At 41.9% G+C, this 57,671-nt stretch carries 36 protein-coding genes, 1 pseudogene and 2 riboswitches (2 of these 39 cut by a window edge); of the genes and pseudogenes, 19 read left to right on the top strand and 18 right to left on the bottom strand.

What is annotated here, in order from left to right; genetic code table 11:
* The 9 genes and pseudogenes from nrdA to BMW53_RS21220 form a co-directional block, all read right to left on the bottom strand.
* A protein-coding gene (nrdA, locus tag BMW53_RS03180; RefSeq protein WP_038557230.1) for a class 1a ribonucleoside-diphosphate reductase subunit alpha crosses the window boundary here: on the bottom strand, positions 1–1,539 show its 5' portion. 810 nt of this gene lie to the left of the window's left edge; only the first 1,539 of its 2,349 coding nucleotides appear in the window; its start codon is at positions 1,537–1,539; the stop codon falls past the left edge of the window.
* A 94-nt stretch (positions 1,540–1,633) separates the two neighbouring features.
* A riboswitch (cobalamin riboswitch) is annotated at positions 1,634–1,820 on the bottom strand.
* 18 nt (positions 1,821–1,838) lie between these two features.
* Positions 1,839–2,173: pseudogene (locus tag BMW53_RS21460) on the bottom strand (epoxyqueuosine reductase QueH).
* A gap of 52 nt (positions 2,174–2,225) precedes the next feature.
* Positions 2,226–2,795, bottom strand: a complete 570-nt coding sequence (locus BMW53_RS03165; RefSeq protein WP_038557226.1) for a PAS domain-containing protein — start codon at positions 2,793–2,795, stop codon at positions 2,226–2,228.
* 10 nt (positions 2,796–2,805) lie between these two features.
* On the bottom strand, positions 2,806–3,342 hold the full coding sequence (gene cobO / locus BMW53_RS03160) for a cob(I)yrinic acid a,c-diamide adenosyltransferase (RefSeq protein WP_038557223.1): 537 nt from the start codon (positions 3,340–3,342) through the stop codon (positions 2,806–2,808).
* On the bottom strand, positions 3,333–3,794 hold the full coding sequence (gene nrdG / locus BMW53_RS03155) for an anaerobic ribonucleoside-triphosphate reductase activating protein (protein ID WP_038557220.1): 462 nt from the start codon (positions 3,792–3,794) through the stop codon (positions 3,333–3,335). Before nrdG ends, cobO begins: the two co-directional genes overlap by 10 nt.
* Positions 3,787–5,907, bottom strand: coding sequence for an anaerobic ribonucleoside-triphosphate reductase (gene nrdD / locus BMW53_RS03150; protein WP_038557217.1), 2,121 nt, complete (start codon positions 5,905–5,907; stop codon positions 3,787–3,789). The genes nrdG and nrdD overlap by 8 nt, the downstream gene beginning before the upstream one ends.
* 163 nt (positions 5,908–6,070) lie before the next feature.
* Positions 6,071–6,273, bottom strand: a riboswitch (cobalamin riboswitch).
* A 773-nt stretch (positions 6,274–7,046) separates the two neighbouring features.
* Entirely contained in the window at positions 7,047–7,886 is an 840-nt protein-coding gene (locus BMW53_RS03145) for an alpha/beta hydrolase (protein ID WP_081804798.1), read from the bottom strand.
* A gap of 216 nt (positions 7,887–8,102) precedes the next feature.
* Complete coding sequence (locus BMW53_RS21225) at positions 8,103–8,807, bottom strand: beta-xylosidase family glycoside hydrolase (RefSeq protein ID WP_245749011.1); 705 nt, start codon at positions 8,805–8,807, stop codon at positions 8,103–8,105.
* A 69-nt stretch (positions 8,808–8,876) separates the two neighbouring features.
* Positions 8,877–9,719 carry a glycoside hydrolase family 43 protein gene (locus BMW53_RS21220; RefSeq protein WP_245749010.1) on the bottom strand — a complete coding sequence of 281 codons (843 nt, stop codon included), beginning with the start codon at positions 9,717–9,719 and terminating at the stop codon, positions 8,877–8,879.
* Positions 9,720–10,251: 532 nt separating this feature from the next.
* On the opposite strand from BMW53_RS21220, the gene BMW53_RS03135 reads away from it, so the two are divergent.
* The 5 genes from BMW53_RS03135 to BMW53_RS03115 all read left to right on the top strand — a co-directional run bounded on the left by BMW53_RS03135 (position 10,252) and on the right by BMW53_RS03115 (position 19,136).
* Positions 10,252–11,619, top strand: a complete 1,368-nt coding sequence (locus tag BMW53_RS03135) for a beta-L-arabinopyranosidase (protein ID WP_074780198.1) — start codon at positions 10,252–10,254, stop codon at positions 11,617–11,619.
* 11 nt (positions 11,620–11,630) lie between these two features.
* Positions 11,631–14,009, top strand: a complete 2,379-nt coding sequence (locus BMW53_RS03130) for a glycoside hydrolase family 127 protein (RefSeq protein WP_038557209.1) — start codon at positions 11,631–11,633, stop codon at positions 14,007–14,009.
* 27 nt (positions 14,010–14,036) lie between these two features.
* Positions 14,037–16,625: an alpha-L-arabinofuranosidase family protein gene (locus tag BMW53_RS03125; protein ID WP_038557208.1), complete on the top strand. Its 2,589-nt coding sequence runs from the start codon at positions 14,037–14,039 to the stop codon at positions 16,623–16,625.
* A 7-nt stretch (positions 16,626–16,632) separates the two neighbouring features.
* On the top strand, positions 16,633–18,594 hold the full coding sequence (locus BMW53_RS03120) for a glycoside hydrolase family 127 protein (RefSeq protein ID WP_038557206.1): 1,962 nt from the start codon (positions 16,633–16,635) through the stop codon (positions 18,592–18,594).
* Between the two features lie 131 nt (positions 18,595–18,725).
* On the top strand, positions 18,726–19,136 hold the full coding sequence (locus BMW53_RS03115) for a DoxX family protein (protein ID WP_038557204.1): 411 nt from the start codon (positions 18,726–18,728) through the stop codon (positions 19,134–19,136).
* A 176-nt stretch (positions 19,137–19,312) separates the two neighbouring features.
* Here the strand turns inward: BMW53_RS03115 and BMW53_RS03110 are convergent, their stop codons facing one another.
* Entirely contained in the window at positions 19,313–20,665 is a 1,353-nt protein-coding gene (locus BMW53_RS03110; RefSeq protein ID WP_038557202.1) for a sensor histidine kinase, read from the bottom strand.
* A complete protein-coding gene (locus BMW53_RS03105) occupies positions 20,662–22,026 on the bottom strand; it encodes a sigma-54-dependent transcriptional regulator (protein WP_038564219.1) in 1,365 nt (454 codons plus the stop codon). Before BMW53_RS03105 ends, BMW53_RS03110 begins: the two co-directional genes overlap by 4 nt.
* Before the next feature lie 290 nt (positions 22,027–22,316).
* Between BMW53_RS03105 and BMW53_RS03100 the strand changes: the two genes are divergently transcribed.
* From BMW53_RS03100 to BMW53_RS03050, 11 genes are all read left to right on the top strand, one after another.
* The gene (locus BMW53_RS03100; RefSeq protein WP_038557200.1) at positions 22,317–23,696 is read left to right on the top strand and encodes a TolC family protein; all 1,380 of its coding nucleotides are present in this window, start codon (positions 22,317–22,319) and stop codon (positions 23,694–23,696) included.
* Between the two features lie 81 nt (positions 23,697–23,777).
* Positions 23,778–25,034, top strand: coding sequence for an efflux RND transporter periplasmic adaptor subunit (locus tag BMW53_RS03095; RefSeq protein WP_245749009.1), 1,257 nt, complete (start codon positions 23,778–23,780; stop codon positions 25,032–25,034).
* A 177-nt stretch (positions 25,035–25,211) separates the two neighbouring features.
* The gene (locus BMW53_RS03090; protein WP_038557197.1) at positions 25,212–25,910 is read left to right on the top strand and encodes an ABC transporter ATP-binding protein; all 699 of its coding nucleotides are present in this window, start codon (positions 25,212–25,214) and stop codon (positions 25,908–25,910) included.
* 85 nt (positions 25,911–25,995) lie between these two features.
* A complete protein-coding gene (locus BMW53_RS03085) occupies positions 25,996–28,344 on the top strand; it encodes an ABC transporter permease (protein ID WP_081804797.1) in 2,349 nt (782 codons plus the stop codon).
* Positions 28,345–28,486: 142 nt separating this feature from the next.
* On the top strand, positions 28,487–30,865 hold the full coding sequence (locus BMW53_RS03080; RefSeq protein WP_038557192.1) for an ABC transporter permease: 2,379 nt from the start codon (positions 28,487–28,489) through the stop codon (positions 30,863–30,865).
* A 69-nt stretch (positions 30,866–30,934) separates the two neighbouring features.
* Entirely contained in the window at positions 30,935–33,310 is a 2,376-nt protein-coding gene (locus tag BMW53_RS03075; protein WP_038557190.1) for an ABC transporter permease, read from the top strand.
* 260 nt (positions 33,311–33,570) lie between these two features.
* Positions 33,571–35,904: an ABC transporter permease gene (locus tag BMW53_RS03070; protein ID WP_168136400.1), complete on the top strand. Its 2,334-nt coding sequence runs from the start codon at positions 33,571–33,573 to the stop codon at positions 35,902–35,904.
* 345 nt (positions 35,905–36,249) lie between these two features.
* The gene (locus BMW53_RS03065) at positions 36,250–38,679 is read left to right on the top strand and encodes an ABC transporter permease (RefSeq protein ID WP_081804796.1); all 2,430 of its coding nucleotides are present in this window, start codon (positions 36,250–36,252) and stop codon (positions 38,677–38,679) included.
* A gap of 110 nt (positions 38,680–38,789) precedes the next feature.
* Positions 38,790–39,251 carry an IS200/IS605 family transposase gene (gene tnpA, locus BMW53_RS03060; protein ID WP_038557183.1) on the top strand — a complete coding sequence of 154 codons (462 nt, stop codon included), beginning with the start codon at positions 38,790–38,792 and terminating at the stop codon, positions 39,249–39,251.
* Between the two features lie 99 nt (positions 39,252–39,350).
* The gene (locus BMW53_RS03055; protein ID WP_038557181.1) at positions 39,351–41,714 is read left to right on the top strand and encodes an ABC transporter permease; all 2,364 of its coding nucleotides are present in this window, start codon (positions 39,351–39,353) and stop codon (positions 41,712–41,714) included.
* Between the two features lie 292 nt (positions 41,715–42,006).
* Positions 42,007–43,008 carry a DUF4097 family beta strand repeat-containing protein gene (locus tag BMW53_RS03050; RefSeq protein WP_038557178.1) on the top strand — a complete coding sequence of 334 codons (1,002 nt, stop codon included), beginning with the start codon at positions 42,007–42,009 and terminating at the stop codon, positions 43,006–43,008.
* 2 nt (positions 43,009–43,010) lie between these two features.
* Here the strand turns inward: BMW53_RS03050 and BMW53_RS03045 are convergent, their stop codons facing one another.
* Positions 43,011–43,826 (bottom strand): SGNH/GDSL hydrolase family protein, encoded by an 816-nt coding sequence (locus BMW53_RS03045; RefSeq protein ID WP_038557175.1) that lies wholly within the window; start codon positions 43,824–43,826, stop codon positions 43,011–43,013.
* A 258-nt stretch (positions 43,827–44,084) separates the two neighbouring features.
* Between BMW53_RS03045 and BMW53_RS03040 the strand changes: the two genes are divergently transcribed.
* The 3 genes from BMW53_RS03040 (at position 44,085) to BMW53_RS03030 (ending at position 48,466) form a co-directional block, all read left to right on the top strand.
* Positions 44,085–45,122 carry a metallophosphoesterase family protein gene (locus BMW53_RS03040; RefSeq protein WP_038557173.1) on the top strand — a complete coding sequence of 346 codons (1,038 nt, stop codon included), beginning with the start codon at positions 44,085–44,087 and terminating at the stop codon, positions 45,120–45,122.
* Positions 45,123–45,268: 146 nt separating this feature from the next.
* Positions 45,269–45,937 carry an ABC transporter ATP-binding protein gene (locus BMW53_RS03035; protein ID WP_038557171.1) on the top strand — a complete coding sequence of 223 codons (669 nt, stop codon included), beginning with the start codon at positions 45,269–45,271 and terminating at the stop codon, positions 45,935–45,937.
* 120 nt (positions 45,938–46,057) lie between these two features.
* Positions 46,058–48,466, top strand: a complete 2,409-nt coding sequence (locus BMW53_RS03030) for an ABC transporter permease (protein WP_038557169.1) — start codon at positions 46,058–46,060, stop codon at positions 48,464–48,466.
* An 89-nt stretch (positions 48,467–48,555) separates the two neighbouring features.
* On the opposite strand, the gene BMW53_RS03025 is transcribed toward BMW53_RS03030, so the two are convergent.
* From BMW53_RS03025 to BMW53_RS03000, 6 genes are all read right to left on the bottom strand, one after another.
* Positions 48,556–49,716, bottom strand: coding sequence for a helix-turn-helix domain-containing protein (locus BMW53_RS03025; protein ID WP_038557167.1), 1,161 nt, complete (start codon positions 49,714–49,716; stop codon positions 48,556–48,558).
* Between the two features lie 283 nt (positions 49,717–49,999).
* Positions 50,000–50,929 (bottom strand): hydroxypyruvate isomerase family protein, encoded by a 930-nt coding sequence (locus tag BMW53_RS03020; protein WP_038557164.1) that lies wholly within the window; start codon positions 50,927–50,929, stop codon positions 50,000–50,002.
* Between the two features lie 96 nt (positions 50,930–51,025).
* Entirely contained in the window at positions 51,026–52,600 is a 1,575-nt protein-coding gene (locus BMW53_RS03015) for a sulfatase (protein WP_051568153.1), read from the bottom strand.
* A gap of 10 nt (positions 52,601–52,610) precedes the next feature.
* Entirely contained in the window at positions 52,611–54,050 is a 1,440-nt protein-coding gene (locus tag BMW53_RS03010) for an arylsulfatase (protein WP_245749008.1), read from the bottom strand.
* Between the two features lie 13 nt (positions 54,051–54,063).
* Positions 54,064–56,502 (bottom strand): beta-galactosidase GalB, encoded by a 2,439-nt coding sequence (gene galB, locus BMW53_RS03005; protein WP_038557158.1) that lies wholly within the window; start codon positions 56,500–56,502, stop codon positions 54,064–54,066.
* Between the two features lie 288 nt (positions 56,503–56,790).
* A protein-coding gene (locus BMW53_RS03000; RefSeq protein ID WP_038557156.1) for a tetratricopeptide repeat-containing sensor histidine kinase crosses the window boundary here: on the bottom strand, positions 56,791–57,671 show its final stretch. It continues 1,204 nt past the right edge of the window; 881 of the gene's 2,085 nt are visible here — the last part of the coding sequence; its start codon lies beyond the right edge, outside the window — the gene reads right to left on this strand; it ends in the stop codon at positions 56,791–56,793.

Below are 57,671 nucleotides of genomic sequence, written 5' to 3'. Positions count from 1 at the left end.
TCCAATACCTAAACTACGTCTCCTTTTTGTCGATATCTCAGCAGCTTTAACCGGGTATTCCTGGTAATCGATCAATTCATCGAGAAAGCGCACCAACAATTCGGTTAAACTATCCAGCTCGCTAACATCGTCCAGTTTCCCTAAGTTGATATTGCTTAATATGCACATGGCAATTTCGCCATCGCCTTTGTTTATGTCTTCTAAAGGAGCTGTTGGGAGTGTAATTTCCTGACACAGGTTACTCATGTAAATGTTGTCCTTAAACGAACTGTGCTTGTTTACATGGTCGGCATTCAATATATAAATTCGCCCCGTTTCGTAGCGTTCTTTAAGCAAGGCTAAATAAAATTCGCGGGCATTGATACTTTTTTTGCGAATGTTCTGGTTGTTTTCGAGCAACAGGTAAAGCTCTTCAAAACCTTCGTAATCGGAACTATAAAAAAGCTCGTACAGTTCACGGGTTTCTTCACTTGAAAAAAGGGTGATGTTCTCATTGTTTTTAACTCGTTCGCGAAACAACTTATTTAAAGCTATGGAGTAATCCATGCGGCGAACACGGTTTTCATCGTTTCCTTTGTTGTTTTTCAGCTGGATAAAAGTTTCAATTTCCCAATGGAAAAATGGCAGGGTAGAAGTAGAGCCTCCGCCGCGCACCGAGTTTTGCGTAAACCCTTTCGTTGAAGCTTCAAATATTTTCAGAAAAGGAACAAGGCCGGTATGCACTACTTCGCCATTTCGAATTTGTGCATCGATACCGCGTATTCGCCCAAAATTTAAACCAATACCGGCGCGGTGTGCGGTGTAGTAACCAACGGCTGTATTCGAATTCATGATGGATTCCAGCGAATCGCCAACATCAATTAAGCAGCAGGAACTAAACTGGCGCAAAGGAGTGCGCACTCCTGACATAATTGGAGTTGGTAAACTTATTTTGAAAGTTGATAGCGCATCATACAATTTTACAACGTACTCTTTGCGTTGCTTTTTTTCATAGTTCATAAACATGAACATGCCTATAAGCATAAATGCTTCTTGCGGGGTTTCGTATAGTTCGCCGGTAATTCTGTCTTGCAAAAGGTATTTGTCTACCATTTGGCTCATTCCGGCAAAAGAGAACTTAAAATCCCTGTCGTAGTTGATATGTTTGCTGAAGTACACTAAATCCTGCTGATTGTATTTTTCCAGCAATACTTTGTCGTAAACACCCCGGTAAATGTTATTCTTCACAAGATATTCAAACGGAATGGGATTTAACTGTTTGTAAACTTGTTTTCGCAAATCCATTAATAGCAGGCGGGCCGCCACATACTGGTAATTGGGTTGTTTTTCTGAAATCAGATCGGCGGCCGAGCGAATCATCACCTTTTGAATTTCGGCAGTTGTGATCCCTTCGTAAAACTGAAGATTGGAGTTAATTTCAATATCGGATACCGAAACATTTTCGTAACCGTTGCAAGCCCATTCAACGGCTTCGTGAATCATTGATAGGTCGATGGGGGCCTTCGAACCATCGCGTTTTACTACATTAATTTGTTCCATTAATAAAGAGTTTAAATAATTAATGGTAGCAAATAGGATAAAATTAGAGAAAAGTAATAGGTTGACTTTTCCAAGCTTTTATTCCCGAAAGCTACGAAACAATCAAAAAATGATAGGTCTTCCGACTTTCCCGATTTTCAGCGCCTTCCCAGTCGAGAGAATTGGACCAGTGGCTATGTACTGAAAACATGTATTACCTTGCGGTAATTGCGGGATTACGGCTGCGGGTACAGTTGCTGATTTACACAGCATTCCCTTGCATCATTTTCATTTCATTGTTTACAATGAACATTAGCAACTTAATACTTGTTGCAGCGAGATTTTAACACCGATGGGTTATTGGTCAGTATGACAATGGATTGGCGTGTTGATAAGAGGAGTACTGTTGAATTATTATCCAAATTTTGAACCTTTGCCGGGCCGCGCAAACTATATTTGCAGCCGCAATATTGTTGGCGGTAAAAATCGTATTCGCAGATGATTTCGATTTGCGTTGAGCCAGCCCGTTTTTGCGCCAGTTATTTGCCCAAAACGTAACACCGGGAAATAAACCGATTGCATGATTTCCGGCTTCATTAATTTGGCTAAGGTTTTTCCAGCGTGAGCTGGCCAGGGTTGTGGTATAGAACGAAATGGATGATTAGCCATAAATGAAACACGCTAAGATCTAAATTGGCATTATTTGTTTATGCAACCTCTCTTTCCAATGCTAAAAAATGTATTGAATTATTATTGCCTGTAAGCGGAAAGATTTGAATTTCGCAATTATACATTTCTCCGTTTTTTCGGTAATTAACTACCACTTCTTTGAAAGGTTTGTTTTGTTCAATTTTTTCATTTATTCTGAGTTTTACTGCTTCCGAAGTATTTTCGCCTTGCAAAAATATGGGACTCCGGTTTATGGCATATGATTTCGGATATCCCGTCATCTCTGAAAAACCATCGTTAACCCATAAAATTCTTTTGGTTTCGTTGGTTAATATTAATGCTTTGTATGGATAAGTTTTTAATACCTTTTTTAGATCTGTTTTCCAGTTAAACTTACCAGAATATTTATGAAGTGTTTTAAGTTCTGTTTCTCTTTCGGCTTCCTTTAAATTTTGTTGGTATTTGGGATAATAAAATTCCCAGCACATAAGAGGAGGCGCAAGCCTTTTTGGTGGTTTTATATCTTTTTTTACTTTTTCTAACTCAGCCTTCGAAAGACTCGACAGGTAGATATCGAGGCACATCATGTCTCCAAGGTTCTTTTTCATTTCTTAGTTGTTAAAATTCAATTCCTTTTCGAGCATTAACTCCGTTTTGGTAGTAATGTTTTATTTCCTTCATTTCGGTTACCAGGTCGGCAATATCAATAATTTCCTGCGGAGCATATCTACCGGTAATAATCAGCTCGGTATTTTCCGGTTTTTTCCTGATGGTTTCCAATAGTGATTTCACCGGAAAAAGCTCGTAATACAAAGCGATGTTGGCTTCGTCGAGAATTACCACATCGTATTGCCCCGATTGAATAATTTCTGTGACCTCTGCCAAACCTTTTTGTGCCGCGTCTATATCTTTTTGTGTTGGATTTTTCACAATAAAACACCCCAGGCCATATTGTTTAATGGTAATATCGGGCAGAAACTTGTTCACAGCTTCAATTTCAGCATAGATTTTTCTTTTTACAAACTGGGCAAAGAATACTTTTTTACCGGCACCAACTGCTCTTAATGCCAGGCCAAAAGCAGCCGTTGTTTTGCCTTTTCCGTTCCCGGTGTAAACTTGTGTATAGCCTTTCGTTTGTTTGTTTTTTAATGAAATAAATAACTCACATCTTTCATAAAACCATCTTGCTGAATTTCGAATAAATGCTGGTTAGTTGTATCGCTTTTTAAGTTACCTAAATTTTCTACGTATCCGCCCAGTTTTATGTACTGAAAGTTAGTGCTGTCAAAAGCTTCGGGTAACCTGGCACAACCCGAGTACCACGCAGTTTTAGTTTCCGGGTAATGAAGGCGTATAAAATTAGCCAATTCTGCTACTCTTTGAGGATCGCCATCTCCGCCCATAAAACAAAAACAGGTGATAGATGAGGCGTATTTTTCCATCAAGGAAACGATTTGCACTTCGTTCAGTTCTTCGCCAATATCTTTCTGCAAATGCGGACTGTGGCAGCCTTTACACCGATTCGGGCAATTGGTAATATTTACTGCCAGTGTAACTTCGTTCGGAATTTCCTGAAAAACGATATTGTAGTTGTAATATTTAAGCATATTCTTCCACTTTTTCTTCCTTATTTTTTTGAGCGTAATAGCGTTTTGCAGCTTCTTTCTGGCGTGCATCAGAGAAGCTGCTCACTCTTTTCATGTAACCAATAATACGGGTTAAATAGTCGATATTTTCAGTCTTACAATTTGGGCATTCTTTTAGATACCGCTTGTCGATATGGCCACATTCATTGCAAATGGTATTCGGAATATTAAAGGTGAAATAATTGCAACCTTCTTTGGCAGCTACCCGAATTAACTGGCGGTATTGAGCAGCACTTAAATGTTCCTCTAAATTCATATGTAATGCAGAGCCCCCGGTTAGGTGTTCGATGTATTTTTTCCCGTGAACCTTGAATCTATCAATTACATTCAATGACTCGTCTTCTACAACATAGAAATAGCTGTTGTAACAATCTCGCGGAACAAAATAACCATCTTCACGATCCCATTTTGCATGTTTTACGCCCACGTTTTCGGCCGGAATCATTTCGCAATTGAACAAGGTGTCTTTTGTGCGGTATTTTTTATTGTATGTTTCAATTAAACCAAGTACTTCGCTGGTAAATGCTGCGTAATCAGGATTGTCGTTTATTTCAATTCCAAGGAATTCTGCGGCTTCAACCAGGCCGTTTACACCAATGGTAAGGTACTGGCGCCCCATGTTTATATAACCGGCATCAAACAGCGGAAGCATGCCTTTTTCCTGTAGTTCTTTTAAATTTTCGTTGTAGCCCAATTGTACTTTGTGTACCAGGTCAACCACTTCTTCAAGGAAATTAATGTAAGGAATTCGTTCCTTTTTAGCTTGTTGTACGCAACGGTTCAGGTTAATTGTTAATACACTTTTCGAGCCGGTTGAAACGCCACCTGCTCCCAGTGTGTAACTAAAACCATTGTCCTGAATTTCGTTACGTAAACGGCAGCACGAACTTAAACTGTCGGCATTATCGCTTAAATAGGTGAAAAACGAATGACCATCGGCATACATTTTTGCTGTGAATTCGCCATATTCTTCATCTTTTGTATCGCCGTTTTCTGTAAGCATTGCCATTGTTTCTACCGGGAAAGTCAGCATGGTTTTCGTGCGCTCCTGGTTAAACCAAAGCATAAAACGTTTTTGTAACCAGTTTAACGAATCCCATTCAGGTTTACTTCCGTCGGGGAAAACAAATTCGCCAAACAAACTTTCAAAATAATACTTATCGTAATAGGCAATGTTCCAGAATACTGCCTGGAAATTTCGCGCTCCGGTTGGTTGATTAAGCGAATAAACAATTTGCTCGAAACAATCAGTAATCACTTTATCAATCGAGCGTTTCCTTGCCGATAAATCAGCGGTTTCGTGGCTGCGTTTGTGGTAATCGTTGCCATATTCTTTTGCCACAAAATAGTTCATGTACATTAAAAACTCGGGTGTTGCACAAGCACCGCTCAACATACTTGAAACGATAAATACCATGTTGATAAAACCACCACAAAACGATTTTAAGTTGGTTGGTGCAGTTGAATTTCCGCCAATTTTCGAGGTGCCATCCAACAACCAGGGGTACATGGTAATGCTGGCGCAATAGGGAGCCAGGCTGGTTTCGTCGTTTTTATAGATGTAATGTTGACTTAAAAAATTAAGGTATTTATTCGATAACTCTTTCCCAAACATATCCGAAAGGCGGTCGGTGAGCAATCGGCGGTTTAAACGGATAAAATTTCCTTTCGGAAGCTCTCCAATTAGTGTGGCAATGTTTTTTTTATCGACATTGGCATTGGCATCAAATTTACTTCCACTGGCAGCATTTCCGGCAGCACAATATTCAATCAGAAATTTAATACGATCACGGGTTTCCCTGTCTTCAGAATGTTTCTGGCGGTAGAGCATGTATGATTTAGCCACGGCAAAATAGTTTTCGGCCATTAACGAACGCTCCACCTGGTTTTGAACTTCTTCAACATTCATATCTTCCTGAATATTTACCCGGTGCAGAATGTTGGTAAGGTCATCGTCGCTTGCAAAACTTCCTACAGAAAGAAAAGCTTTCCTGATTGCATTTTTAATTTTATTCATAGAAAACGGAACCCGCTTTCCGTCTCTTTTTACGATTGAGATTTGCGTACTACTCATACTATTGTTTTTTTGTTTTTAATATGCTGTTTTGCTCGTATTTTATGATTAAAAAATCTAACCGGAAGCCAAGAGGTGCGCATTCAAAACAATTATCTGCTGATGGTACGAAACGAGAAAATTATTTTACTTACGAACCAGACTTCAACTCCCGAAAGCCTAATTATTAAAAATGATTTTGGCAGGTCTTCTGGCTTGTCCTGTTTCTGAAGCCTTCCCATCCGTCAATTGGCGAACAGTGGCAAAAGATTTTCAAAAACACATTTATGGACTTACAGCTGCGGGTACAGCTCCTGATTTTAACAGGATTCCCTTTTCATACCGGATAGCGTTGCTACACGATAAACCAATAATCCAAAACAAGTTTAGTGTTTTTATGTATACAATGTAATTTGGAGTTTTAAACAATTTAATTGATAAAATGAGTAAAAGGCTTCTGTTTTCAGCACTTCTGTCGTGTTAATAATTGCGTAAAATTGAGAAGACTTCATGATATTTTATTGCACAAAATCGAATTTATTATTGTTATTTAAAAAATAGCAAGATTTATTTTATTTGGTTGAAATTGAGCTTGTTTGCTGTTTTCTTTCTCTGTTCTGTTACCTAACTTTATTTCCATAAAAAGACCCTTTCGAGGTAGGATAGCAAGTTTATGTTTTGGGCAGACCAAAACCCAAGTTTAGCATCCCGTTGGTCTAAAAAATGGTAATAAAATATGAGGCAATTTAACAAAGGTGTCCGTCCACGAAAATTGGATGGTTCAATATTCAGGTATGCTATTTATTAAACAACGAAAATGTTATAAACAGGGAATTTGGCAACCTTTTACAGATAAAAGATAACTATGAAAAGTATGTTGTTTCTCTTGATGATATGAAATATTCGAACTATAAAGATATTCTTCATCTACATCCGTGGGAATTAATCAACATTTGAATAAGGGGTTACATTTTCGTATTTTTAGGCTATAAAATATTGAAAATGAACCAGTGAGAGACAAAAACGAGACCTCACTATTTGTGTTGAAATAACATGTAGATTATGAGTGCATTATGGGCGTAATTCGATTCCCGTCCGAGTATCAAAAAGCCTGATATTCAAAATGAGTATCAGGCTTCTTAATTGCTGTTTTATCCGTTTTAGTCTTCCTTTCCTTTTTCAAAAAAGTGGTGAAAGAATACACTTTGAAAAGCAATCGCATTTTTCCAGTATTCCCAGGTGTGTCCTCCGGGGCGTGTGGTAAAATCGTGCGGAATATTTCGCTCAAGAAGTTTTTCGTGTAAGTTGCAGTTAACGCCGTAAAAGAAGTCGCCTACACCACAATCAATGGCAATTTCAAGCGCTCCGGGCGTTAGTTTATAAACCAGGTTGATGACTGTGTTTTCTTCCCAATTTCCCTTGTTTTCAGCATAAGTGCCCAGTCGTTTCGAAATATCCCAGTTATTGGGAAACGGCCGGATATCAACTCCGCCGCTTAAACTGCCAGCAGCACCGTAAACATCCTGGTTTCTGAAAGCCAGATACAAGGCACCGTGTCCACCCATACTTAGTCCGGTAATGGCACGTCCTTCGCGTGAGGCAATGGTGCTAAACGAATTGTCCACCCAATCAACCAATTCATGCGCTACATAGGTTTCGTATTTTATGCTGTTGTCAATCGGGCTATCAAAATACCAGCTCGAAAAAGCGCCATCAGGGCAAACGATAATAAACTGATACAAATCGGCATAGTTTTTAATTTCAGGTACGTTGTTTATCCAGTCGTTTTGATTGCCACTATAGCCGTGAAGCAGGTAAAGAACCGGGTAGGAATTGTTTTCGGAATAACCTTCCGGAGTAATTACCACAGTTTCTATGTCTTTATCCATCGACTGACTGTGAGTTGTTAAGTGTTGAACTTTGGCCGCTTGGGTATTGAGTATTGCGCCGGTAGCCACAATCATCAATATCATTACCTTAAGAAAAAGTGTTCTTTTCATACGATTAAAATTGTTTGTTACTAAGGTATCGTATGGAACTCGCATTTATTTTAGTCATCCTCTTGGGTGTGAATAGTTTACATGCTCGTTTCATACTGTTATTAAATTTTTTAGAGTTGTTAAAATTAGCCACAAAAATTTTATGTTAGGCATTTTCTGCAAGCTAATGTTTGTGTTTGCTTTTATGTAAATTACCATATTACATATAAGTTTCAACTAATTCTTCAGGTATTCCATCCAGTCGAAATCGGCGTCAGCTTCCGAAGTTTTGCCATTTCCGGTGGCATACAATCCAACATAAATACCGGTAAAAAAGCCCACTGTTTCGGTTGCCAGAAACTTCGCATCGGCGGTTTCAACGGGTGTAAATTCGTCGTTGCCCTGTGCAAACGAAAAGGTAAAAGTGGTTTTATCGCCGTTAACCCGCAGTTTCACCGAACCCGGTTTTAGCGTATATGCTTTCGAGGTATAAACGGTTTGTCCGAATTGCAATTTTACGGTGAGAATACGGTCGTTTCCTTTTTTACTCACCAGTATATCGAAGTGCGAACCGTTGTTTAGCAAAATCAACCCGGCCTCTTCATTCTCATTTTTCGGGTCGAAATCAAGCTGAGTGGTGGCTGTAAAATAATGGTCTTTTAGCCGGCGTCCCACAAAGGTTGACGCTTTGTTGGTACTGATGGTTTCAGCAGCTCCTTTTAATCGCAGGAATCCTTTTCGTTCCGTTAGTGAAAAGTTATTTTCTACGGGCGCCTGAATATAGTTCCAGTCTAAACCGAGTTTTTCGTTATCAAACTCCACTTTAGCAGGAGGTTCGGGAAGCGGTTTTAAGGGCAGGGTAGGGCAGGTCATATCAATGTCAACCGTTCCGTTTCCGTTTACCACAGGCCAGCCGTTTTTGGGCCAGCTTACCGGTGCCAAACAGGTTTCGCGCCCTAAAATGTGGTGCGTTTTATCCGAAATATTGCGGTAACCATGGAAAACGATCCATCACGAATTGTCGTGTGCCTGAATGATATCGGCATGGCCAATTCCCTGTATCGGTTTTCCCTGGCCGGCAGCGTTGCAGTGTGTTAAAATCGGATTGGCCGGATTATCGATGTATGGCCCCCAAATGCTGTTACTGCGGGCAATGGTTTCAGAGTGTGCCTCTTCGGTTCCGCCTTCTGCTGCCATCAAGTAGTACCAACCGTCTTTTTTGTAAATGTGTGGTCCTTCAGCATAACGGCCGCCGGTGCCGTTCCATACTTTTTTACCCTCCGATAATTTTCCGGTTTTTAAGTCAACTTCATACAAAATAAATGGCGAACTAATAATGTAGGCTTTTCCATCTTCGTCCCAAAACAGGTCGGGATCAATTCCGGGAACATCAACCCAAATTGGATCCGACCACGGACCGGCAGGATTTGTTGCAGTTACAAAAAAGTTTCCTCCGCCGGTAATGTTGGTTGTAATCATATAAAAAGTTCCGTCGTGGTAACGCAGCGTTGCTGCAAAAATGTTCAGCCCGTTCGGAATTTGTTCTTTCCGGTGAATACAATGACCGATCTGTTGCCAGTTAACCAGGTCTTTACTATGGAAAATGGGAACTCCCGGAAAATATTCAAAAGTGCTGGTAATGAGGTAGTAGTCGTCGCCAACACGGCAAACACTCGGGTCGGAGTAAAAACCGGGAAGGACAGGATTAGTATAGCTTACCGTTGCTTCTGGCTCGGGCGCTTTTGCAAACGGATTTGGCGCAACTTGTGCAAACAGGTTAAAACTCAGGAAAAGTGCAATGAACAGCATAATACACTTTAATCCTGCTTTTGAGTTCGATTTAGTTTTATTCATGGTTGTAATTAATTTTAGCTGGTTGTTTAACGTTATTACTCGTTGATAAGGCTAAATTACTAAAGTTTGGCGATGAGCGAAACGAATACATATAATGATTCAGGTTTGTAAAAAAACGAAAGAGTACAGATATATTTAAATGAGCAAGGGCTTTGCTCTTCGAACAGAAAACAATCATCTGCTTCCCGGCAGACGTGTAAATGTATAAGATAAGCTTTCACTGGCAGAAGATGAACGAAAAAAATCATCAGTTAATGTTCATCTTTTGTCTGGTTGTAACACGCTGATTAAAGAGGTTTGTTCGCTGATGGATGAGTGACGTTCTCTGGCATAAGATTATCGTGATCTCCTTGCTGCGAACGACTATCGTGTGGAAGATTGGGGGAGCATACATGTTGTTGTAACAACTATATGCAAGACTTTTACCGATTTGTCCACATAATTTGGCATAAAAGCGACTGATAAAAATAAGAGTTTATTTTACTTTTGTTAATGTACTGGCATTTGCATTGTCAATAAATTCAATAAAAATATGAAGAACTTTAAACTACTATCTGTTGCAATTCTCTTTGCACTTTTTGCATGTAACAATCAGAAACAACCCGAGCCGTTTGCCAAAGGCGAGTTTAAAACCTGGGCCGAAACGCCACCCATGGGCTGGAACAGCTGGGACTGCTACGGGCCAACCGTTGAGGAACACGAGGTAAAGGCCAATGCCGATTACATGGCCGAAAATCTTAAGGGACACGGTTGGGAATACATTGTTGTTGATATCCGTTGGTTTGTTGAAAACGACAAAGCCGGCGGTTACAACCAAACCGATCCGCGTTATGTAATCGACGAATACGGCCGTTACCAACCTGCTGTAAACCGTTTCCCTTCGGCTGCGGATGGAAAAGGTTTTAAAGAGCTGGCCGACTATGTGCACGGCAAAGGATTGAAATTTGGTATCCACATTATGCGCGGTATTCCGAAAGTGGCGGTCGAAAACAAATTGCCGATTCTGGGAACCGACGGAATTACTGCCGATCAGATTTACTCCACTGAATTGCAGTGCCCCTGGTTGCGTGATAATTATACCATTGTTGCCGACAAACCCGGTGCGCAGGAATATTACAATTCGATTATGAATATGTACGCAGGTTGGGGCGTTGATTTTATTAAAATCGACGATTTGTCACGACCATATCATCAGGGGGAAATCGAACTAATCCGTAACGCCATCGATAATTGTGGCCGCCCGATCGTACTGAGTACATCGCCTGGCGCAACGCCAATTACGGCTGCCGACCACGTAAAAGAACATGCCAATATGTGGCGCATGGTTGATGATGTTTGGGATACCTGGCACCATTTCGCCAACCTGATAAAAGTAGCCGAACAATGGTATCCGCACATTGCGCCCGGCACCTGGCCCGATTGCGATATGATTCCGCTCGGACGTATCTCAATTCGTGGCGAACGTGGCGAAGACCGCATGACGCGTCTTACACCAAATGAGCAATATTCGTTAATGACGCTGTTTACCATTTTTAAATCGCCACTAATGTTTGGCGGCGACTTGCCTAGTAACGACGATTTTACGCTGTCGTTGTTAACCAACGAAGAAGTGCTGAAAATGCATCGCAAAAGCACCGGTGTTAAACAACTTTTCCAGGATGAAAATAAAGTGGCGATCACATCAAAAAATCCGGATACCGGAGAAATTTACCTCGCACTGTTCAATATCTCTGATGGCGAAGAGCCTTTAAATGTAGGTGTTGAACTATCCGAACTGGGTATCGATGGTGAATGTTCGGCAAATAACATGTGGACGGGAGAAGACCTTGGAACGTTCTCCGGTTCCATTGATAAAAGTCTTTCGGCACACGAGAGTGTATTGTTAAAAATTAACCTATAATCTCCGGTCTCATGAAGTATATAACATTAATTTTTACGTTGGTTTTCATCCTTAGTTCATGTGTTAAAAAAGTTGATAATTCGACGGCGCAGTATTTTAATCTTAGCGATGTAAAACTGCTGGATAGTGAATTTAAAAACGCACAACTGCAAGACATTGCTTACCTTATGGCGCTTGACCCCGATCGTTTATTAGCTCCGTTTTTGCGCGAAGCCGGCTTGGAAACCAAGGCAGAAAGTTACCCTAATTGGGAGAACACAGGCCTCGACGGGCACATTGGCGGGCACTACCTTACGGCGTTGTCGCTGATGTACGCCTCAACCGGCAATACGGAAATGAAGGAAAGACTCGACGACATGATTTCCGAACTAAAACGTTGCCAGGATGCCAACGGAAACGGTTACATTGGCGGCGTTCCCGGCGGACAAACTGCATGGGATGAGATAAAAGTTGGCGATATCCGTGCCGGAGGTTTCAGCCTGAATGGCAAATGGGTGCCGCTGTATAACATTCATAAAACTTACGCCGGCTTGCGCGATGCGTGGTTGTACGCCCACAACGAAACGGCAAAACAAATGCTGATTGCCATGACCGACTGGATGCTGGATTTGGTATCCGGCTTAAGCGATGAGCAAATTCAGGACATGCTGAGAAGTGAGCACGGCGGATTGAATGAAACCTTTGCCGATGTAGCTGAAATTACCGGCGACGAGAAATACCTCGTGCTGGCCAAACGGTTTTCGCATCACGAAATTCTTGATCCTTTAATCGGGCATCACGATGAGTTGAACGGGAAACATGCCAACACGCAAATTCCAAAAGTTATCGGTTACCAGCGCATTGCCGAACTGGGTGGCGATTCGGCCTGGTCGGATGCAGCCCTGTATTTTTGGGATGAAGTGGTAAATGGCCGCAGTGTGGCGATTGGCGGAAACAGCGTTCGCGAGCACTTTCACCCAAAACACGATTTCTCGGAAATGATTTCATCGGTTGAAGGGCCTGAAACCTGCAATTCGTACAATATGCTGAAACTGACCAAAATGCTGTACCCTACTTTTGGCAACAACAGCAAGTTTATCGACTATTACGAGAAAACTCTTTATAACCATATTTTAGCCTCGCTTAACCCCGACAACGGCGGCCTGGTTTATTTTACGCCCATGCGCCCCAACCATTACCGCGTGTATTCGCAACCCGAAACCAGTTTTTGGTGTTGTGTGGGGTCGGGCATCGAAAATCCGGGAAAATATGGCGAAATGATTTATGCATACACCGATAAGTCGCTTTATGTAAACCTGTTCATTCCGTCGGTACTGAACTGGGAAGCAAAAAACACAGAGGTTGTTTTGGAAACCAAGTTCCCTGATGAGGACAAGGTTTTTCTAACTATCAATCCGGGCGAAAAAACGGAATTTGAATTGCACCTGCGTTACCCGTCGTGGGTTGAAGAGGGTGCTTTGAAAGTGTTGGTGAATGGAAGCGAAACAAAATATCAGGTGTCGGAAAATGGATATGCTGTTGTTAACCGCGAATGGGAAAAAGGCGATAAAGTAGAGCTGGTTTTACCCATGAAAATTACGACGGAACAGTTGGAAGACGGCAGTAATAATTATGCGTTCAATTACGGACCGATAGTGTTGGCAGCAAAAACCGGCACCGAAGATTTGAAGGGATTATATGCCGATGCAAGCCGAATGGGACACGTGGCACATGGTAAAATGATTCCGCTGAAAGATAGGCCGGTAATTGTGGCACCGGCTGATAATTTGCCGTCGATGCTGGATAAAAAGGACAGCGATAAGCTGGCATTCAAACTAAGCGGTTTATATCCTGAAAAATATGAAAATGGACTGGAACTGCTGCCGTTCTACCGTATACACGAGTCGCGTTATAACATCTACTGGTCGCAGGCAACGGATGAACAATTGAACGATATGATTCGCCAGGTTGAGGAAGAAGAAAAAGCCCGGATTGCATTAGATGCCATTACTGTTGACAAAGTTGAATCAGGCGAGCAGCAGCCCGAATCGGATCACTTCGTGAAATTTGAACGATCAAGAACCGGTTACGCTAATGATTACCATTACCGCGAAACAAGCGATTTCTTTAGCTACAACCTGAAAAATCAGGATAAGAAAGGTCGTTTTTTACACCTTAAATATTTTGATTCAGCTTATCCGCGTTCGGCCGAAATTCTGGTGAACAACAAACCTGCAGGTACCATAAAGCTGAATAACGGGGATGAAGATGCGATTCTGGAAAAAATAATCCCGATACCCGATAGCGAAGTTGCTAAACAAGAACTGGTATTTAAGGTGCAGGCTTCCGACAAGAATGCGAGTATGCAGCTAATCGAAGTGCGGTTGCTCACGAAAAACGAAATTCAATAATTATCAGCTTATTGAAAAATATTAATTATGAAGATCAACATTATAACCTTTTTTTTGCTGTTTCTGGCCACCGTTTCGTTACGCGCCAACGAGCCCGATTCAGCCTATGTATTTTCGTACACCTGCGGAAATAACAACAACACTGCCGGCCTGAATTTTGCCTGGAGTGTCGATCGTGAAAACTGGCATGCCATCGGCCCCGAATTCCGGTTTCTGGCAAGCGATTTTGGCAGCTGGGGATCGCAAAAGAAAATGTTCAATCCGTTTTTGTTTCAGGATAATAATGGTTTGTGGCACTGCCTGTGGACATTGAACGATGACATTCAACAGTTTGCACACGCCGCTTCAACCGACTTGTACAACTGGAAACGCCAGTCGTACCCCGAAGTAGTCGAAGCCGGAAATGTAGCCAACATTGAAGTTGCTTTCGATGAGCAAAACAAGGAGTACACAATTACCTGGATGAACGAAAACAACGGCAGCGAAAAGATCTTTAAGACCACTACAAACGATTTCAAAACTTATTCGGCAACAGAAGAAGCTACAAAAGCTGATCGGCTGAATTTGCGCGAAACGGTTCTTGTAGATGGTGAAGTGCAAACCGGAGTGATTAACAAATTGTCGTGGAATGAAATTGATGCCCTGATTAAATGGAACGAATGGAGCCGTTTTCACGAGCAGCAACGGGCCGACAATACATCGCTGGATGCTGAACGTTTTAAGAACTTAAAAACTGTTGACGCAGAAATTTCGGTTCTTCCTGAAAACAGCAAAACCATCAGCGACATGTTGATCGGGATATTTTTCGAAGACATTAATTACGCTGCCGATGGAGGTTTGTATGCCGAGTTGGTGCAAAACCGTGGTTTTGAATATCAGCTTTCCGATCGAAAAGGAAGCGATATGACATGGACTGCTAAAAAAGCCTGGAGTTTATCGGACGACGAAGCAAGCTTTGCCATCGATACCGTTGCGCCAATTCATAAAAACAACAAACATTTTGCAGTGCTCGATATTGAAAAGCCGGGTGTTGCGTTGGTAAACGAAGGCTTTAACGGCATATCGCTTAAGCAGGGCGAAAAGTACAACTTCTCGGTTTTTGCCAAAATGCTGAACGGTGCAAAAAATAATTTGCGTGTAGCACTGGTTGATGAAAACGGCGAAGTGCTGACGGAGGTAAAAACAAAAGCATTTTCCGGCAATTGGAAAAAGCTGGAAGCGCAATTAACAGCAACAAAGACCACCGCAAAAGCAAAGTTGCAAGTCATTCCTCAGGAAGCCGGGAAGGTGGCTCTGGATATGATTTCTCTTTTCCCTGAGAATACATTCAAAAACCGCAAAAATGGTTTACGTGCTGATCTGGCTCAGGTAATCGCCGATATGAAACCCCGCTTTGTGCGTTTCCCCGGAGGTTGTGTGGCGCATGGCGATGGACTGGAAAATATTTACCACTGGAACAACACGGTGGGGCCACTGGAAGCGCGTGTTCCGCAACGAAACATCTGGAACTACCATCAAACCGCCGGATTGGGTTATTACGAGTATTTCCAGTTTTGCGAAGATATTGATGCGGAGCCGGTACCGGTTTTAGCAGCTGGTGTACCTTGTCAGAACTCGTCGTGTGGAGGTCATGGTCAACAGGGCGGAATTCCCATGTGCGAAATGGATGCTTATGTGCAGGAAGTGCTCGATTTGATTGAGTGGGCAAACGGCGATAAAAACACCAAATGGGGAAAAATACGCGCCGAAGCCGGACACCCGGAGCCTTTCAACCTGAAATACATTGGCATTGGAAACGAAGACCTGATTACCGATGTTTTTGAAGAGCGTTTTACGATGATTTACAATGCCGTGCGCGAGCAATATCCTGAGATTACGGTAATCGGGACAGTTGGCCCGTTTTATACCGGCACCGATTATGAAGAAGGCTGGGAGCTGGCTACAAAACTTGAAGTTCCGATGGTTGACGAGCATTACTATCAGCCGCCGGGTTGGTTTATTCACAACCAGGATTATTACGATCGTTACGACCGCAGCAAATCAAAAGTTTACCTCGGAGAATATGCAGCTCACTTGCCGGGACGCCCGAACAATATTGAAACAGCACTTTCAGAAGCCTTGTATTTAACCGCTGTTGAACGAAATGCCGATGTGGTTACCATGACTACATATGCACCGCTGCTGGCCAAAGAAGGTTTTACGCAGTGGAATCCTGATCTGATTTATTTCAACAACGAGGAAGTGCATCCAACCGTGGGCTATTACGTGCAGAAACTTTACGGCAACAACGCCGGCGATTCGTATATTCCTTCTGAAGTAAAACTTTCGGATAACAGCGAAGCCGTTAGAAAACGCGTTGCCATTTCGGTAGTGAAGGACAGCAAAACCAACGATATTATCGTAAAACTGGTGAATTTGCTTCCGGCTGAAGTAGCCGCAAAAATCGATCTTTCTGCCTTTGAAGTTTCAGATTCAGAAGCTGTATTATCTGTTTTAAAAGGCAACCCGGATTCTAAAACAGCAAAACCGGATGAAAGCATAATAAGCGTTGCTGAAAAATTTGATTATACACTTCCGGCTTATTCATTTTCAGTGATACGAATTAAAAATCAATAAATAAACCATGAGACTAACTTTTTCTGTGGCAATTATAGCCTCACTTTTTTTGTTGAGTTGTTCAACCCAGCCAAAAGAAGCAAAACCGGAACACGCAGAATATCCCATAAACGGGGTGTCGTTTAGCGATGTTCAGGTGAATGATATTTTTTGGTTGCCAAAGATTGAAACCAATCGGAAAGCAACTATTCCGGCGTCTTTTCAGAAATGTGAAGAGACCGGAAGGCTCGAAAATTTCCTGATTGCCGGCGGCAAAATGGAAGGCACTGTGCGCGGAGATATGCCCTTCGACGATACCGATGTGTATAAAATTATTGAAGGTGCTTCATATTCAATGACCACCATTCCGGATCCGAAACTGGATGCCTACGTTGATTCGCTGATTGAAATCATTGGTATCGGTCAGGAGGAAGACGGGTACCTCACTACCTGGAAAACAATTGACCCGACCCATTCGCCGGCCGAATGGTGCCCTCCGGGAGAGCGTTGGGAAGGACTGGCCTGGAGTCATGAGCTTTACAATGCCGGCCACATGTATGAAGCTGCTGCAGCTCATTACCATGCAACCGGAAAAACGAACTTCCTGGATATTGCCACAAAAAATGCCGATTTGCTGGTTGCTGTTTTCGGAGCCGATAAAAATCCGCAGGTGCCGGGCCATCAAATTGTTGAAACCGGCCTGATCAAGCTTTATCAGATTACCGATAAAAAGGAATACCTTGATCTGGCCAGGCATTTTCTCGATTTTAGGGGAGATAGCACCAAACGCGAACTTTGGGGGCCATATAATCAGGATCATGTGCCGGTTGTTGAACAGGATGAAGCAGTTGGACATGCGGTGCGTGCAGTTTATATGTACGCTGGAATGACCGATATTGCCGCTCTTTACAAAGATGCCGCTTACTCAAACGCGGTTGATCAGCTTTGGAACAATGTGGTGAATAAAAAGATTTATATCACCGGAGGAGTTGGCGCGAAACACGATGGTGAAGCTTTTGGTGAAAACTACGAATTGCCAAACCTTACGGCTTATAACGAAACCTGTGCTGCCATTGCAAATGTATACTGGAATTACCGCATGTTTTTGCTGCATGGCGACTCGAAATATATCGATGTGCTTGAGCGGAGTTTGTACAACGGAGTGATTTCGGGAGTGGCACTCGACGGAACAAATTTCTTCTACCCAAATCCACTGTCGTGCGATATGCATTATCATTTCAACAGCGGTGGAAGTCTTACCCGCGAGCCGTGGTTCGATTGTTCCTGCTGTCCTTCAAATATGTGTCGTTTTATGCCGTCGGTACCGGGATATATTTACGCGCAAAAGGACAACGATATTTACGTGAACCTGTTCGTTCAGAGCAGCACTTCAGTAAAAATGGCCGGTTCAGAAGTGAAAATTGATCAGGAGACAAAATATCCATGGGATGGAAAGGTGAAAATCTCTGTAACGCCTGAAAAAGCATCACAGTTTGCAGTGCGTGTTCGTATTCCGGGATGGGCACAAAACCAGCCGCTGCCGGGCGATTTGTATAGTTACACAAATGCTCCGGCCGCAAAACCAGAAATTTTAGTGAACGGCGAAAAGGTAAGCTACGAAACGGAACAGGGTTATGCTGTTTTAGATCGTGAGTGGAACACTGGCGATGAGGTGGAATTGAGTTTGCCAATGCAGGTGCGCACGGTAAAAGCCAGCGAGCTTGTTGAAGCCGACAAAGGAAAAGTGGCTCTTGAAAGAGGCCCGATTGTATATTGTGTGGAAGAAAAGGATAATCCTGAAATTGGATCGATTAAGGTATCGGCAGAAACACAATTTGAAAGCAATTATGACGCTGATTTGCTGGCAGGTGTTGAGGTGGTTAAAGCATCGGGAAGGACAAAAGCCGAAACATTTACGGCCATTCCATATTTCGTTTGGAATAACCGTGGAGCCAATAAAATGGATGTTTGGCTTTCGAAAATCGATTAGAAGACGTTGATATATATTGAGTTGGAAAGCCTGGTAGCCTTATGGTTATCGGGCTTTTTATTTATAATTTCGGAAAGTGATTCAACAATTTCAGAAGGTGGCTGTTTGATGTTAAATAAAATTCAGAAGCTATGAAGAAGTTGTTTCAAACAAAATTAAACAATACGAGTGTTGATTTATCGCTGTTGCTATTGCGTTTGGCAACAGGAGGTTTTATGCTAACCCACGGATTTCCGAAACTACAGCGCCTTTTAGCCGGCGAAATGCAATTTGGCGATCCGATTGGATTAGGCCCCGAAGTTTCGCTGGTACTTACAGTTTTTGCCGAGGTTGTCTGTTCCATTCTCATCGTACTTGGTTTAGGAACCCGCCTGGCTGCTATTCCATCAATCGTAACCATGGCTGTTGCAGCTTTTATTGTTCATGGTGCCGATCCGTTTGGTCGCAAAGAAATGGCCTTGCTTTACCTGGTAGGCTATGTTGTTTTGCTGCTGTCGGGAAGCGGTAAATTTTCGGGCGACCGCATTATCAGCAAAAAATAATACCAATTTGATTATAAAATGCCGTATTGGATATGCCGGTTATTTTCCGTTTGTACAAGGCGAAAAATTTTAGCATAGCCGAGCTACGTTAAAATTTTTCAACACAGTAGAAACGGAAAATAACAAATTTATATGCGGCATTTTGTGGTCAATTTGGTATAAAAAGGATTTCGGGCTTAAAATTCCAGAACCGCCGAGGTATATTTTTCGGGAACTGAACTCATTTTCAGGCTGCCGCCATGCAATTGCATAATTTGCCTTGAAATGCTGAGCCCGATTCCCGAGCCATTGTCTTTTGTGGTAAAAAAGGGAATAAAAATCTTGTCCATCAGCTCGTCCGAAATGCCCGGGCCGTTGTCGGTAACCGAAATGGTAGCACGGCCTGCTTCGTTTACTGTTGCTTCAATCTGGATTTTTGCATTCTCATTGCCTTCATTGGCCTGACAGGCATTTTTTACGAGGTTGATTAATACTTGTGAAATCTGCTTTTCGTCGGCATGTAATTCCAGTTCAGAAGGTGTAACATTACACGAAAACTCAATGCGACCGGCATTTTCAAACGAAGAGGAGAGAATGCGGATGTGATCGATCAGGTTCTTCACCTGAAAGACTTTCTTTTCCGGAGCCGGAAGCCGTGTAATTTTCCGGTACGATTCCACAAAATTAATCAGTCCCTTGCCTTGTTCGCGTATAACCTCCAGGCCGCGAATAGTGGTTTCTATCGTTTTCACAGTAATATCTTCAGGCGAAACCATTGCTCCGTTTTTGTAAAAGTAACCGGCCAGACTTTCTGACAATGAGGTAACAGGAGTGATCGAGTTCATAATCTCATGCATCATCACACGTATCAATTTACGCCACGATTCCAGCTCTTTTTCATCCAGCTGGTTTTTTATGTCGTGGACCGAAATCAACATCAACGAATTGTTTTCGGAAATAAATGAATTTGACTTGATGAGCAGCTGAATAACACCGCTTTTCAGGTGCAGTGTAACAAGGCGTTGTTCCGTTGGCTGAATTTCTTTTATGGTCTGATAAAGTTTCGGATCTATTCGGTCCAGCTGGTTGATGTGTGTAAGCACATCCATATCGAAAAGTTGCCTGGCCAGGTTGTTTGAATGCAGAATAAATCCTTTCTCGTTGAAGGTGAACATTCCGGTGGCAGCGTGTTCAAGCAGGGCCTGGAAATACTGTTCCTGCTTCCGGTTTTCGAGGTAGATTTGCTGAATTTGTGCGTTTACTTTTTGCAGGCTTTGGTTCAGGTCGTTTATAACTTTGTTGTTAACATTATTGGGGAACCGAAGTGTTGAATCTTCGTTTTTTATCGCATCAAAAAAGTAAAATATTCGCCGGTTGATGCGGTTCAGGAAATAGATGAGATTTATGGTAACTCCCAAAATAAACAGCGAGGGAATGATGGCAAAAACATAAGCTTGCCGGTGGAAGATTAGCCATCCTAAGAACAGGGAACCGGCTAGTAATAGCAGAACCCGGATAAGGATATTCACATAGATACTCTTACTAATCATAGCCCGTATTTTTTAATTTTGTTATACAGCGTTTGGCGTGTAATTCCGAGCTTCTCGGCAGCCATACTCATGTTTCCGGCATTTTTATCGATGGCCGAAAGAATCATGCGTTTTTCCATTTCGTCAATGGTCAGATGTTCGTCTTCAAACTTCGAAGCAAATACCTGTTTAAAGAAAAAGTCTTCGGGTTTTAAAACCATCGAATCGCTTAAAATAACTGCTTTTTCGATGGTGTGTTGCAGCTCACGAATATTTCCGGGCCAGGTGTATTTTAGCAGTTTGTCCTGGGCAGACTGGTTAATTTTTAATCCGTGTTTTTCGTATTTGGTAGCAAATTTTTTCAAAAAGAAATCGGCCAAAACAATAATGTCGTTTCCTCTTTCGCGCAGCGGCGGAACCTCGATCTGGATGGTGTTGATACGGTACAGCAAATCTTCGCGAAACAAACCTTCGACCACCATATTTTCGAGTTTTTTGTTGGTGGCACAAACCAATCGGATATCCACAGGAATAGGCTTGTCGGAGCCCAGGCGCATAAACTCGCGGTTTTGAATGGCAGCCAGTAATTTGGCTTGTAAATGGAAGGAAAGGTTCCCGATTTCGTCGAGAAAAAGAGTGCCCTTGTGAGCGGTTTCAAATTTACCGGCGCGGTTTTCGCGGGCATCGGTAAAAGCCCCTTTTACATGGCCAAACAGTTCGCTTTCAAAAAGGGTTTCGCTAATGGCGCCCATGTCAACACTTACCATTACTTCGTTTCGGCGCTGCGACAGGCGGTGTATTTCGCGGGCAATCAGTTCTTTACCGGTGCCGTTTTCGCCGGTAATCAGAATATTGGCATTGGTTTTAGCCACTTTGCGCACCATGTTCATTACCTGCGTAAGTTGTGGCGACGAGCCAATGATAAAACGCTGGTCGCGGTTGAGTTCCTGTTTTAAACCGGCTTCTTTTTGCCTGAGTTTACCAACTTCTGTTTTCGAAAAATTCAGCTGAACAGCTGCTTTTATCGTAGCCAGCAGTTTGCTGTTATCCCAGGGTTTTGGTACAAAATCGGTAGCTCCCTGCTTCAGTGCTTTTACGGCCAGTTCCACTTCGCTGTAGGCAGTAATCAACACCACCGAAATATCAGGATAGCTCTTTTTTATCTGTTCGAGCCAGTATAAACCTTCGTTTCCGGTGTTTATACCGGCCTGAAAATTCATATCGAGAATAACAACATTGTAGTTGCCCGTTCGGAGTTCATTGGGAATGAGGTTAGGATTTGTAATTCCTTTAACAGCATCGAACTCCTGTCCCAGCAAAATTTCCAGGGTGCTGATTATACTTTTGTTGTCGTCAACTATTAAGATGTTTCCTTTTGGCATAGTAAACAATGTTGTTGTCATTTCGAAGGAGGAACGACTGAGAAATCTCTTACAATTGATTCTGAAGAAACAGATTTCTCACTACGTTCGAAATGACAAATAATTATGGAACTGATGGATCAAAATTAGACCATGCCCAAATCATTTCCAATCAACTGTAAAAATATTTTACAAATTCCTGTAAATTATTTTAACGATTTCAATAAGGTTTGGTTTTTAATTGTCATAAAATCAGGCGTTTGGGTTTGTGGCATTATAATGGCACATACAATGGAAACAATTTTTACACGATGATTAAAAAACGAATAATTCTCATAATAGTTTTGTATTTAATAATTGGAAATACGGTTCAGGCCCAGCAAAAATGGAGCCTGAACCAATGTATTTCTTACGCCATTGAGAACAACATTAATTTAAAAGAATACGAGATTCTTGAAAAACTATCGCTGGAGGATGCGCAGCAGGCCAAACGTAATATGTTGCCGGGTATAGGTGCTTCAACCAGTGCAGGTTTAAGTTTTGGTCGTTCGGCTGATCCGAATACCAACGACTATATCAATACCGAGTTTTTTTCCAGTAACTTCGAATTATCGTCGTCCATAGCTGTTTTCGATGGATTTCGTATTCAAAACCAGATAAAATACCAGCAATTCAGAAAACAGGCATCAGAATACAATCGTATAAATGCAACCGACGATTTGGCGTTTGACGTGATGGTGGCCTTTTTTGATGTGGTTTATTATAAAGGAATGCTCGGAATTGCCAACGAGCAGGTAGAAGCTTCGAAGCTAAGTTTGAAAACAACAGAAAAGAAAGTGGAAGTCGGGTTAAAAGCCAAAACCGACTTACTGGAAATGCGCGCCAATCTGGAGCGCGAAGAACTTAACAAAATTCAGATTGAAAACACGCTGGAAACAGCTACTTTAAAACTAAAGCAGTTGATGAACTTTGTGTCTGCAGAGGAAATGGAATTGGTGGATAAATCGTCGGTGGTAATAAGCGAGCAGGTGGCGCAGCCGCGACAGCTTTTTGAGCAATACACCGGTTGGTCGCCGTATTACCGCTCGATTGAAGCCAACGTGAAAGCTACGGAAAAAGGACTTGCTATAAGTCGTTCGTCGCTATATCCATCAATTTATGCCAACGGATCGATAAGTACGGGTTTTTATGAAACCAATACTGATAGTTTAGGAAATACGGTACCTTTTGGCAATCAGTGGAAAAACAACAAAAACCAGTATGTGGGAGCCTCGTTAAGTATCCCGGTTTTTAGCCGGTGGGGCAATCGCTCCGAAGTGAAAAAGGCCAAACTAGAACTGGAACGTGCCAAAAATAACCTCGACGACGAACGTCAAAAACTGTTTTTCGAAATGGTAAATAACCTTACAGAACTGGAAGCTTTGTACAAAGAGCACAGTCAGTATGTAAAGCGTACCGAAGTTGATGAGTTGGCTTTTCGGGCTGCAGAGAAGAAATTTGACCAGGGGCTGATCGACATTAACGATTACTACGTTGCTAAAAACCGGTTAGCGAATACGCAAAGTCAGGTTTTACGCTCGCGCACACAGTGGGAAATTAAAATGAAACTATTGCAGTTTTACCGGGGGCAGCGTTTTTGGGAGGCAGCCCCCTCTAACTCCCCCGAGGGGGAGAAAAAGAGTAACGATTGATGATAGGAAAGAGTTTCAAATGAAATGCTTCAATCTCCTCCCCTTTGGGGAGGTTGGGAGGGGCTATAAAGCAGGTATATCATGGGAATGGATAAAAAAATTGAAAAGAAGAAAGGCTTAAAAGCCAAACACATTATCTGGATTGTTGGCGGATTGGCGTTTGCCTTTCTTGTGTTTAAAGTGGTAATGGGAAGCAGCGGTTCGGTTTTTCGGGCCGAAAAGGACAAATTGACCATAAGCTCCGTTACCGACGGCGAGTTTAACGATTACATTACCGTAATTGGCCAGGTAGAGCCGATTACAACCATTTTTCTGGATGTGGAAGAAGGCGGAAAAGTGGAAGAGATTTTTATTGAAGAAGGAGAGATGGTGAAAAAGGGTGATGTGATTCTGCGCTTGAAAAATAACGACCTGAATACCACCATTATGAACAGCGAGTCGAACATGGCCTACCATTCCAACGAGTTGCGGAATACGCAAATTGCCATTGAGCAGCAACAGATTGGCAACCAACGTGCCAAGCTGGAGATTGATCTTAAAGTAACACAGGCCGAGCGAAAGTACAAACAATATAAAGCCTTGTATGACGATGACCTGATTGCCCGCGAAGATTACCTGATTGCCCGCGAAGATTACGAGCTGGCACTAAAAGAAAAAGAATTAACTTACCTGAAGTTTGAGCAGGATTCGATTTTCCGTGCCAACCAAAAGCAAAATATGGACGAGAGTCTGGATAACATGCGCGATAACCTGGCAATGGCCCGCCTGCGCCTGGATAACCTGAATGTTAAAGCGCCGGCCGATGGTCAGCTGGGATTGTTAAATGCCGAAATTGGAGAGTCAATCGCCCGTGGCCAGCGAATCGGGATGGTAAATATTTTAACTGACTTTAAAATCAACGCGCTTATCGACGAGCATTATATCGACCGCGTGCGCCGGGGATTAAATTCATCGTTCGAGCGTGGTGGCGAAAATTACAGCCTTACCGTTAAAAAAGTATATCCTGAGGTGCGCGAAGGACAATTTGAAATTGACATGATCTTCGAAGGAGCCAAACCCGATAACATCCGCACCGGGCAAACATACCACACAAAATTGCAGTTGGGACAACCCGAAAAAGCGGTGCTCATTCCAAAAGGTGGATTCTTTCAAAGTACCGGCGGCCAATGGGTTTATGTGCTGAATGATAACGAAACGGAAGCTGAAAAACGCAGCATCCGTATCGGAAAACAAAATCCGCAGTATTACGAAGTTCTTGAAGGTTTAACACCGGGCGAGAAAGTGATTACTTCGAGCTATGATTTGTTCGGTGATAACGACAGGATTGTGTTTAAGTAAGCGCAGAGGGAGAAGAACTTTACCCCTCTGCCTTTCGGCATCTCCCCTCATGAGGGGAGAACGTTCTTATAAGTTTTGCAGAAAATAAGTTCAGAAAGCTTTTCCCTTTTTAAGGGAAAATGTCGACAGACAAAAGGGTAGAGAAAACGAGTTAAGTATTTACAAAACATTCATAAGATGATAAAGACAGAAAATCTAACAAAAGTATTTCGCACGGAAGAGGTGGAAACCAGTGCGTTGAACGAGGTGAACTTACACGTAAAAAAAGGCGAATTTGTAGCCATTATGGGACCTTCGGGTTGTGGAAAATCAACCTTAATGAACATTATCGGTTTACTGGATAATCCAACCGGCGGAGAATATTACTTTGATGACGCAGAGGTTGGACAGCTAAAAGAACGCAACCGTACCATGCTGCGCAAGGGAAATATCGGCTTTGTTTTTCAGAGCTTTAACCTGATTGATGAGCTGAATGTTTACGAAAATGTGGAACTTCCACTGATTTACCTAAAACTAAAAGCCCGCGAGCGAAAGGAGATGGTGGAAAAAGTACTCGAACGCATGAAAATTGCCCACCGGGCCAAGCACTTTCCGCAACAACTTTCGGGTGGTCAGCAGCAGCGTGTGGCCATTGCACGTGCGGTAGTTGCCAATCCGAAGCTAATTCTTGCCGATGAGCCGACAGGTAACCTCGACTCGAAAAACGGTCTGGAAGTAATGAACCTGCTTACTGAACTCAATCGCGAAGGAACAACCATTGTAATGGTTACGCACTCGCTGCACGACTCGGAGTTTGCCCACCGTGTTGTTAACCTGTTCGATGGTATGATTATTACCGAAGAGGTGAAAAAAGAAATGGGCGAGATTTTGCTGTAGAAAACTGCAGGGCGCAAAGAGCCATACGCACGGGGAGCAGTTAACGCTAGGCTCTCTGCTCTCTGCACCTGACAACTAAAAAGCCATGAAAAATTTACGATTTATATTCAGAATGTTTAGGCGAAATCCCTTGTTGGTTTTTGTAAACCTTCCCGGATTGGCCATCGGATTAAGTACTGTTTTGCTGTTGTCGGTTTACCTGAAACACGAGCTAAGCTATGACCAGCATTTTCAAACAAAAAACAATGTTCTTCGACTTTACAACTCTGTAACCGAAGATGGCAATGTTACAAATTTGGGAATCGCTTCACGCAGCTCATACACTGAAATTCCGTTAAGCGTTCCGGAAATAAAATCGGCAACACAAATTTACAGAGGGTGGGAAACAACAGCGGAATACGAGAAACAAAAATTTCCCAACTTTCAATTACTGTTTGCCGATAAGGATTTCTTCGATGTATTCGGATTGGAGTTAATTCAGGGAAACACCAGCAATGCTTTGGTAGGTGAAAACAACGTGGTTATTACCCGGTCAACGGCATTAAAGGTATTTAATACCGTGGATTGTGTTGGCGAGGTTTTGAATGTTTCGGAGGAGTCGGCTACAGTAACGGGAGTAATTAATGATTTACCCAACAACACGCATTTTAATTTCGATTTATTGATGTCGATGCAGACGGTTCATCCCGAAAACTGGGGAGGGCTTGAACTGTACACTTATTTCAGAATTGACGAGAATGCCGATTTAGCTGCAGTTGGCGAAAAAATAGCCGCTGCAAACAACGAGTTAATGAAACCGTGGGGTGAACCTTTTAATGCGACTGTAGAAACCGGAACAGAATTGCTGGCCGATTTGCACTTGCATACCGTTGCTGATTTCGATCTATCGCCAAAAGCCAATTTAACACATGTTTTTATTATTGCCGGCATTGCCTTTTTGGTGTTGCTTATTGCCATGGTAAACTACATTAATCTGTACGTTTTGCATGGCGAAAAACGAATTGCCGAAATTGCTTCACGAAAATCGTTGGGAGCAACGCAAAGCACATTGTCGCGTTTGTTTTTTACCGAAACATCAGTAATCAGTCTTTTGTCGTTTGTGCTGGCGTTAGGGCTAACAGCGCTTGTTCAGCCTGCCTTTGCCCGATTAATGAAAAGCCAGATCGAGCTGTCGGATATGTTTTCCTTCAGCGGAATATTATTGGTTTTGGCAATTCTAACAGTTTTAATCCTTATTTCGGGTGCTTATCCAAGCTATTATTTGTCGAAATTAAACCTCGTGGATGCGCTTAAAGGAAAGTCCTCAAAAGTAAAACGTAAAAGCACTTTGTCGCGCATTGCCGTAATTTCGCAGTTTTCCATATCGGTTTTTCTCATTAGTGCGCTGGTAATTGTTTTCGCCCAGGTGAACTATTTAAAAGAAGTGCCACTGGGTTTTAATCCCGAGAATGTAATTGGCATTACCAACCTAAATAACGAGGTGCGAAGAAGTGCATCGGCAATTACTGATGAATTAAGGCAACTGGCTTTTGTTGAAGATGTTGCTTTTTCTGATCATGGAATGGGGCAAGGTGCAAGCGGACAAGGAATCAGAAAATATGGCGATCCGGGAAATTTTAATAGTGTAAATGAATATCGGGTACATCCCGGATTTGCCAAAACCATGCAACTGGAACTTGTTGACGGGCGTTATTTTACTAATTCAGAAGCAGATAAAAATGCGGTAATTCTTAACGAAGCGGCTGCAAAAATGCTGGGCCCCGATGTAAAAGTTGGGAGTTTGGTTCAAATGTTCAAAGCTCCCTTAACGGTAATCGCCATTGCAAAAGACTTTTACTACATCGATCATCCCGGTGCTTCTATCGAACCTCTTGTTATAATAAACAAAGCCAACAACGTGAACAACCTTTATGTGCGCACAAAAGTTGGAACCACTTCTGCTCAGCTGGCACAAATTGATGAGGTGATAAAAAGTTGTTCGCCTGAATTAATTGTCAGTAAATTTCGGTTAACTGCTGTTTACGCCAATAAATACACCAACGAAGAACGCATGATAAAACTGGTTACCACTGGTGCCGGACTGGCAATCATCATCAGCTTTATCGGCTTAATGGCACTTTCGGTAATGAATGTGAACCGACGGAAAAAAGAAATTGGAATACGTAAAGTAATTGGAAGCACTGAATCGCAGGTTGTTCGCGAGTTGTTGAAAGAAACATTTGTCCTGGTTCTTATTGCTATTGCGATAGCTTTTGTTGGAAGCTATTTTACCATGCAGCAATGGCTTCAACATTTTATAAACCGTGTTTCCATCAGTCCTGTATACTTTCTGCTTAGCGCTGCTTTTGCACTGTTTATAGCGTTTATGGCAGTAGGCTGGCAAAGCTGGAGAGCTGCAACACGAAATCCTGTCGAAGCACTCAGATATGAGTGACGACCTGCCTGCGGTAGGCAGGAATCCCGATCGAAGCATCGGGGTCGAAGCCTTACGGTATGAGTAAGGCGGAGATCCTCGATAACGAAGCGTATCGGGATTGAAGCTTTGAGGTATGAATAAACATTAAAATACGGAAACAATGAAGTTTATTAGAACTGGTAATCAAAGAATCATTTTTCGAAATTTGCTTCGTAATAAGCTGCATTCAGCAATAAATATTATTGGCTTTGCGGTTGGTATTGCGGTATTTGCACTTATTATTCGTTATGTCGATCACCAGTTTAGTTTCGATAGTTTCCACAAACAGCAAAGCAATATCTATAAAATTCATCTTGGCGATTCGAGGTCAATCCCCCCGGCAAGTGCACAGTTTTTAAAAGACAACATTGCGGCTATCGATGAAGTAGTTCGTATTGATGAATGGTACGGTGGAGGAAGGAAAGGTTATTTGAAAAATGGGACAGAAACATTCAGAACATCGGACCTGATTTTTACCGACCCAAATTTCTTTAACTTTTTTGATTTTAAACTCTTGTCAGGAGACAAAAATACAGCTCTTACTGAGCCTAATTCCATTATTCTTTCAGAACGTTTAGCAAAAAAAATATTTGGAAATGAGAATCCCATAGGAAAGCAAATTGAATACCTCAGCGACTTCCCTGCTAAAAGCTATGGTTTTACTGTTCAGGGTGTTATTGAAGATGTTCCTTCAAATTCATCCATTCTTTATAATGGATTAATATCAATGTCAACAATTCCATACCATAAAATAAGAAATGGTAATATAAGTGAAGATTGGGTAAACTGGGGATTTGCCACTTTTGTTAAATTGCCAAATTCTGAGCTCGCTGAGCAAATTAATGCCGAGTCTCCTGAATTCTGGACAGATTTTATTTCGGAACGTTGGCAAGCAGAAGAAGGCAGCGCCAGAGCAGCAGATTATAAGTTAACTCTTGTTCCCTTAACAGAAGTGCATTTTGCGAGCGGAGCCAAACGTTCATCCGTATATTTGATCTTTTTTATCGGCTTGTTTATATTGGCAATTGCCATTATAAATTACATAAATCTGTCGCTTGCTATATCAACAACCCGAATTAAAGAAATAGGTATTCGAAAGGTTATCGGTTCGCACAAAAGCACTTTGTTCCGGCAGTTTTTATTCGAATCAATTCTGATTACTTCAATCTCGGCAATTCTGGCCGTTTTTCTGGTGTATTTAATACATCCCTTATTATCCGGTTTTACCGGTTTTCAAACCATTGTTGAATCCGACAAAATTATTAAAGGATTACTCGTTTTAATTGCCGGGGTAATTTTAATCGGCTTTTTAGCAGGTATTTATCCGGCCTGGTTTTTAACAAATTTAGCGCCTGTAAAAAGCTTGCGTAACGAAATTCATCGAGGCAAAAAGGGAAATACCTTGAAACAAATTCTAATTGTATCGCAATTTGTTGTATCAATTTTCCTTTTAATAGCTGTTATAGCCATCTCGAAACAAGTTAACTTTATTAAAAACAAGGAGCTTGGTTTTGATAAAGAGCATATCATTCATCTTTCCGGCGGGTCCAGTATCGACAAGTCGTATCGGGCTTTTCGGGAGACCTTGCTGAAAAATCCAACTATTCAGAATGTTGCTCGTTCGAACGGCACCTTTGCCGGCAATCTGAATATTGGCTCAAAACATAAAGTAAACGGCGAATTCAGGAATTATCGGGCAACAACCATCGACCCCGATTTTATTGAAACATTCGGAATCGAACTTTTAGAGGGACGAAACTTTTTATGGAGTAATAAAAATGACGAGAATAATACAGCGCTGGTTAATGAGTGTTTTGTAAAGAAAATGGAATTGAAAAATCCGGTAGGTTCTGTGGTAACTTTTCTCGATAGAGATATCACCATTGTCGGCGTAATTAAAGATTTTCACATTTATTCGTTACATAATCAGATTGAACCATACATGCTGTGCTACCTTCCCTGGAATTCATGCATTAACATAAAAGTTTCAGGAATGGACATGCAAAATACCATCGCCACTATTGAGGGCGTATGGAAAGAGTTTTCACCCAATGTACCATTCGAATATCAGTTTTTGGATAAAGACTTTGAAGCGCTTTACCGTACCGAAATGGAATTCAGTTCACTCATAAAAATATTCACACTTCTGGCAGTGTTTATAGCCTGTTTGGGCTTGTTTGGTTTAATTTCTTTTTCTGCTGTTCAACGGAAAAAAGAAATAGGAATCAGAAAAATAAATGGAGCAAAAGTTACAGAGGTATTAACAACCTTAAACATGGAAGTTGTTAAATGGGTTGGTCTTGCATTTTTAGTAAGCTGCCCAATTGCCTGGTATGCCATGAATCTTTGGCTCGAAAACTTTGCCTACAAAACCACATTAAGCTGGTGGATATTTGCTTTGGCCGGAATACTCGCATTGGGAATTGCACTGCTAACGGTAAGTTGGCAAAGCTGGAGAGCTGCGACACGGAATCCTGTCGAAGCCTTACGGTACGAGTAAGGCAGAGATCCCCGATAGCGAAGTATCGGGATTGAGGCTTTGAGATACGAATAACAAAACAAGTTAAGAATGAAAAATCTGAAAATGATAATCCGAAGTTTATTGAAGCACAAGTTGTTTTCTGTGCTCAATCTTTTGGGGCTAACAATTGGCCTGACTTGTGTTTTTATTATTCTGGCATGGATTTACAACGAAACAGAATATGACAAGTTTAATACAAACTATACCGATATCTACCAGATTAATTTCAAAAATCAAAAAGAAGAGATGTCGATGGCGGGAACACCCAACCCGCTGGCACCTGTAATCGAAGATGAGATTGCAAATGTAAAGCTGGCTGTGCGTTTAAGAAATGCTCCCGGATTTGCCTTTAAATACAAGGAAAATATGTATTTCGAAGAGAACGGAATTACTGCCGATCCACAGTTATTCCGAATGTTTAGTTTTCAGAGTTTGTACGGAGACCCGGTTAAAGCGCTGGAGCAGGTAGAAGGAATAGTTATTACCGAATCGTTTGCCAAACGCTATTTTAGGAATGAAGATCCTTTGGGAAAAGAAATTCAGATAAGAGGAAAAGAGTTTGTTACGATTTATGCAGTAATCAAAGATTTACCGTCACAATCGCACATTCAGTTCGATTATGTTTTACCGCAAAAACTGCTGGAGCAATACCATTTCTGCGGGTTATTATGGGGCGATCCCAATTTTCGTACTTATGTTTTATTAACTCCGGGTAGCGATCCTGAAAACACCGGGCAAGAAATTACAAGAGTTGCAAAGTCGAACGGAATGCCACACCTTCAATCCGGTGAAATATCTGCATATCTGCGGCCATTGGGGAGTATTTATCTCGACTACTCGGTTAACAACCGTTTGGGAGAAACAGGCGACTTCCGCTATTTATACATTTTTGGTTCGGTTGCTTTGCTGATTTTGTTACTTGCCTGCATCAACTTTGTTAATCTTACCGTTTCGATGTTTGCAAAAAGGCAAAAGGCCACATCTGTTGCAAAAGTATGTGGAGCAAGCCGCAAAACGGTTTTTCTGAATAGTATTGCTGAAAATGCCGCACTAATAATTGTTTCGTTCATTTTGGCGATAATAGTTATAGGTGTGGTTCGGGCTCCATTTCAAAACATGATTGGAAAGCCTTTTAATGAACATATTTTTACGCCTCGATTTATTGGCATCATGGCGCTGGTATTGTTTTTTACCCTCACGCTTTGTACAATTTATCCGGCACTTGTGTTTTCGCGTGCTAAAGCTATCGAACTGATGAATCGTTACAACAAGCAAAAGTCAGGTGTTTTGAAAAGTATGGTGGTTTTTCAGAATGTTATCGCAGTTTTACTTATTGTGGCTGCCATTGGTGTAAACAAACAGATGCAGTATATCAACCACAAAAAACTTGGATTTGAAACCGATCAGATTGCATACACTTATTTAAGGGGAAATATAAATCAGAAAATTTCGGTGGTGAGGCATTCATTGTCTGAAAATCCGAACATTACTGAAATTAGTTTAAAAGATTGTCCCCCGTTTAGTCAGGTGAACGGAACTGTTGGGATTTCGTGGAAACAAAACGGAGAATGGCAGAACCAAAATACTGCGCATCCTGTGGCGATGGAAACCACACGCATCGACGACCATTACCTGGAGATGATGAATGTTGAGTTTGTTGCAGGTCGTAATTTTTCAAATGAAATTACTGCCGACAAGCAAAATTATATTGTAAACGAGGAAGCTTTGCGTTTAATGGGATTGACAGATCCTGTTGGTGCCGAATTTTCGCTTTACGGGAAAAAGGGAATAATTTTAGGTGTTATAAAGGATACTTATTTTAAATCGCTCCATCAGAAAGTAAATCCTCAGGTATTTCATTTGTATAACAACGAAGCGGAAGAATCCTATTTCAGCTCCTTGTTTTTCAGAATAAGCGGCGATATTCCGGCAACGATCGAATTTGTTGAAAACATCTGGACCGAAAATAATCCGGGGATACCATTTGAGTATCATTTTCTTAATCAGGATTACGAAGATTTATACAAGAAGGATAATCAAATTGCCGGTATCCTTAATTTCTTTACCCTGTTGGCTGTGTTTATTGCCTGTTTGGGGCTCTTCGGACAAGCTGCAATATCGAGTGAAAATAAGATAAAGGAAATTGGCATCCGTAAAGTAAACGGTGCCAAAGTTGCAGAGATACTTACCATGCTGAATAAAGACTTTATTAAATGGGTGGTAATTGCCATTGGAATTGCAACGCCTATTGCCTGGTACGCCATGAATAAATGGCTCGAAAACTTCGCCTACAAAACCACACTAAGCTGGTGGATATTTGCACTGGCCGGAGTGTTGGCTTTGGGCATTGCGCTACTAACAGTTAGTTGGCAAAGCTGGCGGGCTGCTACGCGAAATCCTGTTGAGTCACTCAGATATGAGTGAGGATCTGCCTGCGGTAGGCAGGAATCCCGATCGAAGCATCGGGGTCGAAGCCTTACGGTATGAGTAAGGCGGAGATCCTCGATAGCAAAGCGTATCGGGATTGAAGCTCTACGATACGAGTAGTGAGAAGTGCGTAGATGCTGACAAACGAAGTTTCGTTAGTATTGACGCGTTGAGATATGAATAAATAAGCAAAGAGCTGGGGGAGAAGTGAATTCTGTTTCGCTTTGCTCCATGCTCTGCGCGCAATGCAAAAAACTATGTTACGATTTAAAATAAAACTGGCATTCAGGAATTTGTTGAAGAACAAGCTGTATTCATCGCTTATTATCGGTGGGTTTGCTATCGGTTTTACGGCCAGTATTTTAATTGCCTTATACTACAGTGCTGAACACAATGTGGACAAACACTTTGCCCGGCATGAAAAAATTTATCGTTTGTACGATGCGAAAAAGAATGAATCGGGACTCGACTACAAAATAAATGCTGTAATTGCTGAACACTACCCGGATGTTGAAACAACTTGTCCACTCGCTTTCTCTTATTTTCCTATCACGCTAAAAGATCCTGAAACACGAAATTACACACGCGTTGAATACATTATTTCTACGAATAATAACTTTTTCAATGTATTTTCAATACCCGTTTTATCCAGCCTGGAAGAGAAGCCTTTTAGTCAGTTGAACTCGGCAGTAATAACTGAGTCGGTGGCCAAAAAACTTTTTGGAGATGAGAACCCGTTAGGAAAGACGATTAAGGAGGAATTTTTTACCGCAACGGTTACGGCTGTTATGCAAGACTTGCCCGAAAATTCGAGTTTTAAAGCAGAGTTACTTTTGAACAGCGAAAATGAGGACTTTCAGATGGCACAAGCCTGCAATAACGGCGTTTGTATATTTCCAACCGAGCACTTTCTCTTGCTAAAAAATGATATCGATCCTGATGATTTTTCAGACAAGATGAATGCTTCTATCGGGCAGTTCAATACAACTACCGATAGCCTGGCGCTGCAAAGTTTATCTGATATTTATCTTTCTCCAACAAAATTGGGTTGGACAGATGAGCACACCAAAGGCAATTCAAAAATGCTGTTCATTTTTATGGCAATTGCCATTCTGATTATTCTCCTTTCGAGCATTAATTATCTGAATTACACGGTGTCGATGCAGTATGCAAAAATGAAAGAAATTGGTATCAACAAAACCAATGGTGCCGGGAAACCACATTTGCTTGTCGATTCGCTTATTGAAGTTACATTAGGAATATTAATTGCACTAACTATTTCAATCGCGCTGGTGTCGCTTCTTTTACCGACAACCGAAACCTTATTTGGAAGAGAAATTCAACTTTCCGATGTAAACCTTCAACATTTGTTGCCTGTTTTTCTTGGCACCATAGCTTGCATTATTCTTCTGAACAGTTTAGCGCCTATCTATATTCTATCGCAGTTTAATATTGTCGATTTTCTGCAGGGAGGACGGAAAAGAAACGGAAAACAAATCGGGAAACAGCTTATGCTTACCTTTCAGCTAACAGTTTCCATAGCATTGATTGCAGTGGTGATGCTTATTTTTAAACAGCTGCAGTATGTAAAACACTTTGATTTAGGTTTTAACGAAGAACACCTGGTGAGAATCGAACTCCCGTGGTTGTTCGAAAATCAGACGGCTTTGAGAAATGAAATCAGCGATCTTTCTTTTGTATCAAGTAGTGCCTTGAGTAACGGTTATCCGGGGAATATTAATATGAGCATGGGAAGTGGGGTAGAAGACGATGAATTTATGGTGAACTGTATTTATGTGACTGAAAATTTCCTGAAAACAATGGGAGTTCAGTTGCTTGATGGCCGAAATTTTTTAGCGGGCGATAAAGGAAAGTCTTGCCTGATGAATGAAGCTGCAGTAAAACGTTATGGTTGGGAAAATATTGACGGTAAGAAATTTAAAAATGGGCGAGAAGGCGGTTATGATGTTGTGGGCACAGTAAATAACTTTAATGTGGAGTCACTGCATTCTTCTTTAAGTCCGGTTGCTTTGATTTACGAATCGGACAGGGAGTACAATACGCTTTCACTGCGACTGAATCCCGGAAACATCGGGCAACAAATCAATGAACTTCGAAAAGTATGGGAAACCATGTTACCGGATGACCCCATGGAATTTACTTTTTACGACGACCAGTTTCAGGCCATGTATATCAAAGAAGATAAACTTTCAAAGTCGATTTCCTTCTTTTCGTTTATCGCCATTGTATTGACTTGTATGGGGATTTTGGGGCAGATCTTCCTGATCAGTCTGAACCGGACCAAAGAAATTGGAGTGCGTAAAGTAAACGGAGCAACCGTTTCGGAAATACTGTTTTTGCTAAACAAAGATTTTGTGCTTTGGGTAATTGCGGCTGTAGTAATTGCCACGCCCATTGCCTGGTACGCCATGCATAAATGGCTCGAAAACTTTGCCTACAAAACCACTTTAAGTTGGTGGATATTTGCTTTGGCCGGAATACTCGCACTGGGAATTGCACTGCTAACGGTAAGTTGGCAAAGCTGGCGGGCTGCTACGCGAAATCCTGTCGAAGCCTTACGGTATGAGTAAGGCGGAGATCCTCGATAGCAAAGCGTATCGGGATTGAGGCACTCCGATATGAATAGTTTCGTTTTTCCCCAATCCCTAAAGGGGCTTCTGGCCGCAGGAAAAAGAAGATTTGAGAATAATATGAAGGATAAAAACAAAATAAATGAGTTGACAATCGGAGATACGAAAAAGTCCCCCTCAGAGCTTGTCCCGATTGTAATCGGGAGGATTTAGGGATGAGGAAGAAGAGGAAAGCTGGCGGCAGCTACGCGTAATCCCGACAGAATCGTTGGGGAGGACGCTTTACTATACGAATAAATAGAAATTTAAAACGATCAAAAATAAACCGATAAAATAAAATCAAAAATGAAACAGTTTTATCACATTAAAATGGCTTTTAGAAACCTGGTTCGTGAAAAAGGAAATTCAGCATTTCTTCTCCTTTCTCTTTGCATTGGTTTGGTTACGTTTATTCTCGTGTCGGGGTATGTGTTTTACGAAAAAGGTTACGACCGTGTATTTCCCGGTAACAAACAAATTTACCGGGTAAGCACCGATATTTACAGCGGAAACGAATTGAGTCTTTCAATTCCGCAATGCGAACGCGGGGTGGCAGCTACCTTAAAAGACGAATATCCGCAGGTTGTGGCGGCCGGTTATCTTACCGGAACAAACAATCCGCAATATAAAATTGGCGACGAAATTTTCTCCAACAATCATGTTTATCATGCCTCTGCCGGTTTCCTCGATGTGTTTTCAATTGCATTAACCCAGGGCTGGAAATCAGAGGTGTTAACCCGGCCCTACACGGCTGTTATATCCGAAAGAACTGCCAAAAAGTATTTCGGAGATGTTAACCCTGTTGGCCAGGTTTTATTTAAATACCCGGTTTTTGAATATACCATTGAAGGTGTTTTTAAAGACCTTCCGGAGCAGGCACATTTTTCTGCCGAAATTTTGCTTTCCTTTCACGACGATATGCACCTGCCGCCACCGGCAAAGGCACAGTGGGGCGAAACCGGATTTTATACCTATCTGAAACTGGACAATAATGCAGCTGTAAAACAGATTGAAGCAGCAGTAAATGCGATTGTTGCAGAAAATAAAAAGTTACAATTCGAAAAAAGTAACGTTAAGCATGTTTATCATCTTCAACCGCTGAACGATATTCATCTGCATTCAGAATTAAAAAACGAGCTGGAAACAAATTCGCGTGCACAATATGTAATTCTTGTTTTTATCATCGGAATTCTAATTCTTTGCGCATCAGGATTCAATTACATTCAGTTTGCTTTTTCGAGGTTAATTCATTCCGCCCCCAAAACCGGAATCAAAAAAATAAACGGTGCCACACGTTCCGAGATTGTATGGGCCTCGCTTTCCGAATCGTTGATTATTCATTTTTTTGCCGTTTGTATTTCGCTGCTTGTGGGATGGATGTTGATTCCTGTTATGCAAAACCAGTTCGGAATTTTTCTGAAACCGGTATTTACCAGCCCGCTTTTTCTGGCCATTTTGTTTTCAATTATTTTTCTGGGCATAGTAATCGGCGGTGTTATTCCTGCATTAATGATTAACCGTTTTAATAGTTTGGAGTTGCTGAAATTGCGCTACAAACCGGTTTCCAAAGGAGTGTCGTTCAGGCAGATAGTTGTTGTTGCCCAGTTTGTTATAATTATTGCCATTGTTGCCGGAATTACCGGAATCAGTAAGCAGGTTAATTTTCTGATGGACAAAGACAAAGGTTTTGATGTGAAAAATACCCTGGTAATTAAGGTTCCTAAAAATCTTCGGATAACATCGCAGCGAATTAATAACCTGCAGGCTTTTGAAGAAGAGTTGTTGAGCAATAGTGCAATATTGGGTTTTTCGAGTTCGAACGTGGTACCGGGAGATTTGTCGGCCTACAACTTTAATTTTACCGAAACGCTGACTGGAAAAGGCGGGAAAGCCGCGCTTATTGTTGCCGACGACAATTTTATAAAAAACTACAATATTCCGCTTTTGGCCGGAACTAATTTCCGGGAAACAGGCACTTCAGCACAAAACAATTCGTGTATTATCAATCGTGCCGGATTACAATATCTTGGGTTTCAAAATCCGGATGAGGCCATCGGAAGAGCCATTAAAATGGAAGATGAAAGTGGTATGCAAAAGTTCGAGGTGTCGGTAATTGGAGTTACCGGGAATGTGGATTTTAGTAATGCAAAAGAGAGCCACAAACCTATGGTTATTATCAATTGGACCGAAAATATGATTTGGGGAAATTACTCCATTAAAACCTCAACTGCTGATTTTGCTTCCGTTATTCCTTTTATTAAAGCGCAATTTACCCGCACATTCCCTAATTATCCGTTCGAATATTTAGTTGTTGAAGATTATTACAACCGGCAGTTTGATAACGAAATGCAGCTCATAAAAATATTCCGTCTGTTTGTTATTGTAGCCATTTTTATCTGTGTAATCAACCTGTTTTCTATTGCCTGGTTAATTTCGTTGGCCCGGGTGAAAGAAATCGGTATCCGCAAAGTAAACGGAGCCAAAATCTCCGAAATACTCGCCATGCTCAACAAAGACTTTGTAAAGTGGGTAGCCATTGCTTTTGTAATTGCCACACCCATTGCTTACTACGCCATGCATAAATGGCTCGAAAACTTTGCCTACAAAACCACATTAAGCTGGTGGATATTTGCCCTTGCCGGAGTATTGGCTTTGGGAATTGCATTGTTAACGGTTAGCTGGCAGAGTTGGCGGGCGGCAACGCAGAATCCTGTTGAGGCACTCAGATATGAATAGAAGTCGCGTAGCGACGATGTTATGGTAGAAATGAGATTTATCTCATTGGTTAAATCGCATAGCGATGATGTTTTGGTCAGAATAACAATTACGAATAAAAATAAATAACAATGGCAAATACCTATACCCAAATGAATATACATGCCGTGTTTTCGGTAAAAGGGAGAAGCAATTTTATTTCAGAAAAATGGCGGGATGAATTGTTCCGATACATGGCAGGAACATTAAAGGAAACCAAAAATTATTCGCTAGCGGTAGGTGGGTACAAAGACCACATTCACATATTTTTTGAATTACACCCAACAATTTCTGTTTCCGATGTTTTGAAGAATGCAAAAGCCAAATCATCGAAATGGATAAATGAAAAAGGATTTGTTGCCGGGAAGTTTGAATGGCAGGCTGGCTATGGAGCGTTTTCCTATTCTCGTTCTCAACGGAACAGAGTTATTCAATACATCATGAAACAAGAAGAACATCATCGGAAAGGTTCATTTAAAGATGAATATCTAACGTTGTTGAGAAGGAATGAAATAAAATATGAAGATGCATATTTGTTCGAATTTTACGAATGAGGAAGTGATAACACCGTCCCTATGGGACTTTTGCCAATGCTGCATTTTCTTTGCTACCAGAACATCGTGCCGATGGCACTTAACAAGACTTAATTAACCATGATAAAAAACTACTTAACCACAGCACTTCGGTTTTTAAAACGAAACAAACTTTTTGCCGGAATAAACATTATGGGGCTTTCGCTTGCCCTGGCAGCCTCGTTTGTTATTTTGTTGTATGTAATTAACGAGTTGAGTTACAACACCAGCTTTAAAAACCGGAAGCAGATTTACCGCGTATTGCACAATAATGCTGATATAAAAATAACTGACGACGGTGCGCCCTATATTCTTACAAAGCATTTACAAGACGAATTTCCGCAGATAAAATATGTGGCTCCAACCCATTTTGTGACGGAATTTAGTGTAAAAATGAATGAGGATTATATTCCTGTTGATCGGGTTGTTGGAGCGGATTCAGACATATTTAATGTCTTCGATATTAATGTTCGTGGTCAGCAAGCGAATATTCTCGATGAACCAAATTCCATTATCCTTTCAAAAGAACTGGCACAAAAACTTTTTCCGGATCAAGATCCCATCGGACAAAATTTAGTTGCCCAAATTGACGAAAAGGACGAAGTTTTAGAAGTAAAGGGAGTTTTTGATAATTTTCCTGTAAACTCAACTTTTCAGGCCGATTGTTTTATTAATGTAAAGTGGACACTGCAACAGATTAATAGTAGGATTAAAGAGCGAGATGCTGAAACAGACTGGCGTTCCATGTACTGGCAAACCTGGTTATTACTGGATAAAAACAATAGTGGGGGTTCGCTTGATGAACAGTTTCGCTCGTTGGAGAAAGAGGTTTTTAGCGATGACGAGAAATACGAATTCTCCCTTCAAAATTTATCTGATGTTTATTTTGGATCGCAGGATATTAACAGCGGACTGCCACAAGGCAACCTGAAAAATATTCGGATTTTTTCAGCCATTGCTTTGCTCGTAATCTTAATTGCAGCACTTAACTATATCATTCTTTCAACGGCGGTCTCAACCGGCAGGTCAAAAGAAATTGGGATTCGGAAAACCAATGGTGCCGGGGCGAAATCAATTCGCCGGCAATTGCTGAATGAATCATTGATTCTGTCGATTTTGGTTTTACCAGTCGCGCTGTTTCTCGCCTGGATGGGGAAACCTTATGCCGAAGACTTGTTTCAAACCAAACTATTAATCCTCCGGTCAAATATTGTCATTTATGTTTCTGTTTATGTGTCGCTTACTTTGCTTATTGGACTAGTGTCGGGACTATATACCGCGTCGTATTTATCAAAGTTGAATGTAATCAGCATTTTAAATAACTCAGTGCGGACAGGAAAACGAAAGTCGCGTGTGCGTTCCGCCCTGATTGTTGCTCAATTGGTGATCTTCTGCATTTTTGTTTCAAGTACACTCATTATCTATTCTCAATACAAGTATGCGCTGGAGAAAGATCCGGGTTATTATAACAAGGATGTTTTGTTCGTTGATATGGGCCGAAGTTCTCAGAGCTCAAAAGCATTTATAAACAGCATTAAGGCTTTTCCTGATGTGCTGGCAGCCGGAGGGGCAATAGATGCTTTACCAATGACCAGTTTTTTCGCTTATCCGATGGAATTTCCCGGTGATAAATCGCAAAAAGTACCAATTGAGCTTCTGGCAGTAGATTATAATTTTTTAGAAGCTATGGGAATTCAAGTGATTAAGGGAAGAAGTTTTGAACTTGGAGACGATGAAAACGCATATATACTCAATGAAAATGCGGTAAACGAATTGGGATTATCCGATCCGGTTGGAAAAAAAATTGATGTAGTTGATGGAACCGTAATCGGGGTTGTCAAAAACTTTAACTTGCACTCATTTCACAGCAAAATTCCACCTTTAATTATGTTCGCGTCCGACGATTTTGCTCAACAGGTTGCGGTTCACTACAAAACCGGAACGCTTGAAAGTGTACTGCCTTTAATTAAATCTGAATGGCAAAAGATTGTTCCCAACGAGCCCATGAATTATAAAACCATGGATGAATTTCTAAAAGAGGTTTATACCGAGGAGAAAAACCTGAGTGTGATTGTTTCTGTGTCGGCATTTTTTGCACTGCTGATTGCTTCATTTGGGCTGTTTGGCTTAACACTTTTTATTATGAAATCGCAAACCAAAGAAATTGGAATTAAAAAGGTATGCGGAAGTTCCGGGCAAGGAATCGTGTTGTCTTTCCTGAGCAAAAATTTTATAATGGTAGTTATCGCAACTTTACTTTCAGTTCCTCCCACAATTTTTGTAATGAATAAGTGGCTAAGCAATTTTGCTTTTAAAACCGACATTTCATGGTGGGTGTTTGTAATAACATTTGTGTGTGCAGCAATTGTGGCTTTGTCAACGGTGTTGTTTCATTCTTATCGCGCTTCACGAATTAATCCTGTCGAAGCTCTCCGTTATGAATAAAGGAGAGCGGAGATCCGCGATAGCGAAGCGTATCGGGATCGAGACACTCAGATATGAGCAACTTAGTTTACCCCAACCCTAAAGGGGCTTCGATCCAGAGGAAAAAGGCGATTTGAGAATTGTTTAAGAGTTAAATACAAAATAAATGAGTTGCCATTCGGAGATGTGAACAAGTCCCCTCTAGAGCTTGTCCCGATTGTAATCGGGAGGATTTAGGGATTAATAGTAACTATTCCAAAAGTTTGTCGTCCTATAACTAATAATCAGATTAAACAATTAAATCAAACTTATTATGAAAACTCAAAAAAGCCTCAGATTATTTACATTAATTGCAGTGCTAACCACTGTGTTTGCAATGAATAGTTTTGCAAAAGACGGACAGCCAACCATTACAAAAACCTTTGATTTAAACCAACCGGGGCAACTCAATGCGTCTTCGTCGGGAGGCGGAGTAACGGTAGAAACACATAATCAGCCGAAGGTTATTATCCAGGCATTTGTACGAAAAAATGGAAATTTATTATCGCCAACCGACAGATCGTTGGATGAGGTTTTAGACGATTTTGATATCGATTTTTCAAAAAGCGGATCCACAATTACCGCAGTTGTAAAACGCAGAGGGCAAATGAATTTCTGGCGGAACAATGTAGGTATTTCACTCACCATTATCGTACCTGAAGAAATGTCGTGCGATGTATCGTCAAGTGGCGGCGGCCTGAAAATATCAGGAGTAAAAGGAACGCACGATTTCTCAAGCAGTGGCGGTGGCGTACGACTGGAGAATACAAGTGGTACTACAAAAGCCAGCTCATCAGGCGGCGGTGTGAAAGCCACCAACCACGATGGCGATATTCGCCTAAGTTCCAGCGGTGGCGGTGTTTCGGTTGAAGGTGCACACGGAAGTGTTTATGCACGTAGTTCAGGTGGTGGTGTAAGTCTGGAAGGTATTCATGGTTCGGCAGATGCATCAAGCAGTGGAGGTGGTGTAAGTGTAAGCGGAGAAGCCAGCTCGGTTACAGCAAAATCAAGCGGAGGTTCGGTTCGTGTAAATATTCGCAATTTAACCGATGAGTTGTACCTGCAATCCAGTGGAGGTGGTGTTTCTGCTGTAATTCATGGTGGCGAAAAATTGGGTCTCGATTTGGATTTGCGTTCAGGCAAAGTGAATATCGATTTGCATAACTTTACCGGAACTTCCGAAAAAGACCGTGTAAAAGGCAAAATGAACGGAGGTGGAATTCCGGTTTATGCACATGCATCCGGCGGAAACGTTACCATCACTTACGAGGATTAGCATCATTCAACAAACGTCGCGGGCAGGCTCAGTAACTGATACTGAATGGTTTTTGCCAAGCGGTAATTTCCCAAAGTATTGGGATGCAGACGATCCGTTTTTTCATTCATGTAATATTTCACATGCGAATCTTCCAAAGGATAAAGACCGCTAATGGAAAAGAGATCGATAAGCGGAACAGCCCAAATGGAAGCAGCCTCCCTTAAAACATTTACATAATCGTCTTGGTAAAGTCCAAGATCGTTGGCAAAATTTTCATCGGGCTGCACATTTTTGTCGCTAAATGTGGCAAATGCCCGGTGAATAGGCGTCATTATAATGATTTGCTGGTCGGGGTAATTGGCTTTTAAAAAGGCCATTACTTTATTTATCCGTCCGCAAAATGTAGAATCGTTACTTTCGTGAATCCGGTATTTCCGAATCACATTCGTTCCGTTAAAATTGGTTTCTTTAGCGGTTTCGCGGAAAAAATTACCAAGCGGAACATTGTGGTTGTAGTCGTTGGTTCCGGCAAAAATCAATATGGCATCCACATCTGTTCCGTGCTCTTCTTTCAGTTTTAGTGCCTGTCCGTAAACACCCGTCCACTGGTGTCCGCTAATTCCGTAAACATAAGGTTCTATGCCCAACATTTGGGTCAGGTATTCCCAGTAAACAGTGCGCGGCGTGTTGTCTCTTTCCCATTTCTGAGTCATCGAATCGCCCAGGAAAGCTACCTTTTTGTTTTTCCATTGAGAATCCCGGAAACTGTTCTGTTGCCCGTAAACGGATGACAGAAAGCTTATAAGTATAAGAAATGTAGCGCTAAGGTTTTTCATGATTGAATTTTTATTGAACAAAGTTTTGTTTTCAGGAGCATAAAATTACACTAATTTATAGTAGAGCGAAAGCGAATTTTATTTTACTGCATCATCTTATCTGAAAATTGCCATGGTTTTGCTGTGGGGATAATCGTCAACTTCAGGAATTTTCTCAATTCGAATGGTAACAGATAATTAAACCATTTGAAAATGGTTATTTTAGAAACAAAATTTTCAAAACCGGAGTTTTAAGAGAAACCATAAATGCATTTATCCATGAAAAAAACTACGTTATTACTCGTTTTTATGTTTGCTGTACTTTGTAGCGCAACTGCAAAAGATACCTCAAATCCTATACTTCGTTTTGATGCCAACGGAAAGTTTAAAATTATACAGTTTACCGACATCCATTTTAAGTACAATTCTTACCGGTCCGACAGTGTTTTAATAATGATGAAAGCTGCGGTTGAAGCCGAGAAACCTGAATTGGTAGTGTTAACCGGCGATGTGGTTTGTTCCGAAAACACGAAAAAAGCATGGTTGGCGCTAACAAAAATATTTGTTGATGCGAAGGTTCCGTGGGCAGTTACACTCGGTAATCACGATATTGAATATGAGTTGACCGGCGATGAAATTATGGACATCATCACAGAACTTTCGTATTGTGTTGCCAAGAACGGACCTGAGGACGTTTCGGGAAGTGGAAACTATATTTTAAAAGTTCAAGGATCAAAAACGAAAAATGCTGAAGCCTTGCTTTATTTTATTGATTCACACTCGGGCTTGGACGAAGAAAAAGGCCTGGGAAGTTACGACTGGATAAAATTCGACCAGGTGCAGTGGTACCGCGAACAAAGTAAAAAACTAACCGGGGCTAACGGCGGAAAACCTTATCCGGCTTTGGCATTTTTTCATATTCCGCTGCCGGAATACAACGAGGTTTGGGGCCAACCAACAACAGTTGGAGTGAAGGAGGAAAAAGTGTGTTCGCCCGATATAAATACCGGAATGTATAGTGCTTCTCTCGAATCGGGCGATGTAATGGGAATGTTTGTGGGGCACGACCATGTGAATAACTACATTGGCACTTTGCACAACATTGCTTTGGTTTACGGACAGGCCACCGGACGAGAAACGTATGGCGATATTGGCAAAGGTTACCGCGTGATTGACCTTTATGAGGGAGAACGGAAATTCGACACCTGGATTCGGATAAAATACAAGGCTAACCGCGATGAAGATTTATGGGAGCCAACTCATATTAACGAAAAACAGAATTTTGTAAACTATCCGGATTCCTTTATTGAAAACTAATTGACGTAATTGACAAAAAGTTGTACAACTTGTGTAAAATACTTTTACACTTCTTTACATTGTCTTGGTTTTACTTTGTTGATAATCTGTGTTTTGTGAAAAAGGCATCGGATTTGAAATAAGTCGGCAGAAAACAAAAGAGTAATATGATACAGCTTAAGAACATCGACAAATACTACGATGCCAGGTTTCAGCGAACCTTTGTGTTAAAAGGCGTAAATCTTGATATCAATCAAGGCGAATTTGTTTCCATTATGGGGCCCAGTGGCGCAGGTAAATCAACTTTGTTGAATATTATTGGCTTTCTGGACGAACCCAACGAAGGCGAGTATTTGTTCCTTGATCAGCCGGCCAACCAGTTAAAAGAAAAACAAAAGGTGCAGTATCACCGCAGTCACATCGGCTTCATTTTTCAGGCCTTTCACCTGATTGAAGAAATGAATGTGTACGAAAACATTGAAACACCGCTGGTATATCGTGGCGTGAAAGGTAAAGAGCGCAAAGCCATGGTTGCCGACATGCTCGACCGCTTTAATATTGTGGCCAAGAAAGATCTGTTTCCCAGTCAGCTTTCGGGCGGACAACAGCAGCTGGTGGCCATTGCACGCGCTATTGTGGGAAGCCCAAAACTGTTGCTGGCCGACGAGCCCACCGGAAACCTGCACAGCGAACAGGGCCAAATGATTATGGAACTCCTGAAAAAACTGAACGACGAAGGAATGACTATTATTCAGGTAACGCACTCCGAAGAAAATGCAAAATACGGAAACCGCATTGTTCGTTTAAAAGATGGTTATTTGAAAGAAGATGAATAGCTACGTAAATTGCACGAAAATGTCATTTCGAATGCAGTGAGAAATCTGTAGCAGCAAAGCAAATAAGTAACAGATTTCTCGTTCATGTTTCACTCGAAATGACAGCTTAATAAAGCACAAATGGTACTGAAAGTCGTATTAAGAAACCTGCAAAAGCATCCGTTTTTAAACCTGGTAAAAGTAATCGGGCTTGGTCTGGCCTTAACCGGGATACTATTTATTGCCTTGTTTCTGAAGAATGAACTGACCTACGATTCATATCATCAAAAATCGGCCCGGACTTATCGCTATACAAGCACCGATCCCGATTTTTTTAGCGGAAAACATTTTGCCCGCATTGTCAATCCCGGCTACATTCACGAAATGAGCGATGCGCTGCCGGAGTTGGAAGAATTTGTTCGCTTGCGTCCGGTGCGCGGCGGTTTAATAAAATACGATCAGCGGTACTACAAAGTGGCGCAGGCTTTCGAATGCGACAGCACTTTTTTTAATGTTTTTGATGCTGAAATGTTGATGGGCAATAAAGAAACGGTGCTTGAAAATCCGGCCTCAATGGTTATCACTCAAAGTTTTGCTCAAAAAGTATTTGGAGATAAGAATCCGGTGGGAGAGGTGCTGACTTTGCCATCCGGGCAATATTACGGCGAGGATCAGGATTTTACCATTGCAGGGGTAATGAAAGACTTTCCGGCAAACAGTCACTTTCATTCCGATTTTGTGGCTACTCCGCTGGCCGATCAGTTTACCAACGGCTGGGCCTGGACATACCTGGTTTTAGCTGAAAATACTACGGTTGAAAATGTTAAAGCAGGAATATTCGATTACCTGAAAAACAATAACGAGACCAACCCGGAGGAAATGGATACCGAAGTGCATCTGCAAAAGATTTCCGATATTCATTTAAACTCGCATAAACTCCGCGAGATTGAGGAAAACAGCAACATCCGAAATGTTTATGTGCTGGCCATTGCCGCTTTTATTTTACTGCTTATTTCAATTAGTAATTACGCCAACTTGAATATCGGAATGAGCGGTTTTAGCGCAAAATACCTGTTTATAAACAAGCTGCTTGGCTCATCAAAAAGTGCTGTGGTTAAGTATTTCTTTTTCGAGGGGATTTGTATTCTTGCGGCAGCCTTGTTTTTTACCGTTTTGCTGTCGGTGCCGGTAAATGCGGCGATTGTTCGTTTTTATCAACTGAATTTGCTGGCCGGCAATTCCACAACAATCTTTCTGCTGGTGTTGGCATTCAGTTTATTAACGCTGGTGCTTGGAATGCTTCCGGTTCTGAAATCCGTTTTCTCATCCATTCGTCTGGGTGGGAACAGAGGTTCGGCGGTGGCGGTTCACCGAAATGGTGTCAGCCGTGTTTTAATCGTTTTTCAATACGCTTTTTCCATTGCTTTAATCATTACCGTAATTGTTATTTCGCGGCAAACCAACTACGCGTTAAAAAACAGTATGGGCGTTCAGCAAAACAATGTTATTTGTTTTGAATCGGTTCACGCCAGCATTCAGCAGAAGTTTGCTGTGCTTAAAGCGGAATTACTTCAATACAACAGTATCGAGTCGGTTTCTGCCATGTTGGAACCTCCCGGTGGCGAAGCAAACGATATGTTTCCGTTTGAAATGGAAGATTACGAAACGGAAGATCCCGACCGGAATTTTGAAAGTATTGGTGTTTTTCCCTGCGATTATTCGTTTCCATCGATATTTAATCTGCAGTTTCTGGCCGGAACCAATTTCTCGGAAAACAATAAGGACAACGAAGGCTCAGGCGAATACATAATTAATAAAGCCGCTATGAAACGCCTGCGTTATTCCAATCCGGAGGATATCGTTGGCAAAGATTTCAAACTCATCTTTTCATCTCCGGGATCGGGAATTACCATTCCGAAAGGGAAGATTATTGGTGTGGTTGAAGACTTTCATTTGTCGAGTTTGCGAAAACAGGTAGAGCCGCTGGTGCTTTTTAAACGCGATAAACTGTGGCTTTTAAACTTTGTAGTGTCGGTTAAAGCCGGCATGAAAGATGAAGCGCTGGCCGATATGAGAAAGGTGTGGAATGAGCTGTTTCCCGAATATCCTTTTCAATACGAACATGTTGATGCGCTATATAAACGCGTGTACAAAACAGAATTGCTGCAAGCGCGTTTACTATCGGTTTTTACGCTTATTGCCTTGTTTATTTGCTCGATGGGATTGTTTGGTTTGGCACTTATTATTACGCAAAACCGTACCAAAGAAATTGGTGTGCGGAAAGTAAACGGTGCGCGCGTTTCCGAGATTATTACGCTGCTGAATAAAGATTACATGAAATGGGTGGCGCTGGCCTTTGTAATTGCCTGTCCGGCGGCGTGGTTTGCCATGGATAAATGGCTCGAAAATTTTGCCTACAAAACTCCATTAAGCTGGTGGATATTTGTCTTGGCCGGGATTCTGGCTTTGGGAATCGCCTTGTTTACAGTAAGCCTTCAATCGTTCCGGGCCGCTAGCCGAAATCCGGTTGAGGCACTCCGGTACGAATAGTTGCTTAATGCGAAGATCCCGACAAACGAATTTCTTCAGAACTGAAGCCCTTTGTTACGACTAAACAGAGGCAGAGATTCCGGCATATTTTAAGCCATTTTAAACGCATGTTTTTCGCGATATTTCCCCGGAGTTGTTCCTTCAATTTCTTTAAACACCCGCGAAAATGATGCAACAGAACCAAAGCCGGCTTGCTGGGCTATATACTCCATTGTAAATTTGTTGTTTTCGCTGCAAAGCAGTAGTTGTTTGGCTTCTTCCACCCTGTATTTGTTTACAAATTCGTTAAAATTCATTTCAAATTCATCGTTAATTAACTTCGAGATGTAGGTGCGGTTGGTATGCAGCGACTCGCAAACGGTGCTTATCCTGAGGTCGTTAACCTGGTATATTTTGTCGTGTTCGAATAGTTTTAAAAGGCGTGTTTTTAAATCATTTTCAGAAGGTGCGGGAATCTCCTTATCCCCGTCTCTTTCTTCGTGTTCATTAAGCTGTTCAAAGATTTCGCGCTGCATATTTCCTTTGTACCCGATCAGAAAAAATGTGGTGGAAAAAAAAACTGAAGGAATGAGAAGGGAAAGGTTGTTATCCATAAAATAACTTCTGCCCATTAAGGCAAAAACAACAGCTGCTATCGATACAACAAAGGCAAGAATGCTCAGATGGCGTACCCAGTTCATTTTTTTTCCTTCGGTGTTCGAAAAATAGTGGTTAATGGTTTGGTCGTTTTTGTTGGTGATACGAATTATCAGCACCAAATAGCCTATAGTTTGAAGAATAAAAACAATTCGGCTTAGCAGAAAAATGTATCCTTTTATTCCGGGTAAAGTGTTAATGTTTATGGCTTTCAGGTTTGTTTTGATAAGAATGTGCTCAACGTAATATATACGTTGTTCGGGCAATAGTATAAGCGTTAACAGTAGTGAAACTATCCCAAAAAAAATGCCGGGTATAAAGTGAAGGAAATGCCGCGGTGTTTTGTAGCGCAGGCCTGTAAGTTTTAAAATGTAAGTGTAAAAAAGCGGGTATAGCGACAGGCCGGTGTATAGATAGATACTTTCGAAAAAAGCATAAAGGTGATACTCTTTCGAAAAAAACAGGGCATGTGAAATGTATAAAAAGCTGGCAAAAATTAAAAACAGGCCAAGTGTCCATCGTGGAGCGTTATACGATTTCTTTTGTGTTAAAAATATTATGCCCCAGAATACGGTAATGTAAATGGGTGTTAATAGAGCAATAGTTTGAATCATTAGCGCATTAAATTATAATATAAAAGTATAAAATATAGGTCGATACAGATGCTTTTTACAATATGGAGCTTAATTTTTACGATTTGAAGCTGTGTTTATCGAACGGCAAACGATCTTTGCAAACGTTTAGAGAAGTGCTCTGTAACAATTAATAAACAATATTCGGTGGTTCTTCGGTAGTGTTTTGTTGCCGTAAACTGCTCACCCTCCTCTAAGACTAAATATATATGAAAAAAGGTGGTTTGCTAACAACCACCTTTTTCTGTTATCTGAAAATTTTACTTTAAACATCAAAAGAATCAGCTTTCCGGTAAGCTTCAATAAAGGCAATTTCGCCTTCTTTTCCGCGAATACTTTTGCCATGCTCGGCGCAAATGGTACCGTTGTAACCTTTGTCGTACATATGTTTGAAGATATTGACAAAGTTAATTTCTCCGGTTCCGGGTTCTTTACGTCCGGGGTTGTCGCCAACATGAAATGCTCCAATATAATCCCAGCAAATATCCATGTTCATAATCAGGTTTCCTTCGGTAATTTGCTGATGGTAAAGGTCGTCAACAATTTTACAACTCGGGTGATTAACAGCTACACATATCATTTTTGCCTGAGGCATTTTTGTAAGGAATAATTTGGGGTGATCCACCTGATGGTTTAGTGGTTCCATTACCAAATCCAGCCCGCTTTTTCCGGCAACATCACAACAAGCGCGCATATGGTTGATTACGTTAATGGTTTGATAATCCCAATCCATTTTTTCGTCGTAAATACCGAATGTTATCAATCCTGTTTTTGCACCTGTTCTTTTTTGTACATTAAGTGCTTCTTCGGTTTTTCCAACCAACATTTTAGTTACTTCCGGATCGTCGGTAACACCATATTTGGCGCCATGATCGGCATACACGATAAACGGGCCAATATCGAGCCCAAGCCGTGCTGCTTCGTTACCAATTTTTTCCTGCATATCGGCTGGTTTCCACATCAGTCCGTTATCAAAAAATGCAGTGAAACCCTGGTCGGCAATAAACTTCAGGTTTTCAATCGGATCTTCTCCAACATGCTCGCGGAAGGTTCCAAGCCCCGGAGCGTATTTCAACTTAAACTTGGCTGAGTTCGACACTTTTGAATCGGAAACTGAAGCAGCTGCAATACCTGAAATACTACTGAAAGCCAGTGTGCCCGCTGCTGCGTTACGAATAAAATTTCTTCTTTCCATGGTTATGTGGTTTAAATTAAATGCTGTTTATTATACATTAAAAGAATGTTCTGTTTTATTATGACGTAAAAGATATGAAATATGACTATATTTTACTTAATCAATAGTGATTTTACTTCCCCACCAATCATTTCCCGGATCAAAATCCTCTGAAAGCATCCAAAGTCGTTCTTTTTCCAGTGTCGGCCATTTTTTGTCGATAATGTTTTGCCGGTGCGCTTTTTCGCGCTCTACTGTCCATGTTGGATCTTGTGTTGGAAAACGTGCGCCCATTTCTTCCAGCATTTTAAAAAGTTGTTGGCTCATTTCTTTCACTTTCTCCGGATTTTCAGCCGCCAGGTCATTTGTTTCGCTTAAATCGGTTTTCAGATTGTATAAAGCTTCCCGGCCATCTTCGTAATAATGAATGAGCTTCCAATCGGCCAAACGTATTATTGATGAGGGTTGGCCACCCTGGTTTCCATAATGTGGGTAATGCCAGATTAAGGGGCGTTCGGCAAGCGATTCGCCCTTTAAAAGCGGAACAAGACTTACCCCGTCAGTGTGTTCTTCAGGTTTTAAATCGGCACCGCAAAGTTCCAGAATTGTTGGGTAGAAATCGGTTCCTGTAACCGGAGTGTTGCACCTTTGTCCGTTTCCCAGTTCTGGAACTTTTATAAAGAAAGGTTCGCGAATTCCACCTTCGTATTGGTAGCCTTTTCCGCCACGCAGCGGTTTGTTCGAGGTGGCAAATGCATCGCCTGCAGCCACACCTCCGTTATCGCCGGTAAAGCAGATAATCGTGTTTTCAGCAAGGCCTAATTTGTCTAAGGCATTCAAAACATAACCAACAGCATCGTCGGTGCTTTCTACCAGTCCGGCGTAAACGGGATTATCCTGGTGTTGGCGAATGGGCAGAAAATGGCCCATTTCAAACCCGGTTTCGGCAATACCCATCGTTTCAGCTTTATCGCGGTATTTTGCCCATTTCTCCTGTGTGGTTTGGATTGGGCCGTGCACTGCATAAAACGACAGGTAAGCAAAAAAGGCAGTGTCTTTATGGTGTTGAATAAAGTTTACTGTTTCTTTTGCCAGACGCATCGTGAGGTTCTCACCATCGGGGCCACTCGGCAGATTTGGATTTTCCCAGGGAGCGTAATAACCGCCAATGGGGCTTCCAACATCCCAACCGCCTTTGTTGATGTCAAAACCGTGATCTTCGGGCCACGATCCTTTTTCGCCCAAATGCCACTTGCCGGCAAAAAAAGTTTTGTAACCAGCCTCCTTCATGGCTTCGGGCAGTGTGGTATAACTGTGCTGAAGATGGTCGACATAGTCCGGAGGGAGCAGTTTTGTGGCCCGGCCTGTATTGCTCCAATCTTCGCCGGTTTTTGCTCCAATCCAGTCGGTAATGCCATGCCGTGCCGGGAATTTTCCGGAGAGAATACTGGCTCGCGAGGGGCTGCAAACCTGGCAGGTGGCATAGCCATCGGTGAACAGCATCCCTTCGCGGGCAATACGGTCGATGTTGGGCGTTTCATAATACTTACTGCCCATTACGCTGCAATCGGTGTAGCCATAATCGTCAACCAGAATAAAAAGAACATTGGGTTTTGAAACCTCCTGTTTTTTTTGCCCACATGAAAACAAGGTAATCGTAATTAGTAGCAGATAGGAGATTTTGTTGCTCATAATCTTCTGGTTATTGTTCATTTCCGAATTTGAAAAGATCAGATTTGGTATGTGATTTTTCGATCAGCGCACTTAGTTCCTCAACCAGTTCAGGATGATCGGAAGCAACATTGTTCTCTTCGCCTACATCGGTGGCCAGGTTGTAGAGTTCGGTAGTCGTTTTTTCGGGTGTAAAAACGTTGTAGCGCACCAGTTTCCAGTCACCTTTTCGTATGGCTTGCCTGCCTCCCAATTCATGGAACTCCCAGTACAAATAATCGTGCTGAATTGTTTGTTCTTCGCCAAGCAATGTGGGTAAAAACGAAATTCCGTCGATTGAATCGGGAGTGGAAATTCCGGTAATTTCAGCTACCGTAGGAAATATGTCCCAGAAAGCCGAAATGTGGTTGGATGTAGTGCCGGCAGTAATTTTATCATCCCAAACGGCAATCATAGGTACGCGAATGCCACCTTCGTACAAGTCGCGCTTGTAACCTTTAAACGGGCCGTTCGAACCGAAGAAGTCGGGATCGGCGCCACCTTCCTGGTGCGGTCCGTTGTCGGAAGTGAAAATGATGAGCGTGTTTTCGTAAATCCCCAGTTCTTTCAGTTTGGTAACGATCTCGCCAACCTGCATATCAAGGTAATCTACCATGGCTGCAAACGCCGCATGTGTTTCGGGTTGCGAACCGTAACCACCCTGTTTATAGTTTGGCCCATCATCAACTCCTTTGTAGGCTTTTTCGGGCTCCAGTTTGCCGCGGTATTTTGCAATGTATTCTTCCGGGGCGAACAACTCGGCATGTGGTATTATCGATGGATAATACATGAAGAATGGTTGGTTTTTGTTGTTTTCGATAAAACGAAGTGCTTCTTTATGAATGAGTTCCGGTGCGTAAGACTCTGTTTTTTTCCCGGAGTTCCCATCGAGAACAACTTTTTCCTGGTTGTGCCAAAGATGATAAGGGTAGTAATTGTGCCCCATTCGCTGGCAGTTGAAACCGTAAAACTCATCAAATCCCTGCCTGTTCGGATCGCCCTCCGATCCCGGGTAGCCCAGGCCCCATTTGCCAAAGGCACCGGTGGTGTAACCGGCTTCTTTTAAGGCTTCGGCAATGGTTACTGCACTGGCAGCCATCGGATATTGACCTTCGGGTTTCCATTCTTTATTGCCTCTTATCGGTGTGTTGCCGGTGTGTTGCCCGGTCATTAATGCTGAGCGCGATGGTGCACAAACCGTTGATCCCGAATAGTGCTGCGTAAAGCGCATGCCGGTTTCAGCCAGTTTGTCGATATTGGGCGTTGCAAAATGTGTTTGCGCGTAACAACTCAGGTCGCCATAACCCAAGTCGTCGGCCAAAATGTAAATAATATTTGGCCGGGCTGGCAGTGTCTCTGTCGTTTTGGTTTTAGTCTGGCAAGCCAGTAGCAGCAAGCTTAAAATAGTTGGTATGATTAATTTTTTCATCATTAAGTTAGTTGTATTAAATCTGTTTTGTTTGAATCGAAATGGTAGCAGGTTCAAGTCCTTCGCCACTTACTTCCAGTTGCATTTCTCCGGCCTCCTCAATCGATTGAACCGTTACTACCAACTTACCGCTAAAGGCTTTCATTGTATTCAGGTGGAACAATTCGAGCGAAGTGGCATCGCCATTACAAACGGCTTTGTATTTTCCGGCACCACTAACTTTAAAGTTCAGCTGGTTAGAAGCATTAGGGCAAAGGTTGCCGTCTTTGTCAACCACTGAAACGGTGATGTAGCTAAGGTCGTTTCCATCGGCCGAAATCTCATCGCGGTCGGCAGTTAATTGCAGGTGGTGAGGAGCTCCGGCAGTGTGTATCTCTTGTTCGGCTACAGCATTTCCTTCGTCATCGAAAGCAACTACTTTTACCGTTCCCGGTTCGTATTTTACATCCATCCACATCAGGCGGTTCCGGTTCAGCAAGGTTTCTTTGCTTTTTTTCTGAATACCCTGGCTTTTGCCATTTACAAATAACTCGGCACTGTTATAATTGGTGTACACAAAAACAGGTGTAACTTCTCCTTCGCGGCCTTCCCAGTTCCAGTGCGGAAGAATGTGCAGGGTTTCATCTTCAGTATTCCAGCGACTGCGGTACAGGTAGTAGCGGTCTTTTGGTAAACCTGCCAAATCGCAAATGCCAAAATACGAACTGCGCGATGGCCACGCTTCGTTGTAGGGAGTTGGCTCTCCGAGGTAATCAAAACCGGTCCAAACGAATTCGCCGATTACCCAGTCAAACTCGTCTTGCCAGTAGAAATCTTCATCCGGAATGTTCGACCAGTTGCAGGCTTCCAGATCATAGGAAGAGCTTTGAAAATCGTCGTAGGTTTTTTGTTTGTATTCTTCAACCGGGAACTTGTATATTCCTCGTGAACTTACGGTTGATGCAGTTTCGGAGCCCAAAATAAATCCCTGGGGAAAGCGCTCGTAGGCCTCGTCGTACAGGTGCAGGCGGTAATTGAGGCCCGGAATATCCATAATAGCGCCAAAGCCGTTTTTCAGCGTGTTGCCTACCTGGTCCATTCCAACGGTAACCGGGCGCGTTCCATCTTCGCGATGAAAAATATCCTGCAGCCATTTGGCCAGTTTTACGCCCTCGTTACCCCACTGATCGGGAACTTCGTTGCCCGAGCTCCACATAACAATACACGGATGGTTGCGTGTTGCCCGAACCAGGTTAACCACGTCTTTTTCAGCCCAATCGTTAAAATAAAGGTTGTAGCCATTTTCAACTTTTGGCTTGGCCCATTCGTCGAAACTTTCGGCTAGGAAAAGGAATCCCATTTCGTCGCAAAGTTCAAGTTGTTCCATCGATGGCATATTGTGCGACGAACGAATGGCATTACAGCCCATATCTTTTAAAATGGTGAGCTGGCGTTTTAATGCTGTTTTGTTTACAGCGGCTCCAAGCGGCCCCAAATCGTGGTGCAAACACACCCCTTTAAACTTGGTAACTTTGCCGTTTAGTACCAAACCTTTGCCACGTTCGTAAACTACACTGCGTACTCCAAAACGAATATTCTGTTCGTCTTTTAGCGTGTTGCCTTCATACAGTTTCATACTTGCCGTATATAAATAGGGCGATTCGGTATCCCAGAGTTTTGGGTTCGGAATGGCAATATTTTGCTCTGTTTTTGTGCCAAATAATTCATCGGTGGCGTTGGTTGCCACTACGTTTCCTTCGGCATCTTTTATTTCGGTAACCACCTTCACGTTGCTACCGTTAACTTCGGCTTTAATGTTTACCTGCGCTTCTTCTTCCGATACAAATGGCGTTGTAATAAATGTTCCCCATTGGTTAAAATTTACCTCGTTTTTTACAATAAGCTGCACTTTGCGGTAAATTCCTGCGCCGGGGTACCAGCGCGATGATGATTCTTTATTTTCGAGACGAACAGCCAGGAGGTTTTCTTCGCCGGGATTTACATAATCGCTGATATCGAAATAAAAATAGCTGTAGCCGTAGGGGCGATTACCCACTTTTTCTCCGTTTACATATACCTCGGCGTTGCTCATGGCTCCATCGAAAACAAGCAGTGCTTTTTTCCCGGGGCCAAAATCCGGCAGTTCGAATGTTTTTCGGTACCAGCCAATTCCAATGTGTGGCAGTGCGCCGGTTCGTCCGGTACGCAGGCGGGCTTCTTTTTCCATGTCCTGAGTAACCAACACTTTCTGGGCATCAATTTCCTTATCGAAAGGGCCTTTTATGGCCCAATCGTGCGGAATTTCAACGGTTTCCCAGTTGGTTGCATCGGTTTGTGGCAGCTGAGCATCGGCAACTTCCTGATTAATAAATTTCCAGTCTTTTTCAAGCGTTTGTACACTCCGGGTTTCGCTGCTTGTTTCAACACAAGCCGAAAAAAATACTGAAATAAGGAGGAAAGAAAATAAGTGCTTCATATGATTAAAATTGTTTGTTTTTAGTGATGGATACGTAAAGGAAACAGTGGTCGCTTGATTTCTGAATTGAAGTCTGTTCTTGTGTTTCATTGCAACGGAATTTCAATTAAGTTCTTAATTCATTTGACGTATTTTTAGTAAAAACACATACGCTCTCAGTAAAATATTTGTTGCTTCCTGTTTAAATTTTACTGGTAGGTACTGGTATGGTACAAATATGCAAAGAAATCCGGTAATTCGGCTGATTACGAAACCTATCCTGTAACACGTTTCGTTGCTTAGCAGCAATTATGACAACGAAAGCGGAAGGCTGAAATGGAAGCTGCTTCCCTGGCCTATTTCACTGTTAACCCAGATATTGCCGCCATTTATTTTAACAAACTCCTGGCAAAGAATTAAACCTAATCCTGTTCCTTTTTCGTTGGCGGTGCCTTCGCGTTGCACCGATTTTTCAATTTTAAACAGGTTTTCTATCAATTCCGGGCTCATTCCAATGCCGTTGTCTTTTACCGTAACAATGAGCATTTTGTCATCTCTTTTGGCAAGCAGTTCAATTTTGCCGTTATTATTCGAAAATTTTATGGCGTTGTTCAGCAGGTTGCGAACAATAAAGTTTACCATATCGAAATCGGCATAAACCATGGCTTTTATTTCCGAAATGCTGATGGTTATGCCTTTGGTTTTGGCTACCTCGAGATTAAGGTCTTTGTTGATTTCAAACACTTTATGGATAAAGAACGGCTGTGGCTCGAATTTTATGGTGCCGGTTTGTGTACGCGACCATTCCAACAGGTTTTCCAACAGTTCGTAACCGCTGGTGGCAGCATGATACATACCATTTATTAACACATCAAAATCGTCCGAGTTTCTGGCTTCCTTTTCATTGCGCAGCAAATCGGAAATCCCAATCAGCACGTTAAATGGATTTTTTAAATCGTGGGCAATAATCGAAAAGAATTTATCTTTTGTAGCGTTCAGCTTTTTAAGGTTTTGTTCGTCTTCGGCAAGCTTCACCAGGTTGTCTTCGAGCAATAGTTTTTGTCGGTTAATGGTGTTGTAGTTAACTTTTAGCTCGTTGAGGTGTTTTTTTCGGAGAATGAGAAAGAAAATGAGAGCCACCATAACAATTACCAACGCAGTGATAGCAAGGCCTGCTTTTGCCCGGAATT

Source organism: Draconibacterium orientale (assembly GCF_900111425.1).
In the GTDB taxonomy this organism is placed as follows: Bacteria; Bacteroidota; Bacteroidia; order Bacteroidales; family Prolixibacteraceae; genus Draconibacterium; species Draconibacterium orientale.
This window is presented reverse-complemented; position numbering and strand designations above follow the sequence as displayed.

Bases quoted from the DNA above. Each gene is read 5' to 3' on its own strand.
- nrdD (WP_038557217.1), bottom strand. From the start codon at position 5,907: ATGAGTAGTACGCAAATCTCAATCGTAAAAAGAGACGGAAAGCGGGTT.
- nrdG (WP_038557220.1), bottom strand. From the start codon at position 3,794: ATGCTTAAATATTACAACTACAATATCGTTTTTCAGGAAATTCCGAAC.
- BMW53_RS03050 (WP_038557178.1), top strand. From the start codon at position 42,007: ATGAAAACTCAAAAAAGCCTCAGATTATTTACATTAATTGCAGTGCTA.
- BMW53_RS21220 (WP_245749010.1), bottom strand. From the start codon at position 9,719: ATGAATAAAACTAAATCGAACTCAAAAGCAGGATTAAAGTGTATTATG.
- BMW53_RS03035 (WP_038557171.1), top strand. From the start codon at position 45,269: ATGATACAGCTTAAGAACATCGACAAATACTACGATGCCAGGTTTCAG.
- BMW53_RS03165 (WP_038557226.1), bottom strand. From the start codon at position 2,795: ATGAAAAAGAACCTTGGAGACATGATGTGCCTCGATATCTACCTGTCG.
- BMW53_RS03125 (WP_038557208.1), top strand. From the start codon at position 14,037: ATGAAGATCAACATTATAACCTTTTTTTTGCTGTTTCTGGCCACCGTT.
- BMW53_RS03065 (WP_081804796.1), top strand. From the start codon at position 36,250: ATGAAACAGTTTTATCACATTAAAATGGCTTTTAGAAACCTGGTTCGT.
- BMW53_RS03080 (WP_038557192.1), top strand. From the start codon at position 28,487: ATGAAGTTTATTAGAACTGGTAATCAAAGAATCATTTTTCGAAATTTG.
- BMW53_RS03025 (WP_038557167.1), bottom strand. From the start codon at position 49,716: ATGATTCAAACTATTGCTCTATTAACACCCATTTACATTACCGTATTC.
- BMW53_RS03130 (WP_038557209.1), top strand. From the start codon at position 11,631: ATGAAGTATATAACATTAATTTTTACGTTGGTTTTCATCCTTAGTTCA.
- BMW53_RS03085 (WP_081804797.1), top strand. From the start codon at position 25,996: ATGAAAAATTTACGATTTATATTCAGAATGTTTAGGCGAAATCCCTTG.
- BMW53_RS03145 (WP_081804798.1), bottom strand. From the start codon at position 7,886: ATGAAAAGAACACTTTTTCTTAAGGTAATGATATTGATGATTGTGGCT.
- BMW53_RS03075 (WP_038557190.1), top strand. From the start codon at position 30,935: ATGAAAAATCTGAAAATGATAATCCGAAGTTTATTGAAGCACAAGTTG.
- BMW53_RS03030 (WP_038557169.1), top strand. From the start codon at position 46,058: ATGGTACTGAAAGTCGTATTAAGAAACCTGCAAAAGCATCCGTTTTTA.
- BMW53_RS03040 (WP_038557173.1), top strand. From the start codon at position 44,085: ATGAAAAAAACTACGTTATTACTCGTTTTTATGTTTGCTGTACTTTGT.
- BMW53_RS03090 (WP_038557197.1), top strand. From the start codon at position 25,212: ATGATAAAGACAGAAAATCTAACAAAAGTATTTCGCACGGAAGAGGTG.
- BMW53_RS03045 (WP_038557175.1), bottom strand. From the start codon at position 43,826: ATGAAAAACCTTAGCGCTACATTTCTTATACTTATAAGCTTTCTGTCA.
- BMW53_RS03095 (WP_245749009.1), top strand. From the start codon at position 23,778: ATGGGAATGGATAAAAAAATTGAAAAGAAGAAAGGCTTAAAAGCCAAA.
- BMW53_RS03015 (WP_051568153.1), bottom strand. From the start codon at position 52,600: ATGAGCAACAAAATCTCCTATCTGCTACTAATTACGATTACCTTGTTT.
- BMW53_RS03020 (WP_038557164.1), bottom strand. From the start codon at position 50,929: ATGGAAAGAAGAAATTTTATTCGTAACGCAGCAGCGGGCACACTGGCT.
- BMW53_RS03070 (WP_168136400.1), top strand. From the start codon at position 33,571: ATGTTACGATTTAAAATAAAACTGGCATTCAGGAATTTGTTGAAGAAC.
- BMW53_RS03115 (WP_038557204.1), top strand. From the start codon at position 18,726: ATGAAGAAGTTGTTTCAAACAAAATTAAACAATACGAGTGTTGATTTA.
- BMW53_RS03055 (WP_038557181.1), top strand. From the start codon at position 39,351: ATGATAAAAAACTACTTAACCACAGCACTTCGGTTTTTAAAACGAAAC.
- BMW53_RS03110 (WP_038557202.1), bottom strand. From the start codon at position 20,665: ATGATTAGTAAGAGTATCTATGTGAATATCCTTATCCGGGTTCTGCTA.
- galB (WP_038557158.1), bottom strand. From the start codon at position 56,502: ATGAAGCACTTATTTTCTTTCCTCCTTATTTCAGTATTTTTTTCGGCT.
- BMW53_RS03135 (WP_074780198.1), top strand. From the start codon at position 10,252: ATGAAGAACTTTAAACTACTATCTGTTGCAATTCTCTTTGCACTTTTT.
- tnpA (WP_038557183.1), top strand. From the start codon at position 38,790: ATGGCAAATACCTATACCCAAATGAATATACATGCCGTGTTTTCGGTA.
- BMW53_RS03100 (WP_038557200.1), top strand. From the start codon at position 22,317: ATGATTAAAAAACGAATAATTCTCATAATAGTTTTGTATTTAATAATT.
- BMW53_RS03105 (WP_038564219.1), bottom strand. From the start codon at position 22,026: ATGCCAAAAGGAAACATCTTAATAGTTGACGACAACAAAAGTATAATC.
- BMW53_RS03120 (WP_038557206.1), top strand. From the start codon at position 16,633: ATGAGACTAACTTTTTCTGTGGCAATTATAGCCTCACTTTTTTTGTTG.
- BMW53_RS03010 (WP_245749008.1), bottom strand. From the start codon at position 54,050: ATGATGAAAAAATTAATCATACCAACTATTTTAAGCTTGCTGCTACTG.